Origin of the sequence: Cobetia sp. D5 (genome assembly GCF_035666195.1) — a bacterium.
Classification (GTDB): domain Bacteria; phylum Pseudomonadota; class Gammaproteobacteria; order Pseudomonadales; family Halomonadaceae; genus Cobetia; species Cobetia amphilecti.
In genome coordinates this window covers 2,072,779-2,130,449 of record NZ_CP142020.1, presented here as the reverse complement: position 1 = coordinate 2,130,449, position 57,671 = coordinate 2,072,779, and the positions used below count along the sequence as shown (strand labels likewise).

The window sequence follows — 57,671 nt, the reverse complement described above, 5'->3', positions numbered from 1 at the left end:
TACACCTCGGGCAGCCTGGTGGGCATCTCCATCGACGGTGACGGGCGGGTGATCGGCAGCTACTCCAATGAACTGACCCAGACGCTGGGCACCATCGCGCTGGCCAACTTCGCCAATGATCAGGGCCTCAAGCCCAATGGCGACAACAGCTGGCTGGCGACTGCGGAATCCGGTGAGCCGCTGGTCGGCGTGCCGGGCGAGGGGGTATTCGGTGATGTGGTCTCGGGTGCGGTGGAAGCCTCCAACGTCGACCTGACCACCGAGCTGGTCGATCTGATCATCGCCCAGCGCAATTACCAGTCGAATGCCCAGACCATCTCGGTGCAGGACGAAGTCCAGCAGACCGTGATCAACCTGCGTTGATCCGGGCTGACTGATGCCATGTCGCCTGACAGCGCCAGCGCTGCGCGCGTTATCTGACCAGATCGGAGTCGGCTGATGGACAGAATGCTCTACACCGCCATGAGCGGCGCCCAGCGCAGCCTGGCGGCTCAGGATGTCGCCAGTCATAACCTGGCCAACCTCTCGACCACCGGCTTTCGCGAGATGCTGACGCTGTCGCGGGCGGTGGATGTGCAGGGCGAAGGGCTGGCGACACGCGTCTCCAGTCAGCTGACCACCGCGGGGGCCTCGATGGCCCAGGGCACGATCCAGACCACGGATCGCGCGCTGGATGTGGCGCTGGACGGCCCCGGCATGCTGGCCGTGCAGGGCGCGAATGGCGAGGAGCTCTACACCCGCAACGGCGCGCTGCAGATCGATGCCGATGGTGTCCTGACCTCCGGCGGCTTGCCGGTGCTGGGCGATGGCGGGCCGATCGAGCTGCCGCTCAACGCCATCGTGCATATCTCCGCCGATGGCAGCGTGAGTGCGCGCTCGGCGGCGGATGCACCTGACACCATGGTGCTGCAGGCCCAGCTCAAGCTGGTCAATCCCGAGGCCATTCCCGGCAGTCCGGCGCTTGTGCGCGGCGAGGACGGCTATTTCCGTCAGCCGCCGACTGCGGCGGGAGAGGCCGCGCCACCGCTGGCTGCCGACCCGCTGGTGCGGGTCGTCTCCGGCGCCCTGGAGAGCAGCAACGTCTCGGCGACCGACGCGATGGTCGCCATGATCAACAACGCGCGCAGTTTCGAGATGCAGATGAAGAGCATCGATACGGCAGAGCGCATGGCCGAGCGTGGCAACAGCCTGCTTGGTACCGACTGACCCCGTAATCACGGCGGAGCCCCCTGATGATTCGTGCCCTATGGACAGCCAAGAGCGGCCTTGAAGCTCAGCAGATGCAGATGGACGTCACGGCCAACAACCTGGCCAACGTCTCGACCAATGGTTTCAAGCAGTCGCGTGCGGTGTTTGAAGATCTGCTCTACCAGAACATGCGCCAGCCCGGCGCTGCCTCCTCTGCCACCACCGAGCTGCCTTCGGGGCTGCAGGTGGGCACCGGGGTGCGCACCGTGGCCACCGAGCGTCTGCACATCCAGGGCAATCTGGAGCAGACCGAGAACTCCAAGGATGTCGCGATCAATGGTCAGGGCTTCTTCGCGGTGATGCTGCCGGATGGCACCAATGCCTATACCCGCGATGGCTCCTTCCAGCTCGACAGCACCGGCCAGATGGTCACCGCCAGTGGCTACCCGCTGGACCCGGCGATCGTCATTCCGGCCAATGCCCTGAGTGTCGATATCGCCTCCGATGGCGTGGTCAGCGTCACCCAGCCCGGTTCCACCAACAGCACCGAGGTCGGTCAGCTGCAGCTGTCCACCTTCATCAACCCGACGGGCCTGTTCAGTCGTGGCGAGAATCTGTATTCCGAGACCGATGCCTCCGGGCCGCGCAGTGACAACGTGCCGGGCTTCAATGGTGCGGGCACTCTCTATCAGGGCTTCGTCGAGACCTCCAACGTCAACGTGGTGGAAGAGATGGTGGGCATGATCCAGAACCAGCGTGCCTATGAGATCAATTCCAAGGCCGTGACCACCACCGATCAGATGCTGGAGCGTCTGGTCCAGATGTAAGGGTTGCCGCATGTCGCTTTCGCGTGATCTCCCAGTGGTGGCACTGCCATCCCTGTCAGCTGTTTGCCCACGCCAGAATGGCTTGGCGATGACCGGATTGGCGTTGCCTGGCTGGCGTCGCATGCGCCGCGCGCTGGCCAGATTGGCGATGCTGACCATGACGCTGGTAGCCGCCGGGTGTGCCCATATCCCCAGCGAGCCGCTGGTCGATACCACGCCAATGGAATCGACGATGCAGCCGCGCCCGGAACCGATGGCCAATGGCGCCATCTTCCAACCGCTGTATGGCAACCAGCCGCTGTTCGAGGATCGCCGCCCGCGTGCCATCGGCGACATCATCACCATCCTGCTCGACGAGAATGTCAGCGCCAGCAAGAGCTCGGCCAGCAATGCCAGCCGTGACGGCAGCCTTGGTTTCTCGCTGACCGCCATCCCCGATTTCATGACGGGGCTGCTGGATGGCACCGATGCCGATATCGAGGGCGAGAATGATTTCACCGGCAGCGGTGGCTCGAATGCCAACAACAGTTTCACCGGCACCATCACCGTGACGGTCAGTCAGGTGCAACCGAACGGCAATCTGGAGGTGCGCGGCGAGAAGCGTATCGCGATCAATCAGGGGACCGAGTCGATTCGCTTCTCCGGAGTGGTCAATCCGCGCACGATTTCCTCGGCCAATACGGTGCAGTCCACCCAGGTGGCCAGTGCACGCATCGAATATGTCGGTGATGGCTATATCAACGAGGCACAGAACATGGGCTGGATGCAGCGCTTCTTCCTCAATCTGGCGCCGTTCTGAGCCTTGCGTGGCGATTGCCGTGCCATGTTCTGTAGAGAATTGCCCCGTCCCGATTTCTCACCACGCTGTCCCATCATGAGTCGCTATCCGATGCTTGAGATGCTCCCTTATCCCCGCTGGCGCGCTGCGCTGGCCGCCTGCCTGATGCTGGTGAGCTGCCTGACCTTGACGCTGCAGTCGGCGCAGGCCGATCGCATCAAGGACCTCGCCCAGGTGCGCGGCGTGCGCGACAACCCGCTGGTCGGCTACGGCCTGGTGGTGGGGCTGGATGGCAGTGGGGACCAGACCACCCAGGCGCCGTTCACCGGTCAGAGCCTGACCAACATGCTCTCCCAGCTGGGCGTGACGGTGCCGTCGGGCACCAACATGCAGCTCAAGAACGTGGCGGCGGTCATGGTCACTGCCAGCTTGCCGGCCTTCGCAAGCTCCGGTCAGCCGATCGATGTCGTGGTGTCGTCGCTGGGCAATGCCAAGAGTCTGCGCGGTGGCACCTTGTTGATGACGCCGCTCAAGGGCGTGGATGGCCAGGTCTACGCGCTGGCGCAGGGCAATCTGATCATCGGTGGCGCCGGTGCCTCGGCCGGCGGTTCCAGCGTGCAGGTCAACCAGCTGACCGCCGGGCGCATTCCCAGTGGCGCGACGGTGGAACGCGGTGTGCCGACGCGTCTCGGGGATGAGAATGGCGTGATCCATCTCGATCTGTTCGAGGGCGATTTCAATCATGCCCAGAACGTCGCCAGTGCCATCAATCGCAACTTCGGGGGCTCGCTGGCCTCGCCGCTCAGCAGTCGCGATATCGTGGTGCAGGCGCCGCGTGATCTCAGTCAGCGTGTCGGGTTCATCGCCAGGCTCGAGAACATCGAGGTCGCCCTGGGCGTGCCGCGTGCGCGTGTGGTGGTCAATGCGCGGACCGGCTCGGTGGTGATGAACTCCGAAGTGCGCCTGGCGCGCGCCGCGGTCACCCACGGCAACCTGTCGGTGGTGATCGACGCCAATCCGGTGATCAGTCAGCCTGCGCCGCTGTCCCAGGGGCAGACGGCAGTGGTCAACGACCCCGATATCAGCGTGAATCAGCAGGGCGGTGCGCTGCGCATGGTCGAGGGAACTGCCAGTCTGCAGGAGGTCGTCGATGGCCTGAATGCGTTGGGCGCCACGCCGCAGGACCTGGTCTCGATTCTGGAAGCGCTCAAGGCAGCCGGTGCGCTGCGTGCTGATCTCGAGGTGATCTGATGAGTGTGCTTGGTAGCGGTGCCAACGTGGATGCCGGTCGTCTGGCCTTCGACACCCAGGGTCTGGCGAGCCTCAAGGGGGCGGCCAGCAGTGGCGGCGAGCGCCAGCAGGAGGCGCTGGAGGAGAGTGCGCGCCAATTCGAGGCCTTGATGCTCAACATGATGCTCAAGCAGATGCGCTCGGCGACCGAGAACTCAGCGCTGACCGGCTCCCAGCAGCAAGAGATGATGACCTCGATGCTGGACCAGCAGCTCTCCCAGCAACTGGCCAGTGTCGGTGACGGTATCGGCCTGTCGAAGATCCTGATTCAGCAGTTGTCCTCCAGCACGGCGATGGGCACGAACACGGATAGCAGTACCGCAATCTCCCCCAGCGCAGCAGCCGATGGAAAGTCAGGCGATGAACAGGGGGCCGACGGCTGGTTGTCGGCGGTGGGCCTGACCCCGGAGGGGGGCGCGGCTCGCGAAGGTGACTGGCAGGCGGCGGTGGAGACACGCGCCGCAGACGAGGTCACCGGCTTCATGGCGATGCTCGATACGCTGGCGCCCGGTGACACGGCGCGAGGCGTCTATGCCGAGCTGCCGATGGCGACGACAGGCAAGGATGACGTGTCCGACACCGTCAGCCCGGTGGCAGTGACCAACGTGGCAGCGCTCAGCGAGCAACAACGCCGCCAGCCCGAGAATGTGCAGCGCTTCGTGGCGGAATTTGGTCCCGCCGCACAGGCGGCCAGTCGTGAAAGCGGGCTGCCCGCAGAATTGATTCTGGCGCAGGCCGCGCTGGAAACGGGCTGGGGTGAGCGACGCATTCACACCGAGACCGGCACCGACAGCCATAACCTGTTCGGCATCAAGGCCGGCAGCAGCTGGCAGGGCGACAGCACCACGGTGCTGACCACAGAATACCGCGATGGGCGCCGCATGCGTCTCGAGGACAGCTTCCGCGTCTATCCCGATCAGGCCAGTGCGCTGCGCGATCATGCCGCACTGCTGACCGGCGCCCAGCGTTATGCCCACGTGACCCGGTCGCCGGACGCCGAGAGTGCGGCGCGTGCCTTGCAGGAGGCGGGCTACGCCACTGACCCGCACTATGCCGACAAGCTGATCTCGATCATGAGTCGGGTCGGCCCGCTGGAGGCTAGCGGCACTCGCGAGACAGCGGAGACCCGCCTGGCGTCACGCGATGCCGTGCCTGCGTCATCGTCTGTCGCAACCGCCAACTCAAGCTCCCCGCGCGGGCTGCTTGAGGCTTCTGCGCCGCTGTTTGCCCTCGATGCGCGCGATGCTCAGCCGCTGGTCCAGATGGCGGCTGCGACGGATGCGGTGTCTGCGACGGGTGTGGCGTCTGTGGCGTCTGCGACGGATATGGCGCCTGCGGCGGATAAAGAGATCGGTACTGGCAGTGAAGGCACTGCATCAGGGGCCATCCAGTTGGCGATGGGCCGTTCAGAGCCGCTGATCCGTTAGAGAGCGCCGCTGATGACGATTCAGTGTTGATGAATTGCTGGCAACTATTGCTGCCTACGGCCTCAAGTTGGCGTCTGACGCGCCGATATTCACAGCATCCGTACGCCGGTGTGGCGTCATTCACCTTCTCCCTTTTCCCATTGTTCCTTTCAGGTAAACGCCATGGCCAGCAGCATGTTGAGTATCGGTGTCAGTGGTCTGCAAGCCGCCCAGACGGCGCTTGCCACCAACAGCAACAACATCGCCAACGTCTACACGCCAGGCTATAGCCGTGAAACGGTCGAACTGAATGGCAACAGTGGTGGTGGTGTCAGCGTGGCGTCGATCAGCCGTCAGACTGACAGCTATCTCTCGGCGCAGCTGGACAGCGCCATGAGCGCCAGCACGGCGCTTGAGACCCACGAAGCCAACATCAGTCAGATCGACAATCTGCTCGCCGATGACGAGGCGGGCCTGGCGCCATTGATGCAGGAGTTCTTCGGCACCATCGAAGGCGTGGCCAGTCAGCCGAGTGATCCGGCGGCGCGCGAGAGCCTGCTGGGCAGCGCCGAGAGCCTGGCCGGGCAGTTCAATGCCTTCTCCGCCTATCTGGATGACATGGACGCTGCGGTCAATTCACAGCTCGGCGATGTGGTCGGCGACATCAACACTGCCACCAGCCAGATCGCCTCGCTCAACGAGCAGATTTCACTGACGCGTGCGCGTACCGGCGAAGAGCCACTGGGCCTGCTGGACCAGCGCGATCAGGCGGTGACCGACCTGCAGTCGCTGGTCGGCGTCGAGGTGCAGGAACAGGATGGTCGGCTGAGCGTCAGCCTCGGCAATGGCCAGCTGCTGGTCAACGGCAGCAGCAATTACGAACTGGCCGTGGAGCCAGACCCGCAGGACATGAGTCGTTCGGTGGTCACCTACAGCGTGGCGCCGGGCGTGACCAGCGCCATCGATGAGGGACAGCTCGAAGACGGCACCCTGGGCGGGCTGTTGAGCTTCCGCGCCGACAGCCTCGAGCCGACCCAGAACCAGCTCGGCCAGTTGGCCGCGGGGCTGGCGTTGACCTTCAATGCCCAGCACGCTGACGGTGTCGACGCCAATGGCAACGCGGGGGGCGACTTCTTCACTCTCGGCGATCCGGAAGTACTGCCGGCCAGCGGCAACGCCGCCGGAGCGGACCTTGAGGTGGCATTCGCTCCCGCCACCCAGCAGGAAGGTGACGACTTTTACAGCGTCGCGCTGACCGGCGATGACTACCGCCTGAGTCTTGACGGTGATAAATACCAGCTGGAAAACCTCAGCAGCGGCGCCGTGCAGACCCTGACCCCGGACAGCGAAGGCGTGATGCGCCAGGATGGCCTGGTGTTCACCGCCACCGGCATGGCGGACGGCGACAGCTTCACCATCCAGCCGACGCGCAATATCGCCGACACCTTCGGGGTCGCGATCGACGAGGGTGACGAGATAGCCGCGGGTTCAAGCGATGCCAGCCTCGACAACCGCAACATTCTCGCCCTGCAGTCACTACAGAGCAGCGACGCCCTGGGCAGCGCCGGCAGCTTCAATGATCACTACGCGTCACTGGTCAGCCAGGTCGGCAACCAGACCCGTCAGGTGCAGGTCAACCTGGAGGCTCAGCAGGGCCTGACCGAGCAGCTGTCGGCGGCAGACCAGTCGATCTCGGGGGTCAATCTGGATGAAGAAGCCGCGGACCTGATCCGTTATCAGCAGTATTACCAGGCTAACGCCCAGGTCATCCAGACCGCGTCGACGGTGCTGGATACCATTCTGAACATCCGCTAACGAGGCCGTGATGCGCATCAGTACCCAAACCCTCTATGCCCAGGGCGTCACCTCGATGCTGGATCAGCAGGCGGCGTTCTCCAAGGTGTCCGAGCAGCTGGCCACCGGCAAGCGCGTGGTCAATCCCTCGGATGACCCGAGTGCGGCCAGCCAGGCGGTGACGATCTCGCAGTCCCAGGCCGTCAACGAACAGTTCAGCGACAGCCGCACCACGGCGCGCAACAACCTGTCCATCGAGGAAAGCGCGCTCAATCAAGTCACCGACACTATCACGCGTGTCCAGAGCCTGATCGTGCAGGCGGGCAACGGCACCCTCAGTGACAGTGACCGTGATGCGCTGGCTACCGAGCTTGAAGGCAGCCGCGAAGTGCTGCTGGGGCTGGCCAACAGCACCGACGGCAACGGTAACTATCTGTTCGGCGGCATGAGCGGTGACACGGCGCCCTTTGGCGAGGATGGCAGCTATCGCGGCGATGATGAGCAGCGCCAGCAACGCGTCGACAGCTCGCGCCTGATGGAGGTCAACCATACCGGCAGCCAGATCTTTGGCGGCGTGGCATCCGGCAATCAGCAGCTGGCCCGCCAGACCAGCGATAGCGAGTCGTCACTGCCGATCACCTTCAAGGGGCCGGAAGTCGTCGACGCCGCGGCGCGGGTCGATGGCGCGGCCTACAGCGTCAGCATCGATGCCGCTGGCGTCACGATCAGCGGCACCGATGCTGACGGCAATGATCTCCAGGTCCTGGATGGCGAAGGCAACCCGCTGCCATCGCCCATGGCGTTCAGCGATGGCATGACGCTTGCGTTCAATGGCCTGTCGATGACGCTGTCCGGTGATGAGCAACAGGTCGCTGAAGCTCAGACCTCCGGCAAGGCAACCCAGCTGGTGGTCGAGGAGGGTGAGGCCAGCGCCGATCTGTTCGCCAACCTGGATGGCCTGATCACTGCGCTGAGCACGCCGATCGAGAGCGAGGCCGACCAGGCCGCCTTCAACAACGCCATCTCGACCGCCAATCGTCAGTTCAGCAACAGTCTCGACAATGTGCTGACGGTGCGCGCCGATGTCGGCACCAAGCTCAACGAGCTGGATTCACTGGATATCATCGGGGATGACCGTGAGCTCAACTATGCCTCGACCCGCTCCGACCTGATCGATCTGGATTACAACGAGGCGATCTCCGACTACTCGCTGACCCAGGTGGGGCTGCAGGCTTCCCAGCAGGCGTTCTCGGATATCTCGGGCATGTCGCTGTTCGATTATCTGCGCTGAGTGATGGTGTGACCGCGTTCGAGAAATGATGAAAAAGCCGCACTGGATACTCGCTCTCGCGATGGCATTCGGTGCGGCTCTTGCGTTCTGGTGGTTGCTTTTCAGACCTTTGCTTTTCAGACCTTTGCTTTTCAGACCTTTGCTTTTCAGATCATTGCTTGCATGTCATGGCATCGTGCCCAGGCCTTCATGCACGGCCTGGAAGGCGCCCAGCGCTTGACGGAACAGCAGCGACAGCCAGTCCGTCATACCCGGCATCATCAGCCACAGCATCGCGATGCCCAGCAGCAGGGTCAGCGGGAAGCCGATCGAGAACACTGACAGCTGCGGCGCCGAGCGGTTGAGTACGCCCATCGCGAGGTTGATCGCCAGCAGCGAGGCAACCAGCGGCAAGGCCAGCAGCAGGCCGGCGCTGAACAGGCTGGCGCTCCACAGCAGCAGATTCTCGAGCCCGACCGGCCCCATGCGGCGCAGGTCGAGGGGAATCTCGTGGAAGTGGGTGACCAGGATTTCCAGCACCAGCAGATGGCCATTGAATGCCAGAAACAGCAGCATGGCCAGCATGCCCAGCAGACGCGACAGCACCTGGGTATTGGTGCCGGTGTCGGCCGAGAAGAAGCTGGCGAAGGCCAACCCCATCTGCAAGCCGATGAATTCCCCCGCCGCCTCGACGATGGCGAAGGTGATGCGCATCACCAGGCCCAGTGCCAGGCCGACGCCCATCTGCAATGCCAGCTGCCAGACGGCGGCCGGGCCGAGCACATCCACCGGGGGTGGGCTCTCGACCAGCGGCGCGATGATCAGCGCCAGGCCAAAGGCCATCAACAGGCGCACCGGCGTCGGCAGGCTGCGGTGACCGAACAGCGGCGCGCTGATCATGAAACCGGACAGGCGCGCGAAGGGCCACATCACGCTCAGCAGCAGGGCCTGGAGATGCTCGGGGGACAGCAGGTCATGCGGCAATGGAGCGTCCTCCCGCCGGGCTTGCGTCGAGCCTGTTGTCGATGCTCATGCAGGTGTCGCTCATCCGATCAGGTGCGGGAAGCCGGTGAAGACGCTGCGCGTGAAGTCCATCAGCGTCTCCAGCAACCAGGGGCCGGCCAGTACCAGGGTGCCGAACACGCCGAGAATCTTGGGGATGAAGGACAGGGTCATCTCGTTGATCTGGGTCGCGGCCTGAAACAGGCTGACGATCAGGCCGATGAACAGGGCGCTGGCCAGCAGCGGGCTTGCCACCAACAGGGTGATGTACATGGCATGCGAGGCCAGGCTGGTGATGACTTCAGGTGTCATGGCGGCGCGTTCTCGATGGGCAGATGGGAGGTGTCGAGGCTGGCAGTGCACGGTTGCGCGTCACGACTAGAAAGCCCGGTGACGGCGTGATGTCAGGGCCTGGCTCAGTAGCAGCTCTCTCAGTAGAAGTTCTCTCAATAGAAGCTCTCGGCCAGCGACCCCAGCAGCAGCTGCCAGCCATCGACCATCACGAACAGCATCAACTTGAAGGGCAGCGAGATGGTGGCGGGTGGCACCATCATCATCCCCAGCGCCATCAGTACGCTGGCCACCACCAGATCGATGATCAGGAAGGGCACGAACAGACTGAAGCCGATCTGGAAGGCGGTCTTCAGCTCGCTGGTGACGAAGGCCGGCAGCAGCACCCGCCACGGCACGTCCTGCGGGGTCTGGATTTCCTCGACCCTGGCCAGGCGCGCGAACAGGGCGATATCCGGCTCACGCACCTGACCGAGCATGAATTCGCGCAGCGGATCGCCGCCGCGTTCGATGGCTTCCTGCAGACTGATGGCCTGGCTGTCATAGGGTTGCCAGGCCTCGTCGTAGATACGCTCCAGCACCGGCGACATCACGAAGAAGGTCAGAAACAGCGCGATGCCGACCAGCACCTGATTGGGCGGCGCAGACGCGGTGCCCAGCGCGGTGCGCAGCAGGCCCAGCACGATGATGATGCGGGTAAAGGCACTCATCATCAGCAAGGCTGCCGGCAGCAGGGCGAGGCCACTGAGCAGGATCAGCGTCTGGATATTCAGCGACCAGGACTCGCCGCCGTCCGGCAGTGGCTGGCTGGTCAGGCCGCTGAGCACATCGGCGTGCGCCGATTGGCTGGTCAGCAGGCATGCTGACAATGCGATCAGAAGCCCTGTCAGCTGGCCTCCAGTCTTCAGCCCGCTTGCTCTCATGCCCGGCGACAGCCTCATCAGCCCCATCATGAGCGAGGCTCCGCGTCATCTGTCTTGTCTGAGGTAGTAGTTTGCGTCACATCAGAGGGCGTCGTGGTGGACGTGGCAGCCGACGAGCGTCTGGCGAGGCGGTCGCGCAGCAACTCGGCAAAGCCGGCCGCGGCGCCGCTCCCACCGGTTGCGGAGGCAGGCGAGGTCAGCGATGCGTCGTTCGGAGTGCTGCCATCGTCTGCGGGCACCAGGCCGCCATTCTCGGCCGTCAGCTCACCGAGGGAGGTGATACCCGCCGGCCCGACGCCCAGCAGCAATTGCTGGTTGCCCACCGCTACCACCACCAGGCTCTGCTTGTGACCCAGCGCCAGACGCGCCAGCGGGCGCAGGGCAATGCGATTGCCGCTCAGTGTCTGGGCACCCCTGAGTGTCTTCATCAGCCATGCCAGCAGCAGGATCACGCCGATCACGCAGGCAAGCGCCAGCCCGGTATTGACCAGGCTGGCCGCGCCCAATGGTGAGTCGTGCCCTGTGTCGGCAGTCAGGTTTGCGTCGCTACCGAGAAAGGCCGGTGACGGCGCCTGGGTGGTGGTATTGGTGTTGGGGCTGGCATCCGGCAGCAAGATCGCGCCGTCAGGGGCATCGGGGGTCATGACAGGAACAGCCTTAGCGGTTGAGCTTCTGTACCCGCTCATTGGGGGTGATGATTTCCGTGATGCGGATACCGTACTTGTCCTCGACCACGACCACCTCGCCCTGGGCGATCAGATAGCCGTTGATCAGGATGTCCATCGGCTCACCGGCCAGGCCATCCAGCTCGATCACCGAGCCCTGCGACAGCTCCAGCAGCTGCTTGATGGTCAGGCGCGTGCGCCCCAGCTCCACGGTCATCTTGACCGGGATGTCCATGATCATGTCCAGCTCGCGCGGACGTGCGCCGCCACCGCTGCCATCGAGGGGCTCGAAGATGTCGCCGCCCTGGGGGGCAGCCTCGCTCTGCTGTTCTTCCAGCGCCTTGGCCCACTCGTCTCCCATCTGCTCGGTCATCGCATCGGCCCAGGGGTCGTCAGTGCCGGATGTCGGGGAATTCGGGGTGGCCTTGGGCGCGGGCGCGTCTGGCGAATTGGGCTCACTCATCGCCGCTGTCCTCGCTGGCAGTGTTGATCGGATGATTGATGATGCGGGTCACGCGCAGGGCGCGGTGGCCATTGGCGCGACCGAAACCGGCTTCGAGAACCGGCACATTGTTGACGTAGGCGTTGACGCGCTCGGGCTTCTCGATGGGCAGCACATCGCCCACGGAAAGTTCGGCCAATGCGCCCAGCGTGGTGGTGATGCTGGCAAAGTCGGCGTGCAGCTCGACATCGGTGGCGCGCACTTCCTTGCGCAGGCGCTCGCCCCAACGGCTGTCACCCTCGGCGCTGGTTTCCTGCAGCGGGCTCGAGAGCAGCTCGCGGTGCGGCTCGATCATCGAGTAGGGCAGGCAGATCTGGAAGTCGCTGCTGTGATTGCCGACCTCCAGATGGAAGCTGGTGCACACCACGATCTCGTTGGGAGAGCTGGTGATATTGGCAAACTTGACCTGCATCTCGCTGCGTAGATAGTCGGTTTCCACGGCGTAGACCGCCGACCAGGCGTCGCGGTAGGCATTCAAGGCCAGCTGCATCAGGCGCTGGATGACGCGTTGTTCGGTGCGCGTGAATTCGCGGCCCTCTGACTTGGTCACGAAGCGGCCGTCACCGCCGAACAGGCTGTCGACCACCATGAACACGAGACTGGGCGGAAACACCAGCATCGAGGTGCCGCGCAGCGGCTTCATGGTGAACAGGTTGATGTTGGTCGGCACCGGCACGTTGCGAGAAAATTCGTTGTAGCTCAGGAACTGCACCGGCCCGGCGGTGATATCGGCGCCGCGGCGGATCAGGTTGAACAGTCCCATGCGGAACTGGCGACTGAAACGCGAGTTGATGATATCCAGGGCATGCAGGCGATCCCGGATGATGCGGTGCTGGCTCGCCGGGTCGAAGGGGCGAATGCGCGCTTCGCCGGGCGTGCTCGAGGCGTCAGCCGTTGCACCGCTGTCACCGTTCACGCCGGAGAGCAGAGCATCGATTTCGTCCTGTGACAGCAGATCGTCTTGAGCCATGGCCAGTTATTGCACGATGAAGTCGTTGTACAGCACGCCGGAGATGGCCAGTGGCTGGCCGCCTTCACTGTAGGGGCGCGAAAGTGCCTCGGTCAGGGTGCTCTGCAGTGTCTGCTTGCCGGCCTGGGTGATCAGCTCATCCGGGCTCTGGCCCGACAGCAACAGCAGTAGACGGCTCTTGAGTTCGGGCTTGAGTTCTTCCACACGCGCCACCGCGTCCTGATCGGCCATCTTGAGCGTGATGCCGATATAGAGCAGGCGATTGCCGCGCGGGCTTTCCAGGTTGACCGTGAAGGGTGCCAGCGGCATGAAGACCGGCGGTGGCACGACCACGACTTCCGGCTCGGCGTCCTGTGCGGCCTTCTGATCACTGAGCATCGGCAGTGCGAAATAGACGGCCACTAGCGCCGCGATCACGGCACTCATCAGGCTGATGACCCCGATCAGCAGCCAGGAGCGACGCTGACTGGCGGGGGTGGTGATAATCGTTGACATCGTGGTGCGGTGTCCCTGGAGTCGGTGGCGGGGCCAGTATGACCGAAGGCGTGGTTATCGAACGGCGGAATAACGCCACGTGCGAGCGCTTACTTGAATGATGACGCGCCAGGCGGGCTCATCTGACAGCTACCTGACGGGAGCCGCTGACACAAGCACCTGGCAAGCGCCAGGCCCGTCATGCCTGCCATTCACGCTGCCCCCAGGCTGCCTGGGGTGCACTTGCAAGATTGCTTGTGAGATTTCCCGCGGCGAGACTTCCCTCCATGGCGTCAGCGCTTGTGCTGGTATCACTCGCCGGCTGACCCTCGAGGTGCTGGGCGAACTGACCCTGATTGGCCGAGTTGTCCGCCGCCTCGTCCGGTGTGTTGTCAGGTGTGTCGTCCTGAGCACTGAAGCTGATCGCCGTCAGCTCGTGCCCTTGGGATTCCAGCGCCTGACGCAGCTCGCTCAGGGATGACTCGACAGCCGAGCGCACCTGTTGGTGGCCGGCGACGAAGTGCGCACTGGTGCCCTGTTCGCCGATGTTGAGGCGAATGGTCAGCTTGCCCAGGTTGGCCGGATTGAGGGCGATCTCGGCCTGTGGCGACTTGCTCAGCTGCATGCGTACCACCTGCTCGCTGAGTGCCTGTTGCCAGGCCTGAGTGCCGACGCTTGCGGGGATCAAGGTGCCAGGTGCCATGCCCGCTGGATTGGCTGCTGGATTGCCGGCAGCATTGAGCATGGCGGCGCTGCCTGCAGCGGTCGAACTCGACGCGCCGGCTGATACGCCAGCAGATGACGCACCCGAGAGCTGGGACTGATCGGCACCGGCGCGTGAGCTGTTGGCATCAAGCAGGGCGCCGTCGACCTTGGCGGTGACGCCTTCAATGGCCTCCTCGGTCAGTGGACCCAGCGCGCCATCCGTCAGTGAGGAGGGCGCATCCGTGCTCAGGCTGCCTGCCGCTGTCGCGGAGCTCCTGTTGCTGGGCGACTGATCCGCAATGGCCCCATCCAGTCCCGCCGCCGCAGGATTGCGCAGCGTGGCGAGCCAGTCACCTTGTAGTGCCGTGCTGCCTGCCGTGTTGGCCGATGTGCTGCCCGCGGTAGAGAGTGCCTGCGCGCCAGCGGGCGTTGTCGCTCCTGCTGTCGTGTCCAATGTCGTATTCAGCGCTGCCTCGTTACTGCCAGAGGTGCCTTGGCCGCCTTGCGTGAGTTGCTGCAGCTGTTGCATGCGCGAGATGCCGCGCTCGACGCTGCTATCCAGTCGTGAGGCCTCGAGTGACTGTGCTGATCGCTGTCCGTTTGCCGATGAGGGCTGGGCAGGCGGGAGGTTGCCATTCTGGAGGGCGGCAGCGGTGGGGTCCGGAGTGGGCGATGTCTCTGACGACGCTGCCTGAGCCTGCTCGAGGTGCTGCGCATGCTTGTCTTCAGCCGCCTCGCGACGCTCGACACGCTGCTGCTGTGCGTCTAGCGCTTGCGTCTGTATCGTTTGCCTGTCCTGCTGACGATCCTCACGCTGGGCGCGTGACAGATGTGCCTCGAAGGCGCTCTCAGAGGAAGATGAACTTGTGTCGTTGCGCGAGCCAGCCTCCTCAGAGGAGACCTTGGCGCTGGTCGGCGCCCTGGTTGGCGAGGTAGCCGACAACATCGAGATGCGTGCAGTGTCTGTCATGGTGTCACTCCTCCGACTGGCCGTCTTCAGCCATTGGCACGGCGTAACCAGGCCTGGGTGGCTTGTTCATCACTCTGACGTTGCTCGGCGGTACGTGCCTGCAGCGCGGCGCTCAGGCTGGCGCGGTCCGCCAGGCCCTGCCAGGCCGCGTGGGTCTGCTGTTCCTTCACCAGCCGCTGATGCTGATGGTGCGTCTGGGTCTGTTCCTGGGCCACCCGCGCGCGACACTGGGCAATCGCCTTGTCCAGCGAGGCGATGAAGGCCTGATAGTTGTGCCAGCTGGCCGGGTCCAGCCCCTGAGTCAGGCGTGCCTGCATCTGCTGACAGTAGTCGAGACGGTATTGCTCGAGGGTGACCAGTTGCTGGGCGGCGGTTTCCTGACGCTGACGCTGGCTGGTGAGCTGGCGCGCAGCGCCATCACGCCGGCGCTCGCTCAGCTGGGTCAGGGTGTCGAAACGTGACGATGAGATGGCCATTCAGTGAGGGTTCCCGATCAATGACAGGTGAAGGCGGCCATCATGGCTGGGCCAGCAATTGTTCGAGCATGTTCGTACTATCGGCAAGACTTGCGTGCTGTGTAGTGCTTTGTTGCAGGAAACGTCCCATCGGCTCGTGCAGGCGCACCGCGGCGTCGAGCACCTTGTCGTTGCCGGGCTGGTAGGCGCCGATGGCGATCAGGTCCTGATTGCGCTGATAACTGGAATAGAACTGCTTGAAGCGACGGGCGCGGGTGAGCTGCCGTTCCGGCGCCACCGCCGACATCGCGCGGCTGATCGAGGCTTCGATATCGATGGCCGGGTAGTGGCCGCTTTCCGCGATGCGCCGCGACAGCACGATATGTCCATCCAGAATCGCGCGGGCACTGTCGGCGATGGGGTCCTGCTGGTCATCGCCTTCGGTCAGCACGGTATAGAAGGCGGTGATCGACCCGCCGCCACGCCGTCCGTTGCCGGTGCGTTCCACCAGCGCTGGCAGCTTGGCGAAGACCGAAGGCGGATAGCCCTTGGTGGCCGGTGGCTCACCGATGGCCAGGGCGATCTCGCGCTGGGCCATCGCGTAACGGGTCAGCGAATCCATGATCAGCAGCACATTCTGGCCCCTGTCACGCAGGGATTCGGCGATGCGCGTCGCGTAGCTGGCGCCCTTGAGGCGATGCAGCGGCGTCATGTCGGCTGGCGTGGCCACGACCACGGCGCGCTTGAGACCTTGTTCGCCGAGAATGTTCTCGATGAATTCCTGCACCTCGCGTCCACGCTCGCCGATCAGGCCGACCACGATCACATCGGCATCAGTGAAGCGCGCCATCATGCCCAGCAGCACACTCTTGCCGACGCCAGAGCCGGCGAACAGCCCCATGCGCTGGCCACGGCCGACGCTCAGCAAGGCGTTGATGGCACGAATGCCGACATCCAGTGGCGTGTCGATGGGCGCGCGCTCCAGCGGGTTGAGCGGGCGGCTCTCCAGCGGCGCATGTTCGACATCTTCCAGCGGGCCGAGGCCATCCAGCGGGCGGCCCACGCCGTCGACGACCCGTCCGAGCAGCGCTTCGCCGACCGGATAGCGTCGCTCGCCGACATTGCCATGCCCGAGGGGAAACACCCGCGCGCCCGGTGCGACGCCACTGAGCGGGTCGATGGGCATCAGGTAGAGGGTCTGATCGGCGAAGCCGACCACCTCGGCCTCGGCCGGCGGCAGGTTCGCGCCCAGCTCGACCAGACAGCTGGCACCCACCGGCAGCCGCAGGCCGACCGCTTCCAGCACCAGGCCGGTCGCGCGCACCAGGCGGCCATTGCTGCGCTGGGGCTCGAGGCTCTCGACGCGCTCACGAATGGCGCCCAACGCACTGCGCCATTGCTGTGCGGAAGAGGTGCTCATGGCGTGTCACTCATGTGCGATCTCCTGCCAGCTCAGTGCGTGCCTGCTCTGGCTGTGCATGTTCTGACGACTGGCGTTGCACGATCCGCGAGCCGCTGGCCTCGTCCTTGCCATGCAGGCTGCCGTCGGCGCTGCCGCGATGGCGCAGCTGGCGTGACAGCATCTCCAGGCGACTCTCGAGGCTGGCATCGTGACAGCCGCTGTCGGCCTCGGCGCGACACCCGCCGAGGCTCAGGCTGGCGTCGGGCAGACATTGCCAGCCCAGCTTGGCGAGCTGTTCGCCCATCGCTCGCTCGACGCGCGGCAGATCGTCTGGATTCAGGAAAAGACGCGGACGGCCGATCAGCGGCGGGTCCGCCGCCAGCAGGCTGCGCACGCTGTCGATGATGTGCTCCGGGTGAGCACGAAATGCCTCGCGAGCCAGATGCTGTCCGACGCTGATGGCCAGTGCCGCCAGTTCATCGCTGATCTGCTCATCCAGGCACGCCAGCGATTGCTGCAGGTTCTCGATCAACGGTGCCAGCTGGGCAGCCTGTTGTTCGAGCGCCTGCTGGGCGGCCTCGGCCTGACGCGCCGCCTGCTCGGCGGCTTCCTGCCTTGCACGCGCCAGACCCGCTTCATAACCGGCTTTCTCGCCCGCGGCATAGCCCTCGTCACGTGCCGCCTGTTGCTGCTGTAGCGTCTCCTGCTCGAACGTCGAACGGGCACGCTGCGCCATGCGCCGAATCAGGCCGACATCCGGCGCCGCAGTGTGCGGCATGCCGGCTTGAAAGCCGCCACCCGACTGAGGCGGTGCGGACTTGCCATCCAGCGCGTCGAGTTCCAGCGGCTGCCACTGATGCATGTCATCGCTGCCTGCCACGTCGCGCTCGGCCCACGGGCCAGACGCGTCATGATGCGGATCAGAACTGGACATGGTCCTCACTAGACATGCTCCTCATTAGACATAATCCTCGCCACCGCTGTTGATCACGATCTCGCCGCTGTCGGCCAGTCGACGCACCGTCTGCAGGATACTCTTCTGTTCGGCTTCCACTTGGGTGACACGCACTGGGCCGCGCGCCTCCATGTCATCACGCAGCATCTCGGCAGCACGCTGCGACATGTTCTGCAGGAATTTCTGGATGATCGCCTCGGGGGAGCCCTTGAGCGCCGTGACCAGCGTCTCGTTGTCGATTTCCTTGAGCAGCAGCTGGATGGAGCGGTCCTCGAGCCCGACCAGGTTCTCGAACACGAACATCTCGTCGATGATCTGCTGCGCCAGACTCTCGTCGTGGTTGCGCACCGCCTCGAGGACCTGCTCTTCCTGCTGGCCCGGCATCAGGTTGAGTATCTCGGCCGCGGTGCGAATGCCGCCCATCTTGCTGCGCTTGAGGTTCTGCCCGCTGAGCATGTTGCTCAGCACTTCGGTCAGCTCCTGCAGGGCCGCCGGCTGCACGCCACTGAAGGTGGCGATACGCAGCAGCACATCGTTGCGTAGGGTGTCGGAGAAATGCTCGAGAATCTGCGAGGCCTGATGGCGCTCCAGATGCACCATGATGGTGGCGATGATCTGCGGATGTTCGTCGCGGATCATCTCGGCCACCAGCGGTGGCTCCATCAGGTTCAGCGTCTCGATGCCATTGTTCTGACCGGAGCTCTCGTAGATGTCTTCGAGCAGCGAGCTGGCGCGCTCCTGCCCCAGCGCCTTCACCAGCACCGAGCGGATATGGTCGGTAGAGAGCAGATTGACGGCGCTGAACTGCTCGCTGTCGGCGTGGAATTCCTCCAGCGTCTTCGCCATCTGCTCCTGGGTGACCTGCGGCATGTTGGTCATCGTCGCACTGAGCTGCTGGATCTCCTGGGCAGACAGGAACTTGAAGACCTCTGCGGCGCTGTCCTCGTCGAGGCTCATGATCAGGGCCGCGCTGCGTTCCATGTTCGTCAGTGTCTTACTCATGGTGACTCATCCAGTTCTTGAGGATCATGGCGACCATGCGCGGGTCATCGCGGGCCATGTCACGTGCATCCTTGAGGTTCTGCTGATAGGTGGTCGGCGTGCGCGGGCCACTGGCCGGTGCTGTCTGACTCGCCATCATGCTGCCCAGGTCGCCATTGGCCGTCGTCAGGCCTGACTCCATGCCGCCGATGCCACCCACAGCGCTGCCGGCTGCCTGAGTGCCGGGCGGCTGACCGATGGTCTGGTAGGCTTCCTGCGGACGCAGCAGCGGCTGCAAGAGCGGGCGCAGCAACTTGCGATACAGCAGCCAGGCGATGAAGCCGATGATCAGGTAGCGGCCAAGCTCGATGGCCAGCGCCTGCATCTCGGGATTGTTCAGCCACTTCACCCACCACTGCTGCGGCGGGCCGGCGTTCTGCTGCTCGGCGGTCATGAAGGGCGCATTGATCACGCTCAGGCTGTCGCCACGCTCGGCGTTGAAGCCCATCGCCTCGCGCACCAGCGAATCGATCTGTGCCAGCTGATCGTCTGCCAGTGGTTCGCTGGTCGGGTTGCCGTCACTGTCCATGATGCGACGGTGATTGATCACCACTGCCACCGAGAGATTGTCGAGGCGTCCCAGGCGCGCGCGGGTGTGGCGCACGCGCTTGTTGACTTCATAGTTGATGGTGCTGCTGCGCTGATAGTTGCTCAGACCGCTGGCCGCGTCGTCAGTCTGTGTGGTGCCGTCAGCATTCGCCGCGTCATCGGCATTGATGGGCGAGGCGGCAATTCCCGGGGGCGTGTTGGAGAGGGCGCCTGGCACGCCGCCGATGCCGAGCATCTCGCCGGCGCCGGTGTTGTTGAGCTGTTCACTGCGCACCGCTGCGCTGCCCGGCTGCTGATTGGGCGTGTAGTGCTCTTCGGTCTCTTCGGCGTGGGAGAAATCGAGCTGGGCGCTGACCTCGGCGCGGAAGTTGTCGCGTCCCACCAGTGGCGTCAGCAGGGCATTGATGCGCGATTGATAGCTGCGCTCCAGTGCCTGGGCATATTCCAGCGCGCTGCCATCGAGATTGAGCGCATCGCCCGCCGGGCGCGACAGCGGATTGCCGTCCTGATCGACGACGGTGATGTCTTCGCTGGCCAGGCCCTGCACGCTGCCGGCCACCAGATGCTGGATGGCCTGGATCTGACGTGCCTTGAGCTGCTGGCCGCCCTTGAGTTCAACCACGACGGACGCCGTCGCTGGGCGGCGCTCGCGCACGAAGACGGAATCTTCCGGCAGTGCCAGGTGCACACGGGCGCTGGACACGGGCTCGAGACTGGCGATGGTGCGCGACAGTTCGCCGGACAGGGCGCGCTGATAATTGACGTGTTCGGTGAACTGGCTGATGCCGAAGGCCTGGGTATCCATCAGCTCGAAGCCGGAACCGCCCTGACTGGGCAGGCCCTGCTGGGCAAGTGCCAGACGCAGACGATAGACATCTTCCTTGGGGACCTCGACGGTGGCGCCTTCATTGCTCAGCCGATAGGGCACGCCGGTCTGCTCCAGCTGCGCGACGATCTCGCCGCCTTCGCTGGCGGGCAGATCACGATAGAGCACACTCCACTGGGTGCCAGCGCCCCACAGCAACAACGCGACGATGACGGCCACGCTGAAGGCGGCCGCCATGATGAGCGGCAGACGTGGCAATGCCGCCAGACGCGCCAACAAGGGATTGGCTGGCTTGTCCGATGATTCTGACGTCGTCGAGGTGCCCGACTGGGGCGCTGTCTGGCTGGGTGTACTCATGCAGATGTCCGATAAGCGCCGTGGTCTGAACTCGCAGCGGGTGATTCCAGCAAGCAGGGCGAAACATGAAAACGATGGATCAACAATGTCGCGTTTCGCAGCGCCTTCTTGCGTAGGCTGGCCATTATCGAAGCTGGGCGCACATCCAATCAGACGAATAGCGTCGCAAAACAGGGGTATTAGTCACTTTCAGCCGCTCGACTGACTGGTAGTCTGAGCCCCACTGAAAGCGGCAGATGAATGGCGCGTGTTGAGGAAGGAGAGGCGAGATGGCGATTGAGGCAGTCGGCGCGGCGATGTCATCCGCGATGACGGGCAGTCTGCAGCAGCTCGATCAGATGGCGGCGCAGGCGGCCGGGAGCAACGCTCAATCGGTGGGCGCAGTGTCAGAGGCCAGCGGTACTGATGCACAGGGCTTTGCCGGCATGCTCAAAGATTCGCTGGCGCGCGTCAGCCAGTCACAGCAGGTCGCGGCGGGGCAGGCCAGGGCCTTCGAACTGGGTAGCCCGGATGTCAGCCTCGATCAGGTCATGGTGGCAGGCCAGAAGGCCTCACTGGAATTCGAGATGACCGTGCAGGTGCGCAACAAGTTGCTGAGCGCCTACAAGGAAATCATGAATATGGCGGTGTGATTCATGTCCCATTCCAATGAAAAAGGGCAGACGTGATGCGTCTGCCCTTTTTGGGTGCTGCTGGTTATCGCTGGCGGAAGTTGAAATGCAAGAGCGCTGTTGACTAAAAGGACCCATATCAACAAGGCCACTATCCTCTGCCAGTGACGGGCCTGCCACTCATGATGAGTGACAGGCCTATACAGCACGCGAACCAGAGATCAGCCCAGCAGTGACAGCACGTTCTGCGGCACTTGGTTGGCCTGAGTCAGCATGGAAGTCCCCGCCTGCTGCAGAATCTGTGCAGTCGTCATGCTGGAGACTTCTTCTGCATAATCGGCATCCTGAATACGCGATTGGGCTGCCGAGAGGTTGGTTTCAGTGGTTGCCAGGTTGGTAATGGCAGAGTCGAAACGGTTCTGAACAGCACCTAGACCAGACCTCAGTGTATCAACTGTTTTAAGTGCATTGTCGATTTGTGATAAGGGGTCGAAAGTTAATATGTCTTCACTTTTGGTCACTAGACCAGTATCTGTGTCTAATGTCGCGCTATTGTAAGTTGTATTACCATTATCATCGGTGCTTTTTACTACATATGAGCCTGGAGAAGCCCCATCTGCATCTGCCAATTGATATAGGGATTCATTTTCTGCTAAGCCAGTTGGTGTGATCGTTGTTGTGCCAGTTAAAACATTATCAATGGTACCAGTAGTGGTATCAATTTTAGATGAAGATATCGATGTGGTGGATGAATCCCAAGTCACACCCCCATCACTTGCGACTGTGGCTGCATAATATTCGTCATTGTCTGCTTTTACCGCGTACCCGCTGCCATCAGAAAGTGCATATAGACCTGTAGATACAGGGGCGGATGCTAGTGCTTCATTTTTTAAATCATCATTGGAAGAGATGGACGTTTCTGTAATACCGATTTCAGTTTCAGTCGCTGAACTGTTGCTGATATTTCCGATACTAACTTCTACTGCCTTTGTGCCATTACCAGTGCCCTCGTCAGTGCCTACGAGCGTAGCTTGCATTACCCATGTAGACTTATCATTAACATCATAACCACTATCGGTGGTGTCAACACTTAATTCAACTTCATAGAACTTTCCATCTGTTCCTTTTGTGGCGTAGCCTGTAATAGTATCGCTTGCAGGGTCATCGATATAGTTTTGTTCAATATCATTTCGCTGGTAAATTCCGCTAACTGTCGTCGAGCCATCAGCAAGGAACGAATCGCTCCCCACATAATTAACAGTTAACGGTGCAGTAGTTTTTTCAGTAATCGAAGTAACTGCTTGTGTTTCGTTTACATCTGACGCTGCAACAGAGCTGGATCCTGAGTCCCACGTCATTTTACCGGTGTTTTCATTAGTGGTTAATTCGTAATATTGGCCATTCTCAGCTTTTACTACATAACCATCCCCAGTCTTTTTCTCATACACTCCTTCAGCTTCAAGGTCTGCTGTGCCTGGTGCCGGTGAATACGCATTAGCTTTTATGCTAGCTGTTTCAGTGGTATTTACTGTTCCACCCGAGACAACTTCAGTTAGATTTTTACTTGAGAATGTATTTGTTATATCGAATCCTGACATTCCCAGAGTTGATGAGGATACGGCTTGAAGCTTTATATCAATTAATTCACCATCATTAGAGCCTACTTGGATACTCAGGTTTTGATCTGACTCAAGAACATTAATGCCATTGAAGCTTGTTTGTTCTGTGATTCGTTCAATCTCTTCCATTCGCATGGTGATTTCATCTTGAATTGAACTTAGATCATCTGCATTATTAGTTCCGCTTTGTGCCTGCACAGTCAGTTCACGTACGCGCTGCAGGTTATCGTTGACCTGATTTAAAGCGCCTTCAGCCGTCTGTGCGACAGAGATGCCATCGTTGGCGTTACGCTGTGCCTGGGATAGGCCGGTGATCTGGGAGTCCATGCGGTTGGCGATGGCCTGGCCGGCGGCATCGTCCTTGGCGCTGTTGATACGCAGGCCGGAGGACAGACGTTCCATGGAGGTGTTCAGGGCGTTCTGTGACTGATTAAGGTTCTGCTGAGTCACCATGGAAAGGGTGTTGGTATTGATCACTGAAGCCATGTGTCACTTCCTGTCGTAATGGGGAGATAGATGGCGTGTCGCCAGTAACGACTCCTGTGCCGTTGCTTCAGTTATCGTCGCGGCGCGACAGAACTTTAGAAATTTTTTGCGGCCTTTTGACGTTTCTCATTTCGGCTGTCCCGCTGGCTTTCCTTGCGCGCTCTTCTTGCGGGCGCTCCTCGTGACATCCTCGCTCCACCCTCGCTCCACTCTCGCTCCACCCTCGCTCCACCCTCGCTCCACCCTCGCGACATTCTGTCGACCGGCTGGCGGGCATTCTGCGTGTCTCGTCTTCCCTCTCTGTCTCTTCCTGTCTTCCTTCATTTCCGCCTCCCCGAGGCGGAGTGGCGACGTAAGGCAGGAAAGCCGTCGCTGAGGGTAGCTATTCGAGCGAATGGTTTGTGGCGGGGGCGCGACAATACGCTGGGAACAGGATTCCCGACGATGGGGGCGCGACCCTGAGTCAAACGACCCCGAGGGATGCAAGCGAGGACCAGGACGCCGATGTATACCGCCAATGGGCGCATGGCCCAGCAGGATATCTACACCGAGTATCAGCCGCTGGTGCGCCGCATCGCGCTGCAGTTGCAGGTGCGCTTGCCAGCGAGTGTCGATCTCGAGGATCTGATTCAGGCCGGCATGTTGGGGCTGTGTGAATGCGTGGGCCGCTATGAGCAGGGCCACGGCGCCAGCTTTGCCACCTATGCCAGTCAGCGCATCCGCGGCGCGATGCTCGATGAGCTGCGCTCGCGTGACTGGTTGCCGCGCAGTGTGCGCCGGGCCGGTCGCGAGCTTGAGAGCGTGATCCAGCAGCTGGAGCAGCGCCTGGGCTATCCGCCCGAGGAGACCCAGATCGCCGCCGCCATGGGGCTTGAGCTGGAGGACTATCGCCGCCTGCTGCTGGACACCAACAACGGCATGGTGATGTCGCTGGACGAGATGATGGATGAGGAAGGCGGGCTGGCGGGTGGTTATGCCTCGCCCGAGGCGACACCCTTCGCCACGCCGTTTGCCTTGCCGCATGATGCCCTGGAAGAGGCCGATACGCGGCGGGCCTTGAACGAGGCCATCGCGCGGCTACCGGAGCGCGAGAAGCTGTTGATGGCGCTCTACTATCAGGAGAAGCTCAACCTCAAGGAAATCGGCGCGGTACTCGATGTCACTGAATCGCGTGTCTCGCAGCTGCATTCCCAGGCCGTGCGTCGGCTGCAGGGTGTGCTGGCACCGCATCTGGTGGCACGGGCGGGCAAGCGTCGTCGCTGAGCCTCTATCGTTGTGAGCCTTCTTCGTTTCCCCGAACTTTATCCTCTCGCTGAACCGTCTTGCTGTTACGCCTGCCTTCTTTCTCCTATCTCGGTTTCTCCTGTCCCTGTTTCGCCCGCCGCTATTTCGCCCGCCCCAACCAAGAACACCGCCCTGAGAGGCGGTGTTCCTGTTTATCACTCGAGCATGTCGTCAGACGTGATCAGTAGCTCTCGCGCTCCGGTTCCGACTTGACGCGGCGTTCCTCTTCGCTGAGGTGCTGGGCCTGCTCGTCGATATGGCCATCCAGATGCCAGTCGTCTTCCATGCCGGTGACGCGATCGTTCATCACGCCTTCCTCGTTGTCGACCTGCTGAACGACGCCTTCCTCTGCTTCAGCGGAGGCTTCCTGTTGCTGGGCAGCGAGCTCTTCCTCGCTCGGTTCCGGCTCAGGTTCGGCATCGAAGTCGAATTCCAGCTGACCGGTTTCCGGCTCGGTGATGGCTTCCTCGACCCAGGCGGCGCTCAGCGGACTGGTGGTGGAGGGCGCCACCACATAGTGGCCGGGGTGATCGCCTTCCTCGGCATCCAGTTCCTGGCGCGGCTTGCTGGTGACACTGGCGGCCAGAATCACGATCAGCACGTGAATGGCAGTCAGGGTATAGAGGAAGCCGACGGCCCCGAAGCGCTCCATCAGCAGACCCGCGGTGAGCGGGCCCAGAATCGCGCCCGCGCCATGCATCAGCACCAGCGTGCCGCTGGCGGAGATGATCTGTGGCGTGGTCAGCAGGTTGTTGGCCGCCGCCAGGAACAGCGAGTACTGGGTCAGGATCAACCCGCCGAGGCCTGCACCCAGCAGCGCCATGGTCAGCATGCTGCCACCACTGAACGGCACGCCACCGATGGACAGCGCGATCGCCCCGAGACTGCAGCCCAGAATCACCTTCTTGGCCGAGAGCTTGTCGGAGAGCTTGCCCAGCGGCCATTGCAGCAGGGCGGCACCCAGAATGAAGGCACCCATGAACCAGGAGACTTCCTGCACCGGCAGGCCCGCGCGGTCCGCGTACACCGCGCCCATGCCGAAGACGGTGCCGTTGGCGATACCAGTGGCGAAGCCGCCCAGGGTGCCCAGCGGTGCCAGGCGCAGCAGACGAACGATCCCCATGGCCTCCGGCTGCGCGCCTTCCGGTTGTGGTGAGGCGGACAGCAGCATCGGCACCAGTGCCAGCGACATGATCACCGACACCAGGATGAACAGCAGATAGGTGTCCGGGTTGGCGACGTTGAGCAGCAACTGGCCGCCGCCCATGCCCAGATAGGTGATCACCATGTAGATGGCCAGCAGACGGCCACGCATCTGGTTGGTCGCCTGGCTGTTGAGCCAGCTCTCCGCGACCACGTAGAGGCCGGCGAAGGCGAAGCCGGTGATGAAGCGCATGGCGATCCACACCTCGGGCACCACATAGAGTGCGTGGATCAGGATGCACACCGAGGTGATGGAGGCCAGCGCCGCGAAGGTGCGCACATGGCCGACCCGGCGCAGCTTGCGGGGTGCAAGCGTCGAGCCGAGCAGGAAGCCGGCGAAATACGCCGACATGATGATGCCCGTCATGGTATTGCTGAAGCCTTCCGAGGAGGCGCGAATCCCCAACAGACTGCCCTGCAGTCCATTGGCCAGCATCAGCATCCCCATTCCCAGCAGCAGCGACCACAGAACGACCGCTGCGCCGAGACTGCTGGTCGGCTGCAGTCGTTTGCGCGAGGTGTCGAGCGGCTCGGTCTCGAAGGTGGGAGTGGGTATGGCTTCCTGCTGGGGGTTCGGCATGGAAGGGGCCTCATCGGTCAGGGTCGGGACCGTGGGAGCGGTGCCGACGAGATGTCAGGTACGACACTTGCGTGCGTGATGTTGGTCAGTCGTGGTCGGTCCTTGCGGGAACGGCGCTCAGTCTACCGACCGAATCCGGAGTCTGCGACCCGTGGTGCGCCATTGTGTGGTTGAAAGGCGACATATCGTGAAATTTGTCTCAAGGATGTAATGGGGTGGATAGTTATACAGTTCCTCATGAAATCATGACCCGACACGGACTCGGGACTCCCTGGCGCTGTAAAAGCACGGCATCCTGCAAAGGGCAATATCGTCAAACTCCCTGTTGGCGGGGCCTGCGCGAGGGTTGGCCCTCTTCCATCGCTGGGTACACTCCTTGGCAACACACGCTGATAACACCACATGGTCGAGCGTTTCGTACGCAAGAGGTCTCGGAAAACCCGAGGGGTGGATAAATATACAGTAATCGGTAATGCAGCGAGTTAGCATGTGAGCGTCGAAAAAGCGCCGATCTGTCGCATGGTCGAATGGTCAGCGACCAAAGTAGATGCGAATCTGCCTCTGGACACACTCAACAACATCATAATCAAGAGGTTATTCATGACCCTGACTGCTGCACACGCCAACGCTGGCCCCGCCTCTCGTCATCTGCGTCACCGCTCTGCGGATCAATCTGCGGCTTCTTCTCTGGATCATTGTCCGGCTCTTGCTGAAAGCCAGACCGCGCGCCCGCGTGTCGCTGCCACGGGTCGCTCTGCCCTGATGACCGGCGTGCTTGGCCTGGCCTTGCTGTCACCGCTGATGGCGAGTGATGCCGAGGCGCGTGAGCTGTCCGTCTCCACCGTGCTGTCGGATGCCTTCCCGTGGGGGCAGGCGGCCGAGAAGTGGGCGGAGCTGGTAGAGGAGCGCTCCGGTGGCGAGCTCACCCTGCGCGTCTATCCGAATGCCCAGCTGGTGGCGGGGGACCAGACCAAGGAATTCTCGGCCATGCGTCAGGGGCTGATCGATCTCGCGGTGGGCTCGACCATCAACTGGTCGCCCCAGGTGCCGGAGCTCAATCTGTTCTCGCTGCCGTTCCTGATGCCGGATCACGCCGCCATCGATGCGCTGACCCAGGGCGAGTCCGGCAAGCAGGTCTTCGCCGCCATCGAGTCCAAGGGCATCAAGCCGCTGGCGTGGGGGGAGAACGGCTTCCGTGAGGTGTCCAACTCCTCGAAATCGATCACCTCGCCGGACGACTTGAAGGGCCTGAAGATTCGCGTGGTGGGCTCGCCGCTGTTCCAGGATACCTTCACGGCGCTGGGCGCCAACCCGACTCAGATGAGCTGGGCGGATGCCAAGCCGGCACTGACCACCGGCGCGGTGGATGGACAGGAGAACCCGCTGTCGGTGTTCGATGTCGCGCGCATCGATCAGGTCGGTCAGACCCACCTGACGCTCTGGCACTACATGGCGGACCCGCTGATCTTCGCCGCCAACCAGCGCGTGTGGAAGTCGCTCAGTGAACAGGAGCGCACTCTGCTGACCGAAACCGCCAAGGAAGCGGGTGCCTGGGAGATCGCCATGAGTCGTGAGGGCAATGCCCAGCGGCTGGCGGACATCGAGGCGCGCGGCGTGAATGTCGTCAAGCTCGATGAGGATGCGATGCAGACCTTCCGTGACGCCACCCAGTCGGTCTACGCCAGCTGGACACCGAAGATCGGTGAGGCGCTGGTCGAGACGGCACGTGCCGAGGTCGAGGCCTCGCGCTGAGTCTGCCAGGGCCACCATCGCCGCTGCTCACTGAGTAGATGACATCGGGAATAATGCGGTCTGTGCGCGTTATTGAGTGAAGAACCACGCCGGGGCCTGACAGCCTCGGCGTTCGTGTGGATCGCGTGTCATGTCGCAAAAGTCGCAACAAACCTCTCAACAAGCATCACCGCAAACCTTGCAAGACGGCGCCAACGGAGCGCCTGCTCCCGCGGACAGACCACCGCCACGCGTGCGGCCGGAATCCTGGCTGGCGGCGTTGGCGCTGGGGCTGATCGGTATCATCAGTCTGGCCAATGTGGTGGTGCGCTACGCCACCGATGCCTCCTTTGCCTTTACCGAGGAATTCTCGGTCTTCCTGCTGGTGTTGTTGACGCTGGCGGGCGCCTCGGTGGCGATTCGCCGTCAGGCACATATTCGTATCGCATTGCTGGAAGACGTGTTGCCGTTGCCGCTCTGGCGACTGGTCGTGGTATTGCAGACCCTGGCGGTGCTGGTCGTGCTGGGGCTGGTGGTGTGGTTCGGGGGTACCTTCGCGCTGGAGGAGTATCAATGGGACTCGCTGTCACCGGGCCTGGGCCTGCCCAACTGGTGGTACGTGATCTGGCTGCCGATATTGGCGCTGGCGATGGCCTGGCGTCAGCTGCAGCAGTGTGTCGAGCGTCTCAGGCAAGGGCCTGGTCAGGGACCCGCACAGAATGCGTCGCTGGAGCACAAGGAGTCAGATCATGAGTCCTGATCTCTGGTTGCTCGCAAGCTTTGCCGCGCTGTTGATACTCGGCGTGCCGGTGGCCTTCGCGCTGGGACTCTCGGGTGCGGTGGGGATCGTGGCGGAGCTACCGGTCAGCATGCTGGCCACCCTCGGCACCAACACCTACAACAGCATCGCCAAGTATCCGCTGATCGCCATTCCGCTGTTCATTCTCACTGGATTGGTATTCGAGCGTGCCGGAGTGGCGGCGCGGCTGGTGCGATTCGCCCAGGCGCTGATCGGCCCACGGCATGGTGGCCTCGCGCTGGTGGCGGTGCTGGTGTGTCTGATCATGGGCGGCATGAGTGGTTCCGGTCCGGCGGATGCCGCCGCGGTGGCGATGGTGATGATCCCCAGCATGACGCGGGCGGGCTATCCCAAGGCGTTCTCGGCGACGCTGATCGCGGCCTCGGCCTCCACGGCGATCCTGATCCCGCCGTCCATCGCGCTGATTCTTTACTCCATCGTGGTACCGGGGGTGGATCTACGTGCGCTGTTTGCCGCAGGGCTGATTCCGGGCTTGCTGGTGGGCGTGGCCTTGCTGCTGCCGGCCTGGTTCCTCTCGCGTCGCTATCGCTGGGAAGACCCGGCTCAGGTCGAGCGTATCGCGCTGGGCCCGGCGTTTCGCTCAGCGATCCCGGCCCTGCTGGCGCCGGTGATCATCCTTGGCGGTCTGCGTTCAGGCCTCTTCACGCCCACGGAAGCGGCAGTGGTCGCGGCTGCCTATGGGCTGTGTGTCGGGCTCTTCATCACCCGCGAGCTCAAGCTCTCTCAGGTGTGGGAGCTGCTCAGGGAGGCGGCCGTCATCTCCGGTGTGGTGATGCTGATCATCGCGCTGGCGGGCATATTCGCCTGGGCGGGTACCATGCTGGGTACCTTCCGGCATCTGGCCGAATGGCTGATCACGCTGTCGGATAGCGGAACGACGCTGCTGATTCTGGTGATGGTGGCGGTGCTGATCGCCGGGATGCTGCTGGATGCAGTCTCCATCTACCTGATCCTGATGCCGGTGCTGATTCCGGTGATGCAGCACTTCGGCTGGCATCCGGTGTGGTTCGGTATCCTGCTGGCGATGAACATCGCGATCGGGCAGTTCACCCCGCCAGTCGCGGTCAACCTGATGGTGACCAGTAGCGTAGCCGGAGTAAGACTCGAGAAGACGGTCGGGTGGGCGATGGTCTTCGTGGTGGCGATGCTGGCGGCGCTGGCGGTGGTGATGCTGTTCCCTGAGCTCGCCTTGTGGCTGCCACGCGTGCTCGGCTACGCGGTGTAGTCGACCCTCACGATCATCACTTGTGGTCTTCACTGTGCAAAACAAACGGCTTGCCTTCTGGGTAAGCCGTTTTGCGTCTCAGGCTACCTTAACCGCTGCTGTCACCTGAATGCCTGGTGTCCATTCCGGTTGTGCCGGTTAGCGCGCAGCCAAATGGAGAGCGAATTCTGGTCGCGCGCTGTGCAAGGAATGGGGTGATTCTTCTCACGCAACGGTGCACGGCGGCGAAAAATGTTAGCCTGCATATATTCTCAGCGATGACGCTGCCCTCAAGATTCGCGCAGTGGAACAGTTCACCCGCGGGCCTTGAATGCACGCCAAGCAGCCACCATCGTTGAACGCTGATTGCACGCATGACAGTCGCTATTCAGCTATCGCATAAAGCAAGCCAGCTCTCGCACAACGCAAGTCAAGGACATCTCGATGAAGGAAATCGCCGCAGGCAATGATGTTACGTCTGGCTTCAATGCGCTGCATGAAATGGTGGTCGGGGAATTCCTGATCAGCCCGATGCTGGTCTATGCACTGGTCGCCTTGCTGGCGGCGGGTCTCATACGCACGCTGCTGCATCGTCTGCTGGCCAATCACGAGCTCTGGTTCGAGGCCTGGTTCGATATCTCGCTGTTTATCATCTGTCTGGCGGCGGTGGTTGCCCTCGTGACGTGACGTACGTCATTGCCCCAGCGTCTCGCCATTCGTCATCTCGACTTCCCCGCGAATCCTCTCGCGGCACTCATTTCCTCCAGCCCCTCTATCCCCCAAGGAAACCGCATGCGCAACCTGCGACAGAAAGCCGTCAAATGGATCATCACTCTATGTCTGGTGGCGGCTGCAGCCTGGTGTGCGGTGTGGCTGTGGAATACCTACATGTACAGTCCCTGGACGCGTGACGCCCGGGTGCGCGCCGAGGTGATCACGCTGAGCCCGGATGTCTCCGGCTGGGTGCGTGAGCTGAACGTGGCGGATACCACGCGGGTCAAGGAGGGGGATGTCATCCTTCAGGTCGATCGTGCGCGCTATGAGGCGGCGCTCGCCAAGGCCAAGGCCAGTCTCGCCAGTGCCAGGGCGACCCTGAGTCTGAAGGAGCATGAATCCAATCGTCGTGGTCGCTTGACCAATCGTGCCATCAGCGAGGAAGAGCGCGACAGTGCGCGTCTGGAGGCCGAGGTTGCCCGCGCTGATGTGCAACAGGCCGAAGCCGCGGTGCAATCCGCGCAGCTGGATCTCGATCGTACGCGTCTGGTGGCACCCGCCGACGGTAGCATCCTCAACATGCACCTCAGTCAGGGCAATTACGTCACGGCAGGCACGGCGGTGATGGCGCTGATCAAGGACGACTCCTTCTACCTGAGCGCCTACTTCCAGGAGACCAAGCTGCAGCATGTGCGTCCGGGCGATCCGGTCCAGATCACGCTGATGAGCGGCAATGAAGACTTCAAGGGGCGAGTCGTGGGGATAGGCCAGGGCATTGCCGATGACAATACCGCGACCAATGCCCAGCAGCTGCCTCAGGTCAGCGCCACCTTCAGTTGGGTGCGTCTGGCGCAGCGCATTCCGGTGAGGGTAGAATTCGATGATATCGAGGCGGTACGTGCCTCAGGTGTCAATCTTGCCGCCGGCATGACGGCGAGTGTCAGGCTGATCACTGCTGAAGATGGCAATGATGAGGCGACGCAGGCCAAGGCGGCACCTGTCGAGGCGGAGCCGGTCGAGACAGCTCAGGCCGTCCAAGACGAAGACGGGAAGCACTGATCCATGTCTCCCGCTCTGGCTGCCTTCCTCAGGCCTTCGCCGTTCGCCCTCAAGTTCGCCACCAAGGGGGTGCTGGCGATGGCGCTGGCCCTCTACGCCGCCTTCTTCTTCGATCTCGATCGACCCTATTGGGCGCTGATCTCGGCGGCGTTTCTGCAGACACGTCCGATGTCGGGCATGGTGGTCGAGAAGGGCATCTGTCAGATCACGGGTACCTTCGTCGGGACCTGTGTGGCCGTGGTGATCATGGGTTGCTTTGCCCAGGTGCCGGAACTGGCGCTGGGTTCGGTCACGCTGTGGATCGGGCTATGCATCTATGGCGCCTCGTTGACGCACAACAATCTGTCCTATGGCTGTGTGATGGCGGCGGTGGCCTGCATGATCATCGTGGTGCTGACGTCTTCGGCGCCGGATGACTTCTTCTCGGTGGCGCTGGCACGTCTCAGCGAGCTGAGTCTGGGCGCGCTGTGTGCTGTCGTCGTGAGTGCGCTGGTCTGGCCGATACGCGTGCGGGATCATCTCGGCCAGCTTTCGGACACGGCGGTGAATGCTACCTTCCGTTATATGGCGCTGGCCTTCTCGATGCCGCTCGAGCAGGACAGGGCCGTGAACCGAGATACTGACGGCCATTCACAAAGTCAGTCACAAGGCCATTCACAAGCCCAGTTAAAAGATCAGCAACGCGAACGCATGGCGATGCTCGAGCAGATGATGACCGGGCTGGATGCGCTCAACAATCTCGAGATCGATGCCCACTCGGCGCGTTATGAAGGCCCCCAGGGCAAGGGGCGCATTCGCGGCGTACACCTGCTGACGCGGCGAAGCATGCGTCTCTACGCGACCCTCAAGGCCCTGCACCAGCTGCGTCATCCCGAGTTCTTTGTGCCTTCACAGCGCGATGACGGTGAGGCGATGGCACCGACAGGTGAGCTGAACCAGACCCAGGGTCAGGAAGCTGAACGCTTCAGTCAGCCGACGCAGGACCTGATGCAACGCCTGGGCGCGGCCTTTCAAAGCATGGCCGACAATCAAGGCACGGCCCAGGCGCGCAAGACGCTCAAGGAGCTGCGTGGGGAATGTTTGCGCCTGTCTCGCGGTCAGCGAAGCATCACCGCACTGGAAGCCCGGCTGCTGTTCAGTCTGCGTGAGGTGCTGGGGCATGCGCTGGTCATCCTGCAGGCACGCGAGGTCATCAATCATCCCGGCCGTCATCAGCTGCGTCAGCCAAGCATGAGCTGGCACCGCGATCACGGACGCGCCGCCATCGATGCGCTGCGCGCGATGGCCATCTTCAGTGCCACGGCGATCTTCTGGCTTGCGACGGCGTGGGACAACGGCGCGGTGGCCATGCTGCTGGGCACGCTGTTCTCGGGCATCTTCGTCAGTCGCGGTGATCCGGCACCGATCATTCCGATGGTGCTCAAGGGCCTGCTGCTGGCGGTGCCGAGCGTATTGCTGTTCGGCAATGTCATGCTCAGTCACGCCCAGCACTTCGTGCCCTTCGTGATCATCTTCAGTATCCCTCTGTTCCTTGGCCTGATGGGCTCTGTCGTGCCGACGCTGGCGGGGATCGCCTTGCCCTTCGTAGTGTTCAATATTCTGCTGGTGATGCCGGACAACGGCATGACCTTCGATGTCGCCTATACCCTCAACCGGAGTCTGGCGGCCGGGATCGGTCTCATCGTGACCATCATCGGTTTCCGCCTGATTCCCGTGCCGGGGGCCGGCTGGGACAAGCGCCAGCTGATTCGCGCTACGGCGAGTGATATTCGTGAGCTGGCGGAACGCTCCACCGAGCGCCTGGACAGCTGGTTCGGCGGGCGCATGGGCGACAGACTGTTGCGCCTCGCCCGGCATGAACAGACTCGCAGTCGTGAACAGGAAGCGCGTCGTAGTGGCGAGAATGCAAGTGGTCAGCCCGATGATGCACAGCAGCAAGTGCTCGGCATGCCGCTACTGACGCTGGGGCTGACAGGGATGGATATCGGACGCGGTATAGGCTTCGTGCGGCGGGAATTGGGCAACGATGTGCCACGCCCGGTACAGCACGCCTTGCGCGAATTGATCCATGCGCTGGCGGATGATTATCAGCGCTGTGCACGAGGAGAGAGTCCCACCAGGATGCGGGCGGCCGGCGACCGATTATGCGAAGTGATCGAGCAACATCGCACCATGAGTCGGCATAAGCAGGCGCTGCTGGCGGGCTGGCTGACGCGAGTTCAGCTAACCTTGCAAAGTGATGCCCTGCGCCAACAACACAGCTGATATTGCGTTAATGAGAGTCACTTGCAGATTCCAACAAAATGTTCTTATAAACCGGCCCTCAGCATATCTTCTGCGCTATGATAAGAAGGTCAGCTCAAAAATGAGCGAAATGTATTAGCGCCTTACTGTAGGAGAGAGCCATGGCTTTCATGAACGATATCAGCAACAGTGGGCGCAATGTTCCCGAGCGTTTTCGGCGCGTGACTTTCACGACGCAATATCTGCATGAGTTGAATCTCTATGTATTGCCGGCAAGCGAGGTATTGTTGCGCATCTCTCAGGCGGGCGAGGACCTCATGCTGCTGCAGTTCGACGACGAGTTTCATGCCGAATTCATTGCTTCGCGTATCGTCGAGTGGGTCGCCGAGAATCCCGGCACCGACCGCGATGACCTGACGCTGTGGATCAAGACGCGGGCACGCCATGAGACGCTGGACCCGAAGCGGGCTCACCACGTCTATTGAGGTGTCAGCGCGTCGCTGGTCAGAGCGATTGCTCAACAAGAAGGCCACCCGAATGGGTGGCCTTCTTGTCATTGGTTTGGCGCTATTTTGTTCCCCCATGGCCAGAAACTGCCCACGGTCTAGAACCTGCCCGCTGTTAAGAAGCTGTCACAGGTCAGAAGCTGCCGACCAGGCTGCCCAGAGTCACGACGGCAATCAGGGCCAGCATCGGGAAGGCGACCGTCATCATGAACATCTGGCCGTAGGACTGGCGATGAGTCAGCTTGCAGATCGTCAGCAGGGTGATGACCGCGCCGGAGTGCGGCAAGGTGTCCATGCTGCCCGCCGCCAGCGCCGCCACGCGGTGCATCAGCTCCAGGTCGATGCCGGCATTGACGGCCATCTCGCGGTAGGTCTCGCCCAGAGTCGACAGCGCAATGCTCATACCGCCGGATGACGAGCCGGTGATGCCGGCCAGCACGTTGACTGCCACCGCTTCCGAGATCAGCGGGTTGGCCGGATACAGACCGAGCACCGCCTCCTTGACCATCGCGAAACCGGCCAGGCTGGCGATCACCGCGCCATATCCCACCTCTGAGGCGGTATTGAAGACCGGCAGCATGGCGCCGAAGCAGCCATTGTTGACGGTGGTCTTCAGGTCGGCCCACTGCTTCCAGCGTGAAATGACCAGCCAGGTGGAGGCGAAGGCCAGCGCGATCAGGATCGACCACATGCCGGTGGCACCCGCCGGGTCAAGCTCCGGGAAGGCCTCGCTCAGGTAGGAGAAATCGATGCGTGGGAAGACGAGATAGGTCAGCAGGGCATTCAGGCCGATGACCATCACCAGCGGAATCAGCGCCGTGATCATGCCCATCTGTGCGGCGGGCGCGGGGGATTCCTCAAGCGCTTCGTCCTTGTGGACCCCGTAGCCTTCCCCCTGTGCCTGAGCCTTGCTGGCACGTCCCTTCAGCCACCAGGTACCCAGCCCCAGCATGATCAGGCCCGCGATGATGCCCAGGCCTGGCGCTGCAAAGCTGTTGGTCTGGAAGTAGGGGATCGGGATGGCGTTCTGGATGGCAGGCGTGCCGGGGAGTGCCGTCATGGTGAAGGTGAAGGAGCCGAGAGCGATGGCCGCGGGCAGCAGTCGCTTGGGCGTGCCGGTGCGCTGGAAGAGCTGGGCGCCAATCGGATAGACGGCGAAGGCGACCACGAACAGCGAGACGCCCCCATAGGTGAGCAGTGCACAGGCCAGCACCACGGTCAGGATCACATGGCGTGTGCCCAGGCGTTTGACCAGGCCTTCGGAGATGGCATGCGCGGCCCCGGAATCAGCCATCAGCTGGCCGAACAGGGCGCCGAGGATGAACAGCGGGAAGAATTTGGCCAGATAGCCGCCCAGCTGACTCATGAAGGTCACGGTGTAGCTGGGCAGCAGGGCGGCTGCATCTCCTGACAGGATGACGGCGAGGGCGGCCATCAGAGGGGCAAGCAAGAGAACGGTGATACCGCGGTAGGCCAGGAACATCAGCAGCCCGAGCGATATCAGAATGGCAAGAATACTCATGGGGGTATCTCGTAGTTGGCGTTATCGTAGTCGTGGGTCGTCTGCCATTGACGACGGTTGTCCTGTTTACAGGTGCGTGGCCTGTTGTTTTTGCTATTTATTGGCTTATATACAGAGACATCCAGCACACTAGAGATTGTCTGACATGAGAACAATGCGCCTTAAGTGGCAGCGCTGTGCGGTCAGCGAGCACTCAAGGGCAAACTCCATCTGGCCTTGCGCAGCGAAAAGAGAGGTCATTTTACATAAGAAAATATACCGTTATCTTTAGTCTGCCTTATGTCGACGATGTGGCAACCTCAGTCAGCCGGTAAGCAGGGCAGTTGTGTCAGCACGCTGTTGTAGTCACTCATGAAGCCTGGGCAGGTGACATGGACGCCCAGAATAGCTATCCAGAATAGCTGTTCAAAAAAGCGGCGCCCGAAGGCGCCGCGATAAGTGATCGAACATTCTGCCGGTCGCGAAATCCGAGAGATGTCCTGCTTTCAAGCAAAGTCGATTTTCGCGTTGAATGAGTGGGCAGGGGCCACCGCACTCAGGGGCGTTTTTCGTCACTGATCCAGATACAGACGTCAGCGGGTGCCAGCACCCGGCTACCGGACAGCAGCCCGCTGTCATTGACGAGGCCTTCGGGTAGCCAGCGTGACTCAGGCGAATAGTTGAAAGCGAAGCTCAGCGGCCCGCGCCGCCGCAGGCGCACGCCGTCGGGCAGGGCATGCGTGGTGATGCCGCAGGCCTGACACTCTGCCTGCAGAATCGCCACCAGGCTGTCTTCACTCAACCAGGCGGTCAGATAGCTGACGCCGTGATGATGCAGGATGGCGGGTTCGCCATCCTCGAAGCGCGTTACCACCTGTGCACTGGTGCGCTGATGATCGAGCAGGTCTCGCCAGCGCAGGGCATGACCGCGTGCACCGTTGCTCAGTGTGACGACCGGCTCGGCGCCCGGGCGCAGGCCATCGACTCGATCAACCGTGACGCCCGTCAGCTCGCTGAGCGCGCCGGGTGCCAGCTCCATGGGAATCTGAAACTCCGGCGTACGCGAGCCGGAGCGTGCGCCGATCACCACGCGACTGCCTGAATCGCGCGCCGCGCTCAGACGCGCCGCCAGTGCCTCATCGGCGATCACCTGACAGGGAAGTACGATCAGCGGATAGCCACTGAGCGCATCGCGCGGTGAGACGATATCGACATCAAGCCCGAGTCGCCGCAGCGCGCTGTACCAGCTCAGGTACAGCTCGAGCGGGTTGAAATTCTCGGCGTGGGGTTGGATCTGACAGGCCCAGATGGAGGCGTAATCGAACGTCAGGGCGACGGGCGCCTGCTGGGCAGGCGTCGTGTCATGCTCCGCGAGTGTCGCCAGCTCATCGTGCAGCTGCAAAAGCTCCGGCCAGGCCGAGGCGGGCGAGCCGTCCGGGCGCAGCAGGCCAGCGTGCATCTGCTCCTGGGCGAAGGGTGCCTGACGCCAGCGGAAGTAGGAAACGACTTCGGCGCCATGCGCGAAGGCTTCGTGGCTCCACAGTCGCACCATGCCGGGCAAGGGCGCGGCGTTGCTGATCGCCCAGTTGACCGGGCCCGGCTGCTGCTCCATCACCCACCAGCGGCCCTTGCACATGGCGCGGTAGAGGTCGTGATGAAAGCCGGCAAAGTCCGGATGGCCTTGCTGGCGATAATGGGCCTTGGTGGCATCATCGTGGGCACCGCGCTCCAGAAAGCCCAGCGGGTAGCTGTCCCAGCTGGCGATATCCAGATCACGGGCGACATCGAAGTGATCGAATTCGGTGAACAGGCCCATGAAGTTGTGCACGATATCGCCGCTGACACCCGCGGCACGCAGGGTATCCACCTGCAGGCGGTTGTATTCGACCACCATGTCGGAGCAGAAGCGTCGATAATCGAGCACGATGGCCGGATGCGGTTCGGTCACGGTGCCAACGGGCGCCTCGACCTGGGAGAACTCGCTGACTTCCATGCTCCAGAACACCGTGCCCCAGGCCTGATTGAGGGCCTCGACCGAGCCATAGCGCGCCTCGAGCCATGCTGGGAAGCGGGCGCGGGCGGCCGCGGAGTAGCTGAGGATGGTGTCATGGCAGCCGTACTCGTTGTCGGTCTGCCAGGCGATGATCGCGGGATGGTTTGCGTAGCGCTCGCCCATCAGGCGCACGATGCGCTCGCTCAAGGTACGAAACGTCGGCGAAGAGAAGCAGTAATGACGACGCGAGCCATAGCCACGCGTGTCGCCATTTTCATCGACGGCCAGAATGTTTGGGTGGGCGTCCACCAGCCATTTCGGCGGTGTCGCCGTGGGGGTGCCCATCACGATCTTGAGACCGGCCGCCGCCAGAACCTCGACGGCCTCATCCAGCCATTCGAAGCGCAGATCGCCCGCGCTGGGTTCCAGGCGACTCCAGGCGAATTCACCGATACGCACGATACGAATGCCGGCTTCCATCATGTCGCGAGCATCCTGTGGCCAGCGATCACGTGGCCAGTGTTCCGGGTAGTAACAGACACCGAGCTGCATGGGTTCATCCTTGAAGCTGAAAATGGGGAGCGAGCGCGGCGCAGGCCATCACGGCCTGCGCGGCACGGGTCATGCCGCAACCGCCTGAAGGTGAATCAGGATCGCCTGGTCAGGGTCCAGCACCGGCAGGGCAAGGCCTTCACGCATCAGGTACTCACCGGAGACAACGACCGGCTCGCCGGCCTGTTGTCGGCTGATCCAGGCGGGCAGCTGCTTCATGCGTCGCTCCGGGTGCTCCGGCAGTTCCAGCAGCTCGAGCCGGTAGGCCGTGTCGGCTTGCAGGCCGGTCAGGGGCTGGGCGGCGGGCACGGCGTGGCGTGGCATGGCCAGCTGGCTGATGCTGAAAAGGGCCTGCTGGCCATCCTGACTGACCACGCCATGGGTATGCTGATTGTCATCCAGGCAATCCAGACGCCAGCTGACACCGTTGTGCAGCAGGCCACGCAGCGACTTGTAGCGCGCTATCCAGCCGCGCAGCTCACTGCGCTCCGCCTGATCGAGCTGGCTGACATCCAGCTCCAGCCCCAGATGACCGAACAGTGCCGTGGAGGCACGGAAGGCGAGCGTCGTGTGCCGCGAGGTGGTGTGGGCGTGTTGCGGCCCGATATGCGCGCCCAGAAGCTCCGGCGGCAATACGCGACTGGCCCCGCGCTGGATATGCGTGCGCTCGTGGGGGTCGTTGCAGTCAGACGTCCAGACGCGATGGGTGTGCCGCAGAATGCCGTGATCGGTGCGCGCGCCACCCGAGGCGCAGCTCTCGATCTCGACACCGGGATGCGCCTTTCGCATGCGGGCCAGCAGCGAGTAGAGCGCGCTGACCTGAGCATGGGCGGCAGGCTTGCCGCGACCTTCCTCCGACTGGCCGCCCGCGTGGGTCAGGTCGCGATTCATGTCCCATTTCAGATACTTGATCGGGTATTCGCTGAGCAGCGAATCGAGGCGCGCAAACAGATAGTCACAGACCTCGGGGCGAGTCAGGTCCAGCACGCATTGATAGCGTCCCAGCGGCTGTTCACGCCCCTCCAGCCCGAGAATCCAGTCCGGATGGGTGCGGAAGAGTTCACTGTCCGGATTGACCATCTCGGGCTCGACCCACAGGCCGAATTCCATGCCATGCGCCTGTACGGACTCGATCAACGGCCCCAGTCCCTGCGGGTACTTGCCGGCATCCAGATACCAGTCGCCCAGGGCGGCGCGTTCGCCATCCCGGCCGACGAACCAGCCATCATCGAGCACGAAACGCTCGGCACCCACCTCACCGGCGGCAACGACCAACTCTTGGAGGCGCGTCGCATCGTGATCGAAGTAGAGCGCTTCCCAGGTGTTGACGTGAACCGGGCGCGGCTTGTCAGCCACCGGCCAGTCAAGGCGCGCACGCAGGGTGCGATGCATGCGCTGGCTGGCGCCATTGATGCCCATATCTGACCAGGCCATCACCACTTCCGGGGTGGTCACGCTGTCGCCGGCGGCCAGCGTCTGCTCGCCGGGCAGCAGCAGGGCGCCCATCTGCACTTGGGTGCTGCCATCGAATTGACGCTCGATCAGGGCGCGATGGTTGCCGCTCCACGCCAGATGCGCGGTGATGACTTCGCCACGCTGCTCGCTGAAGCCTGGCGTGCCGGTGATCAGCGTCGGCACGCGTTGATGCGAGCTGCGCCCGCGACGGTTCTCGAGCGTGAAGGTGCCTTCGCTGAGACGATGACGCGTCTCGGTGAATTCCTGCACCCAGCGGCCACCGAAACTCAGGCATTCCTCGAAGCGGACCGGCAGCGGCAGGCAGGCGGCCGCCAGCCATTCGAGCCGGTAGGGCGCTGATGACTGATTGCTCAGGGTCGTCTGCTGACGCAATACGCCCTCGCGGGTGAGGGTCAGCGCAAGCAGCACTTCCAGCTCACTCAGGCTGTCGCGAAGCGTCAGGCGAGCGTGGGCGCCGGTGGCATCCGTCGAACAGTCCACCTCGCTCAGGCGCATCGCCGTCAGCCAGTCGCGACCTTCGCGATCACCGATCAGCGCGGGATAGCCGGCAAAGCCGAGCCCGGCATCATTGAACAGGGTGTTGGGCGGCAGCTGATCCAGGCTCGCCTGAGGCGTGGCGGCAGCGCTCATCAGGCGGTGCTGATCCGGATTGATGGGCGCGATGCGCCCGAAATGGGCCAGCTTGAGCAGGCCATCGGCGAGATCCAGCTGCAGCTGGATGCCATCGGCACTCAGGCTCAACCACTGCTGATCACTTGACCAGGTCGCGTCAGGCGCAGCCGACGGTCGGGAAGATGGGGCGTCTGCGGTCATGATGAAGGGTCCAGAAATAAAGAGAGATCAGAGACGGAATGGCAGTGTCAGCCCAGCACCAGCGGTGGCTCTGCCAGTCCCTTGAAGCCGTGTGCTGACAGGTCCAGCGCGAAGAGGTCACCGTCACCCGCCGCATGATCCGGCGTGGCCATGCCTTCATGCGCCGTGGTGATATACAGCGTACTCAGCCCCTCGCCACCGAACAGCGGGCACGAAGGCTGGCTGACCGGCAGCGCCACATGGGCGATTTCCTTGCCGTCGTGGTCGAGCCTTGCCACGCGGCCGGCTCCCCAGAGCGCGATCCACATATGGCCATCGGCATCGATCACGGCGCCATCCGGGCCACCACCGGCATCCCGCAGATCGGCCCACACTTCGGGGGCGTTGTATTCACCTGCCGACGTCAGTGGCCAGCCATCGGCGTCCAGCTGCCAGCGCATCACCTGACCGCTGACGGTGTCGGTGAAATAGGCAAAGCGGCCATCCGGCGAGAAGCACAGCGCATTGGGAATGCTCAGCCCCTCGAGCACGCGGGTCAGTTCACCGCGATGCAGCCGATAGAGGCTGCCAGCGCCGGACTCTGCGTTGCAGCCCATGCTCGAGAGCCACAGACTGCCGTGACGATCGACCCGCGCGTCATTGCTGCGCGTGGCCGGCGTCGTGTCCGCCTCGAAGGGCATGACATCTTCCACGGCGCCGGTCTCGGGATTGAAGCGCGAGAGCATTCCCTCTGCGACCAGCAGGTAATCGCCGTCTTGGGTAACGGCTGCGTAGGAGGTGCGGCGCGCAAGCTGAGTGATGACGTGATCACTGCCGTTGGCGGCGGCGTGATGCAGCTCGCCGGCGAGAATATTCAGCCAGCGCACCCGCGCAGGCAGGGCCTTGGTCGCGGGCGTCCAGCCTGGTCCTTCGCCCAGCTCGCAGCCACTGGCGACGAGGCGCCTGGCAGTGCCAAGGCATGGTGATGACGTCATCTGCTGCTCCTTTGCGATATCCGTGGTCGCTTATACCCATGGGCTATTGGCGCGCTCTCGTCGCTCTTGCAGCGACGTGGCTTGTCGCCATCCGTGTGTGGCTGTCAGTCAGCTGCCTGCCATGCCGCGACCAGGGTGCGGGCCCGTTCGCCCACCTCAGCGGCGCTCAGGCCGGGCGTGTAGATGGCCGTGCCGAGGCCAGCTCCATGGACACCCGCCGCGCGCCATTCGGCGAAGTTGTCACTGCCGATGCCGCCGACGGCATAAAGCTCGGTGTCCTTGGGCAGCACGGCCAGCATGGCCTTCATGTTGACGATGCCGACCTGAGTCGCCGGGAACAGCTTGAGGCCCGAGGCGCCGGCAGCGAGGGCCGCGAAGGCTTCCGTCGGCGTGACGATGCCGGGTAGCGAGACCATCTCCAGGCGGCGGCTTTCGCGGATGACGTCGACATCGGCATTGGGTGAGACGATCAGACGACCGCCGGCGGCGTGCACATCGCGCACCTGCTGCGGGGTCAGCACGGTGCCGGCACCGATCAGGATCTTGCCGCCATGCGCGCGCTCGCAGTGCTCGACCAGCGCGGCGATGCTCTCCAGCGGTTGAGGAGAGTTGAGCGGGACTTCGATGCGGGTGATGCCGGCGGCGATAATCTCGTCGGCGATGGCGATGATGTCTTGCGGTGTCACACCGCGCAGTATGGCGACCAGAGGCAGGCTCATGGCGATCTCCAGAAATGGGGCTGTTTGAAGAGGAGCTGTTTGAATAAGGGCTGTGTGAAGTGGGGAGTGACGTGGCTCACTGGCTAGCAATGTCAGCAACGCTGAATCAATGGCTCACAGAGGCGCGATCCGATGACGACGCACGGGCCGAGGGCGATCCACGGTCTGATGACGATGCCTGCGCGGCTGATCGTGCACGCTGGATGCGTCCAAGCCCTGCCAGAATCATGTCGGCGTTGGCCGCGGTGGTGACCTGATAGCCCAGATGTTCCAGCGCGACCTGATAGCGCTGGCACAGCACGGCGTCGCCGATCAGGGTGATGGTGGCGTGATCCGAAAGCTCCGCAGTGGCGCCCGCCAGCTCAAGTCCCAGCACCAGGCCTGACAGGCGTGCGCCGAGTACCGCCTTACGAGCATCAGCCTCAGGCAGAGCCGTATCGAGCAGGTCGCGGGCACGAATGCCGAACAGTTGCGCGGTGGTGCGCTCCGGGGCGGCAAGCGCCGTATCGATACCCTCCAGATAGGCATCGCGCTGGGTGGTGTCGCTGAGATCCCCCGCGGCGACGGAGTGCTTGAGCACCGAATCCTGACTGAGCAGCTTGTAGAGCTCGCCACTCATGAAGGTGCTGAAGCCGGTGATCGCGCCACTGGCGAGATGTGCCCACTTGGCGTGGGTGCCGGGCAGACACACCGCACCGCTATAGTCCGGTTGGGCGGCGACCAGGCCCGCCAGCTGGGTCTCCTCGCCACGCATGACATCGTAGGTCGGCTGCTGCTGACAGAGGCCCGGCACGATGGCGACGGCAAGGCGGCTGTCGCAGGTCGCGACATGGGTCAGCTGTTCGGAAAGTGCCCCCAGCACATCACGGGAAGGCGTCTTCTCCGAGGGCAACGGCAGGTAAGCCGCCTCCTGCCAGCCCTGACGCGCGCCGGCCATGCCACAGATCAGCACCGGCATGGGAGAGGTTGCATCGTCGGGCAGCCAATCATTGATCAGCACGCGCAGCACATCCTCGAACTCATCCGCCGCCAGTCCCAGCATGCCGCGGGCACTGCTGGCCTGGGCGATGACTGCATCGTCGCCATTGACGGCCCAGGCGCGCAGATTGCTGGAGCCCCAGTCGACGGCGATCCAGGCCGGCGTGACGCTGACGGCGCTCACACTCGGCCTCCGTCTACCACCATCGGCTGGCCGGTCATCATGCGCGAGGCGCTGGAGGCCAGGAACAGGCACGGATTGATCATGTCCTCGACCGGAATGGCCTCTTTCAGACATTGCTGATCAATGCACTCGTTCAAGTCCTTGTCGTTGACCCACAGCTCGCGCTGACGCTCCGTCATCACCCAGCCCGGAATCAGGCAGTTGACGCGAATGGCGTCCGGGCCCAGCTCGCGCGCCAGCGCCTTGGTCATGCCCATGATGCCGGCCTTGGCGGTAACGTAGGTCGGGTAGCCGCCCAACCCCAGCATGTAGCTGTTGGAGGACAGATTGATGATGGCGCCGCCACCCAGCGCGCGCATGTCGGGGGCCACGGCCTGGGCGGTGAAGAATTGCGGGCGCAGGTTGGTGGCGATGGATTCATCCCACTGTTCCACCGTCCACTCATCCAGCGTATGACGGGTATCACGCGCGGCGTTGTTGACCAGCACATTGATCAGGCCGTGAGCCTCACGCGCCTGAGCGACGGCGGCCTGCAGCGCCTCGATATCCTGGATGTTGCAGGGGATGAACAGCGGACGATTGGCGTAGCGAGCTTCCATGGCGTCACAGAATTCGCTGGCATCGGACAGGCCGACGAAGGCGACCTTGGCACCCTGGGCGAGGAAGCCTTCGGTCAGCGCGGCGCCGATGCCGGAGCCACCGCCGGTGATGAAGACGCTGGCGCCTTCGAGGTCCGGGTAGCGAAAGTCGGCGAAGGCGGGGCGTTCGGATGATGCGGTACGAGTCATGTCGAATCCTTCCTTGAGCGTGACAGGCCTTCGGCGGAAGGCCTGTCCTGGCATGGCGTCTGTGTTGTCAGTGTGTGCGTTGCAGCTTGCTTGGCATTACCACTCGGCGACGGAGCCGTCTTCGTGGGTCCACAGCGGGTTGCGCCAGCGATGGCCGACCTTGGCACGCTCCTCGACGAAGGCTTCGTCGATCTCGACGCCCAGCCCCGGGCCCTGCGGAATGGCGCAGAAGCCGTCCTTGATCGCCAGTGCCTCCTTGTCGACCAGGTAATCCAGTACGTCGTTGTCCTTGTTGTAGTGGATGCCCATGCTCTGTTCCTGGATGAAGGCGTTGTGACACACCGCGTCCAGTTGCAGCGAGGCCGCCAGCGTCAGCGGGCCGAGCGGGCAGTGCGGGGCCAGCGCCACATCGTAGGCCGAGGCCAGGGTGGCGATCTTCAGGCCTTCACTGATGCCGCCACAGTGGGAGAGATCCGGCTGGATGATGTCGACCATGCCGTCCGCCAGCAGGTCTCGGAACTGGAAGCGGGTGTGCAGGCGCTCGCCGGTGGCGATAGGCGTCGCGATGCCTTCGGCGATGTGCTTGAGCGACGGCAGGTGTTCAGGCGCGACCGGCTCCTCGATGAACATCGGGTGGAATTGCTCCAGCTCACGCAGCAACGCCTTGGCCATCGGGCGATGCACGCGACCATGGAAGTCGATGCCGATGCCGACATCCGGGCCGACCGCGTCACGGGCCTCGGCGACACGAGCCACGGCGTCATCGATTTTCTTGTGCGAATCGACGATCTGCATCTCCGGCGTGCCATTCATCTTGAAGGCGGTGAAGCCCTGATCGACCAGTGCCTTGGCGCCTGCGCCGACATCTGACGGGCGGTCACCGCCGGTCCAGGCGTACATGCGCATCTTGTCGCGCACCGGGCCGCCGAGCAGCTGGTGCACAGGCACACCCAGATCACGGCCCTTAAGGTCCCACAGCGCCTGATCGATGCCGGCGATGGCTGACATCAGGATCGGACCGCCACGGTAGAAGCCTGCGCGGTACATCACGTTCCACAGGTGCTCGATATTGCGCGGGTCCTGACCGACCAGATAATCGGACAGCTCGTGCACGGCGGCCTCGACCGTCGCGGCGCGGCCCTCGATGACCGGTTCGCCCCAGCCATAGCAGCCTTCATCGGTCTCGATCTTGAGGAACAGCCAGCGCGGCGGAACTTGCCAGGTCTTGAGTCGGGTGATTTTCACGGATGCATCCTTGTTGAGAATGGGCGTTTGAACGAGGGGCAGCGCCAGGCGAAGCGGGTGGTGGAATCGGTCGTCATCGGCTGACGCCCGATCAGGATCAGAAGCGGCGGTGCCCCAGCTGCGGGTGGTCCGGTGAGAAGCCGAGATCGCGCGCTGCGGTCTCCAGTACCCGCTCGGCACAGGTGCGTGCCATCTCGGGCTGGCGCAGGCGAATGGCCTCCATCACCGCGCGGTGACGATCGAGGCTGGCGCGATGATGACTGTGATCATGCTGCTGCGCGGACTGCTGGGTACTGTGGATCAGTTGGCTGATGGAAGGGCGCAGCAAACTGCCAAGCTGTGTCCATACCAGATTGTGGGTGGCGTGGTAGATGGCCTCGTGGAAGGCGACATCGTGCTCGGCATGCGCCTCGCGCGAGCTGTCATTGGCGGTATTGACCATGCCTTCGAAGGCGCGCTCCAGGCGCGCGAGGTCCTGGGCATTGGCCTTCATCGCGGCCAGCGCACTGACATAGGGCTCGACGGAGAGGCGGAAGGCGTAGATCTCGCGCATCAGGTCTGGATTGATACCGTCGAGGCCGCTGACCCAATGGCTCATCAGCGGGTCCAGCAGCTGCCATTCGCTCATCTCGCGCACGATGGTGCCACGCCCGGCGGTGCGCTCCAGCAGCCCGGCGCTCACCAGCTGAGCCAGGGCATTGCGAACACGATTGCGGCTGGCGTCGAAGCGCTGGCAGAGGTCCAGTTCACGCGGAAAGCTGTCACCGGGGCCGAAGCTGCCTGCGAGGATCTCCCGCGCCATGCAGGTGGCGATGGCCTCCATGCTGCGCGGGGTCACGTCGTCCGCCGAAGCGCTGTCAGTGGCGAGCGAGGCTGTCGCCAGAGAGTCGGTCATTGAGTGGCCTGTCATGAGGTGATGGTCAGGAGAGTCACTGCATCGCACCATCTTCGAGCGCGGCGCTGACGCATGAGATTCCGAGCATCAGAATAAATGTCTGAACACACATTAATAAATGTCGGACATTTCAACAAGGGACAGACACTTCAACTTTGGTCGCGCGAGAAGTTCGCCCGACACAGCAACAAGGGCGCAATCAACAAGGTGGCGTGTCACAGGGGAGGAGTAACAAGGAGTGCATCCACAACGACAGAGGCCAGACGCGATGCCTGGCCCCAGTCACGCCTTTTGGGATTGGGAAGGCGGGTCACATGGAAAACGCCATGACCGGATCAAGCCGATGGCGGGTAGCGAGCCAGGTAGCCATTGAGGGTCAATTGCCATTCCTTGAGTGTCTGGGCGCAGGAGAGATCAAGCAGCGTGATCTCCAGTGTCGCAGTGTCCTCCAGTGATGACAGCAGCGATGCCAGGGAATCGGCGGTGGGCGGCGAGGCAGTGCCATTGGCTGGCGCTTCGAACAGTGGCTCATTGCCTTCAGGGCGGCGAGTCACTTTCTGCGCAGGCGCGATATCCCGACATTGATGGCCCATCACGATGAAGTTGCCCTCACTGATGCGGAAGACACGCAGCGGATAGAAGCAGGCATTCAGGTGCGGGCCAAGCTTGGCATCAAGGGGGGCAAGTTGCCTGTCGCCTGCATCGCGGCGTGCTCCTTCCTTCCGGCTCAGGCGAAGATGGCATAGCGTGATGTGCTGCCCCATGGCGTCCTGACACTCACGTGACAGTGCTTCGAGAGCGGCATCCAGCAATGCGCGGGTGAAGCAGCCGCTGTGGTTGTCGCGCCACCGGTTGGGGTCACGTTCTACCTGCTGCGGGCAGAGTCGATGCAGGGTGGGCGCCGGCGGTATCGGTTGCTCCGTCAGCACTTCACGCACCGCCTGCAGCAATTCTGGCGGTAGATGGCCATGACGGTGTTCGATATCGCACAGCGCCTGGGCCTCACTGACCCCGGTATGACGCACCAGCTCGATGAGCTGCACGACCATCGCCAGAGTGCTGGCAGCGAGGGAAGCCTCGCCATGAGAGGTCGCTGCAATATCGGGAGAGGCCTGTTCTGCCTGTGGGATGTGTGCATGAGGAGGGGCACCGAGCATGAACTGCTGGCTGGCACGCAACAGGTCAGCTTCGGCAGGTGCCATCAGGGCGTCTTCCATCATGCGTGCACTGATCTCAACATGACGATGCAGCAAGAGATACTGATCGAAATACAGTTCATCACGCGGCCGCAGCAGTGAGTCGGGTAGCGCCAGCTTGCCGATATCATGCAGCATGGCGACGCGTTCCAGCGTGGCGATTTCCTGGCGGTCCATCCCGAGTCGTGTCGCGATCGCGCTGACAAGGTTTGCGGCCAGCCAGTCTTCTCCCGAGCGCTCGGGACAGCGTTCGTCGCGGATCATGCGCATCACCGACCCTAGCCTGTCTTCGCCGCGTTGCTCAAGCTCATGCTCCAGTTGATTCATGCGCTGGCGCATCTGCAGCTGTCGCTCACGATACTGGCGCAGGAAGGCGTAACCAAAGGCCAGGCAGAGCATCAAGGTCACCAGCAGCGTGATCAGGAAGTGCCAACGCTCCAGCGCGTGCTTCTTCTTCATCAAGTCTGCGTGCGCCTTGAAGGCGGCTTTACTGATGTCATCGAGATAGACGCCGCTGGCGATGATCCACTGGAAGGGGGGATACAGGGCGGCGTAGGCGGTCTTGTCGACCTGCTCGGCGCCCGGGCGCTTGGGGAAGCGGTAATCGAAGTAGATGCCACTGCCGTTCAAGACACCCTCGAGCTCGGTGCGATACGGGAAGCGGCCACTGCTGTCCTGGTACTCGGTCGACAGCAACTTGCCTTCGGTGTCGGGTAGCAGAGGATGGATCAAGCGGCGTGCATAACCCTCACCGCCGGTCGGGTCCAGTATCTCGTTGATCCAGACATAGCGGCTTTCTTCGCGCTCGATACTCGCGTGCAGTGACTGTCTCAGCTCATTGGCGACCAGAAAGGCCACCATCTTCGGGTCGATATGCACCAGCGCCCAGGGGGCAGGCTGCTGTCGACGATCAAGGCGCACGGCGCCGGGGCTGTCTTCCTCTTGCCCCAGAGGCACGGCAAACACCAGTCCGGCATCCGTACCGCGCAGGAATTGCGCCTTGCGCATGCCCGCGTTGAGGCGCTGATTCAGCTCCTGATTCCACCAGTCAGGGGGGAGCGTGGTGGGGAGCTGCACGATGTCGATCCAGTCCGGGTTGATGCGCAGGTCCGGGAACTGGCGCAACAGTTCGGTGCTGACGAAGGAGCGATCACGACCACTCAGATGGCTGATGCCCAGTGACGGGGAGCGCATGGTGGTGATCAGAAGACGTTGCAGACGATGCTCGTAATCGCGATGTCGCGAGGCGATCATGCCCAGTGTCTGCTCCACCATCAGGCTGGCCTGTTGACGCCGCTCCCGGGCGACCAGCATCTGGGTCGCCTGGGCCTGCAGAATGTCCTGCTCGCGACTCTGCGATTCCTGAAATACCAGCAGGCCGCCAAGCGAGAGGCAGGAGAGAGCGGTCAACCCCAGCCACAGGCGCAAGGGTTTGCCGAACGGACGCTGTCTGTCCGGGGAGCGAAGATCGGGCGGGCCGGTATCTGGCCCATGTCGAGAGAGATCACTATCCTTGATCATCGAGTCACGTCATCCATGAGTGATGCGGTGGCGCTGCGAAGGGCGATGATGGCATTGTTTCGAGCATAGCGGCTAGCGCAAGACCCAGGAGATGTCGTTTCAGGCCTCGACGTCATCTAGCCAACGCTACGGTGTTGCCATCCAGATGCCAAGTGAGAGTGCCCAACACTCCGCGAAGCCCCAGTTCAGGGCACTTGCGCGCTTTGCGTATCGCGCGATGTCTTGCGAGCAGGCGTTGAAAGGGGCATGATGAAGCTAGTTTTCTGTATGGCTTTCAAGAAGATATCTGTCATTTGTCTATGGCTGTCCAGAAGAGGCTCGCTAACATCTTGATTTGAGGCGCGCCGGTCGAGTGTTGAAGGTGTCGTGCATAAGCTGCAAGTCAAATTGTCGCTCATCGTCCTGCAGTGAACTCATAGCGTTGTCTTCTTGTTGTCGACAAGATCAAAAGTGGAAAATCGTGCATGAACCGACATGATGAAAAGATCATTGCCAGTGCTCGCAAGCAGCGTGCTCTCTTTGATGAGCTCGAAAAGGCGTTGGCGGAAGAGCTGAATGCGCTGGATCGCTCTTCTCAGCCTGCGCCCGCCGCTGAGTCGAACCACGACGCCGACGACGCGCGCGCTCAGCAGCGTGAAGCGGAGTTCGTGGCGCGGCTCGAGAGCCTGATCGCGGAATTCGATCTCGATCGCGAGGCCGCCCAGACATGGCTGCGTGAGCTTGAGGCCTTCAAGGGAGACGCGGAGTCAGAGAAGTCAGCGTAAGCCTTAGTCTTGGCTGACGTCTCTTGCACTACGCCCTGAGCCAAGTCCTGAGCTACGCAGATATGGCGCTGCGCGTCGCGATGGTCTGTTCAGGCCTGCAAGCGTGCAAGCCTGCAAGAACAACGCCCGGCACTTCTTCCTGAAGGCTGGGCGTTGTGCGTTTCTCGCTGGGCGCATCTGGTTCCAATGGTTATCTAGCCCGATAGATTTTCTGACGTCTTGTTATTGGCTTGCCGACATATCTACGAGACCGCTTGCCTGTTTGACGGCAAACTTCATTCGGCAACGCTCCCACCGGCCCTCGACCTCGGGGTTGGGCCTAGATCTCCTCCCAGATGGCTTCCTTCAATTCATCTGTCAGGCCTTGCAGGCGTTGCAGGCGCTTGACGGTATGTTCCTGCACATCACTGACGATCTCCGTCAGGCACTCCTTCGACTCGAGAGGGTCAACGAACCCGGTCGATAGCAGGCACTGGCCCATTTCCATGCTCTTGGTCTGCCACATGCGAATAAACTCGATTTCCTGCTCATATGCCTTGAGGCTCAGGGTCCACCATACCTGCTGACAACGCATCAAGGGGGCGAGGGGATGCACGAGGTCGTCGGGTCGATTCATCCAGGGCAGTGGGGTGCTGAACATGGCAGCGAAAGGCTGCATCGGTTGATTGGCGACTGGCATTCTGGACTCCTGTCTCATGGTATCTGATAGCTGATGAGTGCAAACCTTGGGGGAAATACCTGCGGGGCGGCTGGTGTTTGGCGTTATTGTGACCAATAGTGATAGTGGCTGGTGTTTGGTGGCACAGGCTTCGCAACCTGAGCTGAGTTGAGCATAGCTCCCTCTGCTGGAATGCGCGCGAGCATCCTGTGCTGTCCCCAGTCAACTCAGGCTTCAACAACCCTGGCTTCAACAATCCTGTCCTCAGACAACCCTGTGCCCAGATGATGAATTGCGTGAGGTCACCGACAAGGAGGCGATCATGATCAATGAAGTCAAATCCGTACTGGCAGCATTCTTTGGTGTCCAGAAGGAGGCCAACCGCAAGCGTGATTTCGAGCACGGCCATGCGCTGGACTTTCTGGTGGTGGGACTGGTGATGGCCGCACTGCTGGTGGGAGGGATGGCACTGCTGTCCACGGTCGTCGCCGGCTGATGAGGCGCTCAGGCGACAGAGACGAAACGTCAGACAAGACGCTTCAGATACGAAACATTAGGCATGAAAAAAGCCCCCGCCCAGGAGAGCATCCTGGACGGGGGCTTTTGCTTGGCTCACTCGGCTGCGATTGCCTTCTATCCAGTGTCTATCCGAAGGCAGAAGCAGTGAGTGATCAAGAGCGGGCGATCAACGACGCGCGAACAGCGGCGTCTTCTGGTCGACGCCGGTCTGATAGCTGACGCTGAACGAGCTCAGGGCATGCAAGGCATCTTCCACATACTGATCGTCACGCAGGGCGAAAGCACTGATGCCGCAACGACTCATGTAGTGGAGTTGATCCACCAGCACGTCACCGATGGCGCGAATCTCACCCTGATAGCCGAAGCGCTCGCGCATCAGGCGGGCGATGGTGTAACCGCGGCCATCATTGAAGTTCGGGAAGTCGACCGCCAGCAGCGGTGCGTCCGTCAGTGCCTTGCCCAGTTCCGGTGTGAGCTCGGTGTCACTGGCAAGCCAGGGCGCCAGATGATCAGAGCCTTCGCCGGCGGCGACCAGCGCCTGCCATTCTGCGAGCGGCAGCAGGGCGGGTTGCTGATAGCTCGGCAGATTGCCGTCTTCATCCAGACGCACGACCTGCCAGGCATCTTCGCTCACCAGCTGATTCTGACGGATGACGCCACCCTGGCGCTGATCGGTCAATTCACGTGCTGATGTCATTTCTGCAGTCATCTCAGGCATAGACCCGCTCCTTGAACGGCTTCATGCCGATGCGGTGGTAGGTGTCGACGAAGACTTCATCTTCCAGGCGCTGCTCGACGTACACCTGCAGCACCTTGTCGATGACGTTCGGCATGTCTTCGGCATTGAAAGACGGGCCGAGGATCTTGCCGAGCGTGGCGTTGTCGTCGCTGCGTCCGCCCAGCGAGACCTGGTAGAACTCCTGGCCTTTCTTGTCGACACCCAGAATGCCGATGTTGCCGACGTGGTGATGGCCACAGGCATTCATGCAGCCCGAGATATTCAGGTCCAGCGGGCCGAGGTCGTACAGGAAGTCGAGGTCTTCGAAGCGGTCCTGCAGTGCTTGAGCGATGGGAATCGACTTGGCATTGGCCAGCGAGCAGAAATCGCCACCAGGGCAGCAAATCATGTCTGCCAGCGTGCCCACGGTTGGGTTGGCCATTCCAAGATCTTCCAGCGCCTTCCAGAGTGTCTCGAGTTCATCGACCGGCACGTCTGACAGCACTAGGTTCTGCTCGTGTGTCACGCGCAGCTCACCGAAGCCATACTGCTCCGCGAGGTCAGCCACTGCATCCATCTGGTCGGCAGTGACGTCACCCGGGGCCAGTTCACGACGCTTGAGCGACAGGGTGACGGCCTTGTAGCCCGGCACCTTGTGTCCGACGACGTTGTTGGTCACGAAACGCGCGAAGGCACGGTTCTCGCGGCGCAGGGTTTCATAGGCCTCGATGGCCTCGGCGCTGACTTCACGACGCTCAGGCTCGGGGAAGTAGCTGGTCGCCTTGGTGACGGCGGAGTCGGTGAGGGTTTCCGGGCCATCCTTGAGGTGGGCCCATTCTTCCTCGACGCGACGACGGAATTCCTCGATTCCCAGTGCCTTGACCAGGATCTTGATGCGCGCCTTGTACTTGTTGTCGCGACGGCCCCACTGGTTGTAGACACGCACGATGGCGTCCAGATAGGTCAGCAGGTGCTGCCAGTCGAGGTCTTCGCGCACGATGTCGCCGACCATCGGCGTACGGCCGAGACCGCCACCCGCCAGGATGGTGGCCTTGACGCTGCCATCGTCGGCGCGGTTGAGACGAATGCCGATATCGTGGACCTGGATGGCAGCACGGTCGGCGCTGGCACCGGTGACGGCAATCTTGAACTTGCGCGGCAGATAGGCGAATTCCGGGTGAAGCGTGGACCACTGACGGATCAGCTCACACCACGGACGCGGATCGACGGTCTCGTCTTCCGCGATACCGGCGAACTGGTCAGTGGTGGTATTGCGGATGCAGTTGCCGCTGGTCTGGATCGCATGCATCTCGACCTGAGCCAGTTCGGCGAGAATCGCCGGGACATCTTCCAGCTTCGGCCAGTTCAGCTGCAGATTCTGGCGAGTCGTGAAGTGTCCATAGGAACGGTCATAACGACGGCTGATGGCCGCCATGGCGCGCAGCTGGACAGCGCTCAACATGCCGTAGGGAATGGCGATACGCAGCATCGGGGCATGACGCTGGATGTAGAGGCCGTTCTGCAGGCGCAGAGGGCGGAATTCTTCATCTCCCAGACGGCCCGCCAGATAGCGATCCATCTGGTCCTTGAACTGAGCTACCCGCTCGTCGACCAGTGTCTGGTCGTAGGTGTCATAGCGATACATGTCAGGGGTGTCCTGCGGTCGGGCATCAGATGATCGTCCACTGATGCGAATCTTGTTGATGCTGAAGCCACCATACCCTCTATTCTTTATTCTTTAAAAGAATAAATCCTCATAGTTTTCGACGATGGCGTTATTAAGAAGGCGCGTTGAGTTTGCCTACCAGCAGCGAAAAAGAAAAGACCAGCCGCCGGAGGGGAAGGCGTCTGGTCATGTTGCCCGGGGGCTCACGACAGGCACGGGCCTGCGCATGCCGGGCTTGCGCAGAACGGAGGGCCTCAGTCAGATGCCGTCAGCCCAGGTCATTGTCTGTGCCTGGTGCGCTCCTGACAGCTTTCAGCAGACTGACACGCGCATCCGCGTTGGCGTGAAAGCGCGTCTCGAAGGCCTGCTGCGGCATCGGGCGACCGAAGAGATAGCCCTGGAAGGCGTGGACGCCCATGGCCTGGAAGATTTCGGCTTGCCCCCGCTCCTCGACCCCCTCGACAACGACCTGCATGCCGAGTGACTGGCCCATCGCGACGATGACCCGCGCCAGCTCCCTGTCCCGGCGACTGGTCTCGACATTCATGACGAAGGAGCGATCAACCTTCAGAATGCCGAAAGGCAGATCATGCAGATAGGAGAGGCATGAGAAGCCTGTCCCGAAATCATCCAGCGAGAGGTTGACGCCCAGTCTGCGTATTGCCTGCAGTTGATAACGCAGGCTGTCTTTGCTGTCGAGCATCAGGTTCTCGGTGACCTCGACCACCAGCTGCGAGGGATGAATTGGGTAGCGCTCGAGCAGTGACTCGAGCTGGTGCAGCATGCATTGATCCCTGAACTGCATGACGGAAGCATTGACAGACAGGTAGCGCTCCTCGATCCCGATCCTGCGCCATTCACTTAGAATGACGGCCGCTTCCTCTAATACCCAGTTACCGATATCGATGATTTGGCCGGTCTTTTCTGCCGCCGGGATGAACTCATTGGGTGGCACGAGGCCGAGTTCTGGGTGCTCAAGGCGGATCAATGCTTCCGCGCCTAGCAGCTCAGGAGCTTCGAGGTCCGGGCTGGCTGCCCGGAAAATGGGTTGTAGATAAAGACGGAACCATCCCATGGCCAAGGCTTCGCGAATCATGCGCTCCTTCAAGAACAACGGTTCACCGTCTTCCAGCACGCTATCACGGACGCAGGTGCGGTATTGATTGCCCCCTTCATGTTTGATATCGACCACGGTAAGTTCCAGCAGGCGCATCAAGCGGCTGGGGCTCTCATCATTTGCTTGGGCCTCCAGGCCCGCCATGCTCAGACTGAGATTGATGGATTCGCCAGACTTGAGTAGCGGATGAGAGAAGGCGGTTTGAATCCGGCGTACCAGTGGGCGTAAGTCATTGATATCACAGGTCATGACAAATTCATCACCGCCTGTTCGTCCGATCCAGGCAGGGTGACATTCTTTTAGTCTTTCACCAGTCTCTTTCAACAGCAGGTCACCGTCCATCGGTCCCAGGTGATGATTGATGCTATGGAATCGATCGATATTGACCAGCAAGAGGCCGAAAACATCGTCGCATGCGATTAACTGCTTCAAGTGGTGATTGAGCGACAGCCGGTTGGGTAACTGCGTCAAGGGATCAATCAGCTCATGTTCCATCAGTCGTTGTTGGGTCCGTGTCAGTTCGGTGATGTCCGTCAGAAGCATCATCGTGCCTCGGGTTTGTTTGCCTTTGGCTGCTGGTATGACCACTTGAACCTGACGGTCGTCTTGATGCTGACATCTCAAAGTCATCACTTGATCATCGCAGGCACTGCCCAACCGCAGGGCTGTGCTAAGGCGATGGATCTGCTTACCATTCTGACTATTGATGATTGAATGGAAGGGCACGCCAATAAGTTGCTCACGTGACCAGCCAACCGTCTCCAGCATTAGCTGACTAGCATCCTGAACATTTCCCTTATTATCAATCACTAGCAGTAATGCTGGAGTGTCACGATAGAAGTGCTGATAGCGCTCTTCATTTTGACGTAGAGCTTCCATCATGTGGAAAAGACGCTCCCCAAGCTTGTTCAGCTGCACGATCACCTTATTGATCTCGCGTGATTGGGAGAAGGGAGCTCGATGGAATATGGCATGCTGGTCTTCCAGCTGGCGCATGTGATCTATCGCCGTGCTTAAAGGGGTCGCCACATAACGCTTGAGTTGCCAAGACAGCAGCAGCAGAATCAACAGAATTATGATAAGGGCAATCACGAACAGGGCTGTTCCGCCTTGATAGCGTGCAGTAAGTAAAGGGGCATTGGTGCTTTCCAACTCGAGCCTGCCAACGCTTTGCTTGACCAGAGAGTTCTGATAGACAAGGTTATGCGAATGAGTGAGGGGTTCGAAAGCCGTCCCCCTTTTAGCAATCTCTTCGACAAGTTTGCCTTCATGATTAAAGTAGCGCACGGCATGGACGCTATCATGATGGCTGAGAGTCTCGAGGTAAGCATGGACTCTCTCATCGTCAAAGTTCCAAATGGCGTCGGGCATCGACATGGCCACAATGTTCATCATCTTACGATGATCATCGTGCATGTGCTCGACGGCTTTACTGGCATATAGATGGTAGCTCACGATTCCACTGATGGCACAGATGGCGAACACCAGCGGGGCAAGTATCCGTAGTATTTGCCACCTGAGTGATGGCGAATACTCGATATCATTATCGGACGCCGCACCGGGAGTCTTTACGAGCTTCGAGGCATCATTCATCGCGTTATTCTCCCTCGGTGGCAGAGGCCACAGACTCATGTTCCAGCGTACCGGCAGGGGAGGCTTGGCGTGGAGGTGGCGGTAGGAACGGCGCGGCATTGTTGGGCAAGGTCGCCACTATCTCTACCAACCGACCCATCGGCTTGAGAGACAGTACTTCCATCGGGATCTCGTCGAGATAAGAATCTGGGGCTGCACTCGTGGCGAGGCCCATGCTGTAGTAGCGAGTGCCAAGCGCTTCTGGCGTGATCACCTCTTGCTGGACAGCTGCCAGCAACACCAGTGCCCAGGCAGTCGCCAAGGCATCACCTCCCGCACTGGCCTCCATTTCACCGGTTCGTAGATGATCAATCCCTTCGCGAGTCCAGCCCATGCCAGCGACAATTACATCTTCACCAGGGCGCAAGCCATTGAGCTTCAGTGCGTCTATCGCTGCAATCGCCATCAGGTCACTGGCAGCCCAGATACTCCGCAGTGGCAGGCTACTGTCCTGACGCTTTACATAGCGGTCCACTGCCTTGAATGCATCCTCATAATTCCAATTGGCTTGAAATGTTCTATCCACGGATAGATAGGGGGCTTTACGCAGAGCATCCTGCACCCCGCGTAGTCTCAGGCGAGATGCTTCGTCGTGTAGCCCGCCCACAAGGGCAATAACAGCGCCTTCAGATTCGCCATACACTTTGTGGTGTCGTTCTATAAGTGCCTGCATGGTGTCATGGCCACCTTGCTGATGATCAGGCGAGACACTTCCCAACCAATAGGTATGGCGGCCAAGGGGTTTGCCCTCGATCTTGTGTTGCTCAGGTGACAGGCTATTAAGCACAATCATGACCGGTACTCCAGTGGCGTCACTGGTGGCCAGTATTGGAATGGCAAGGCCGTGATTATTGGTGATGATCAGCAGGTCAGGGGGATCCTGGCGCATCATTACCTGTTTGCCCAAACGAATAAATTCGTCGGTATTGCGCTTGGCATTGACAATTTCCAATGTCATTCCCAACGAGGAAGCTGTGGTAGAAGCCGCCTTGATCATCTGTGCCCAAAAAGTTTCTGTAGCATGACCTGGGTTCAGGAACACCACATGTTTGATGGGCTTG

General features: G+C 61.9%; 49 protein-coding genes (2 of these 49 only partly in view). 19 read left to right on the top strand and 30 right to left on the bottom strand.

The window, feature by feature from the left end; genetic code table 11:
• From flgE to flgL, 8 genes are all read left to right on the top strand, one after another.
• Positions 1 to 363: the 3' end of a flagellar hook protein FlgE gene (flgE, locus tag U0O11_RS08875; RefSeq protein WP_324689438.1), read on the top strand. Its footprint begins 897 nt before the window's first position; the window shows 363 of its 1,260 coding nt (coding positions 898-1,260); its start codon lies beyond the left edge, outside the window; the stop codon is at positions 361 to 363.
• 75 nt (positions 364 to 438) lie between these two features.
• Complete coding sequence (locus tag U0O11_RS08870) at positions 439 to 1,206, top strand: flagellar basal body rod protein FlgF (RefSeq protein ID WP_324689436.1); 768 nt, start codon at positions 439 to 441, stop codon at positions 1,204 to 1,206.
• Positions 1,207 to 1,232: 26 nt separating this feature from the next.
• Positions 1,233 to 2,015: a flagellar basal-body rod protein FlgG gene (gene flgG, locus U0O11_RS08865; RefSeq protein WP_054556613.1), complete on the top strand. Its 783-nt coding sequence runs from the start codon at positions 1,233 to 1,235 to the stop codon at positions 2,013 to 2,015.
• Between the two features lie 88 nt (positions 2,016 to 2,103).
• Positions 2,104 to 2,814: a flagellar basal body L-ring protein FlgH gene (locus tag U0O11_RS08860; RefSeq protein WP_442872621.1), complete on the top strand. Its 711-nt coding sequence runs from the start codon at positions 2,104 to 2,106 to the stop codon at positions 2,812 to 2,814.
• A gap of 90 nt (positions 2,815 to 2,904) precedes the next feature.
• Positions 2,905 to 4,044, top strand: coding sequence for a flagellar basal body P-ring protein FlgI (locus U0O11_RS08855; protein ID WP_442872620.1), 1,140 nt, complete (start codon positions 2,905 to 2,907; stop codon positions 4,042 to 4,044).
• Positions 4,044 to 5,510 (top strand): flagellar assembly peptidoglycan hydrolase FlgJ, encoded by a 1,467-nt coding sequence (gene flgJ, locus U0O11_RS08850; protein WP_324689434.1) that lies wholly within the window; start codon positions 4,044 to 4,046, stop codon positions 5,508 to 5,510. Before U0O11_RS08855 ends, flgJ begins: the two co-directional genes overlap by 1 nt.
• 162 nt (positions 5,511 to 5,672) lie before the next feature.
• A complete protein-coding gene (gene flgK, locus U0O11_RS08845; protein ID WP_324689432.1) occupies positions 5,673 to 7,304 on the top strand; it encodes a flagellar hook-associated protein FlgK in 1,632 nt (543 codons plus the stop codon).
• A gap of 10 nt (positions 7,305 to 7,314) precedes the next feature.
• On the top strand, positions 7,315 to 8,574 hold the full coding sequence (flgL, locus tag U0O11_RS08840; protein ID WP_324689431.1) for a flagellar hook-associated protein FlgL: 1,260 nt from the start codon (positions 7,315 to 7,317) through the stop codon (positions 8,572 to 8,574).
• A gap of 165 nt (positions 8,575 to 8,739) precedes the next feature.
• Here flgL and fliR read toward each other — a convergent pair whose 3' ends face one another.
• The 13 genes from fliR to fliF all read right to left on the bottom strand — a co-directional run bounded on the left by fliR (position 8,740) and on the right by fliF (position 20,640).
• Complete coding sequence (gene fliR, locus U0O11_RS08835; protein ID WP_324689429.1) at positions 8,740 to 9,537, bottom strand: flagellar biosynthetic protein FliR; 798 nt, start codon at positions 9,535 to 9,537, stop codon at positions 8,740 to 8,742.
• 60 nt (positions 9,538 to 9,597) lie between these two features.
• Positions 9,598 to 9,867, bottom strand: a complete 270-nt coding sequence (fliQ, locus tag U0O11_RS08830) for a flagellar biosynthesis protein FliQ (RefSeq protein WP_054556620.1) — start codon at positions 9,865 to 9,867, stop codon at positions 9,598 to 9,600.
• Between the two features lie 134 nt (positions 9,868 to 10,001).
• Positions 10,002 to 10,769 (bottom strand): flagellar type III secretion system pore protein FliP, encoded by a 768-nt coding sequence (fliP, locus tag U0O11_RS08825; protein ID WP_442872652.1) that lies wholly within the window; start codon positions 10,767 to 10,769, stop codon positions 10,002 to 10,004.
• Between the two features lie 26 nt (positions 10,770 to 10,795).
• A complete protein-coding gene (gene fliO / locus U0O11_RS08820) occupies positions 10,796 to 11,413 on the bottom strand; it encodes a flagellar biosynthetic protein FliO (protein WP_324689425.1) in 618 nt (205 codons plus the stop codon).
• A 13-nt stretch (positions 11,414 to 11,426) separates the two neighbouring features.
• Positions 11,427 to 11,897, bottom strand: coding sequence for a flagellar motor switch protein FliN (gene fliN, locus U0O11_RS08815; protein WP_107334750.1), 471 nt, complete (start codon positions 11,895 to 11,897; stop codon positions 11,427 to 11,429).
• Positions 11,890 to 12,906 carry a flagellar motor switch protein FliM gene (gene fliM / locus U0O11_RS08810; protein ID WP_131432079.1) on the bottom strand — a complete coding sequence of 339 codons (1,017 nt, stop codon included), beginning with the start codon at positions 12,904 to 12,906 and terminating at the stop codon, positions 11,890 to 11,892. The genes fliN and fliM overlap by 8 nt, the downstream gene beginning before the upstream one ends.
• A 6-nt stretch (positions 12,907 to 12,912) precedes the next feature.
• On the bottom strand, positions 12,913 to 13,401 hold the full coding sequence (fliL, locus tag U0O11_RS08805) for a flagellar basal body-associated protein FliL (protein WP_054556624.1): 489 nt from the start codon (positions 13,399 to 13,401) through the stop codon (positions 12,913 to 12,915).
• Positions 13,402 to 13,579: 178 nt separating this feature from the next.
• The gene (locus tag U0O11_RS08800) at positions 13,580 to 15,055 is read right to left on the bottom strand and encodes a flagellar hook-length control protein FliK (protein WP_324692477.1); all 1,476 of its coding nucleotides are present in this window, start codon (positions 15,053 to 15,055) and stop codon (positions 13,580 to 13,582) included.
• Positions 15,056 to 15,081: 26 nt separating this feature from the next.
• Positions 15,082 to 15,531 (bottom strand): flagellar export protein FliJ, encoded by a 450-nt coding sequence (gene fliJ / locus U0O11_RS08795; RefSeq protein WP_153635812.1) that lies wholly within the window; start codon positions 15,529 to 15,531, stop codon positions 15,082 to 15,084.
• 40 nt (positions 15,532 to 15,571) lie between these two features.
• Entirely contained in the window at positions 15,572 to 16,930 is a 1,359-nt protein-coding gene (fliI, locus tag U0O11_RS08790) for a flagellar protein export ATPase FliI (protein WP_324692476.1), read from the bottom strand.
• Positions 16,931 to 16,940: 10 nt separating this feature from the next.
• Positions 16,941 to 17,846: a FliH/SctL family protein gene (locus U0O11_RS08785; protein WP_324692475.1), complete on the bottom strand. Its 906-nt coding sequence runs from the start codon at positions 17,844 to 17,846 to the stop codon at positions 16,941 to 16,943.
• Positions 17,847 to 17,870: 24 nt separating this feature from the next.
• The gene (gene fliG / locus U0O11_RS08780) at positions 17,871 to 18,869 is read right to left on the bottom strand and encodes a flagellar motor switch protein FliG (protein ID WP_216060655.1); all 999 of its coding nucleotides are present in this window, start codon (positions 18,867 to 18,869) and stop codon (positions 17,871 to 17,873) included.
• On the bottom strand, positions 18,862 to 20,640 hold the full coding sequence (fliF, locus tag U0O11_RS08775) for a flagellar basal-body MS-ring/collar protein FliF (protein WP_324692474.1): 1,779 nt from the start codon (positions 20,638 to 20,640) through the stop codon (positions 18,862 to 18,864). Before fliF ends, fliG begins: the two co-directional genes overlap by 8 nt.
• Positions 20,641 to 20,909: 269 nt before the next feature.
• Between fliF and fliE the strand changes: the two genes are divergently transcribed.
• Positions 20,910 to 21,272, top strand: coding sequence for a flagellar hook-basal body complex protein FliE (fliE, locus tag U0O11_RS08770; RefSeq protein WP_254627009.1), 363 nt, complete (start codon positions 20,910 to 20,912; stop codon positions 21,270 to 21,272).
• A gap of 200 nt (positions 21,273 to 21,472) precedes the next feature.
• Here the strand turns inward: fliE and U0O11_RS08765 are convergent, their stop codons facing one another.
• The gene (locus U0O11_RS08765; protein ID WP_324692473.1) at positions 21,473 to 23,356 is read right to left on the bottom strand and encodes a flagellin N-terminal helical domain-containing protein; all 1,884 of its coding nucleotides are present in this window, start codon (positions 23,354 to 23,356) and stop codon (positions 21,473 to 21,475) included.
• 504 nt (positions 23,357 to 23,860) lie between these two features.
• Here U0O11_RS08765 and U0O11_RS08760 point away from each other — a divergent pair.
• Positions 23,861 to 24,619 (top strand): RNA polymerase sigma factor FliA, encoded by a 759-nt coding sequence (locus U0O11_RS08760; RefSeq protein WP_324692472.1) that lies wholly within the window; start codon positions 23,861 to 23,863, stop codon positions 24,617 to 24,619.
• A 202-nt stretch (positions 24,620 to 24,821) separates the two neighbouring features.
• Here U0O11_RS08760 and U0O11_RS08755 read toward each other — a convergent pair whose 3' ends face one another.
• Positions 24,822 to 26,423, bottom strand: a complete 1,602-nt coding sequence (locus U0O11_RS08755; RefSeq protein WP_324692471.1) for an MFS transporter — start codon at positions 26,421 to 26,423, stop codon at positions 24,822 to 24,824.
• Positions 26,424 to 27,185: 762 nt separating this feature from the next.
• Between U0O11_RS08755 and U0O11_RS08750 the strand changes: the two genes are divergently transcribed.
• The 7 genes from U0O11_RS08750 (at position 27,186) to U0O11_RS08720 (ending at position 34,680) form a co-directional block, all read left to right on the top strand.
• The gene (locus tag U0O11_RS08750; protein WP_324692503.1) at positions 27,186 to 28,175 is read left to right on the top strand and encodes a DctP family TRAP transporter solute-binding subunit; all 990 of its coding nucleotides are present in this window, start codon (positions 27,186 to 27,188) and stop codon (positions 28,173 to 28,175) included.
• Positions 28,176 to 28,407: 232 nt separating this feature from the next.
• Complete coding sequence (locus U0O11_RS08745; RefSeq protein ID WP_324692470.1) at positions 28,408 to 28,914, top strand: TRAP transporter small permease; 507 nt, start codon at positions 28,408 to 28,410, stop codon at positions 28,912 to 28,914.
• On the top strand, positions 28,904 to 30,199 hold the full coding sequence (locus U0O11_RS08740) for a TRAP transporter large permease (protein WP_324692469.1): 1,296 nt from the start codon (positions 28,904 to 28,906) through the stop codon (positions 30,197 to 30,199). The genes U0O11_RS08745 and U0O11_RS08740 overlap by 11 nt, the downstream gene beginning before the upstream one ends.
• A 423-nt stretch (positions 30,200 to 30,622) precedes the next feature.
• Positions 30,623 to 30,865 carry a DUF1656 domain-containing protein gene (locus U0O11_RS08735; protein ID WP_324692468.1) on the top strand — a complete coding sequence of 81 codons (243 nt, stop codon included), beginning with the start codon at positions 30,623 to 30,625 and terminating at the stop codon, positions 30,863 to 30,865.
• A 105-nt stretch (positions 30,866 to 30,970) separates the two neighbouring features.
• Entirely contained in the window at positions 30,971 to 31,951 is a 981-nt protein-coding gene (locus U0O11_RS08730; protein ID WP_324692467.1) for an efflux RND transporter periplasmic adaptor subunit, read from the top strand.
• A 3-nt stretch (positions 31,952 to 31,954) separates the two neighbouring features.
• Positions 31,955 to 34,216, top strand: coding sequence for an FUSC family protein (locus U0O11_RS08725; protein ID WP_324692466.1), 2,262 nt, complete (start codon positions 31,955 to 31,957; stop codon positions 34,214 to 34,216).
• Positions 34,217 to 34,356: 140 nt separating this feature from the next.
• On the top strand, positions 34,357 to 34,680 hold the full coding sequence (locus tag U0O11_RS08720) for a hypothetical protein (protein WP_192838819.1): 324 nt from the start codon (positions 34,357 to 34,359) through the stop codon (positions 34,678 to 34,680).
• 154 nt (positions 34,681 to 34,834) lie between these two features.
• Here the strand turns inward: U0O11_RS08720 and U0O11_RS08715 are convergent, their stop codons facing one another.
• The 10 genes from U0O11_RS08715 to U0O11_RS08670 all read right to left on the bottom strand — a co-directional run bounded on the left by U0O11_RS08715 (position 34,835) and on the right by U0O11_RS08670 (position 49,536).
• On the bottom strand, positions 34,835 to 36,223 hold the full coding sequence (locus U0O11_RS08715; RefSeq protein WP_324692465.1) for a GntP family permease: 1,389 nt from the start codon (positions 36,221 to 36,223) through the stop codon (positions 34,835 to 34,837).
• A gap of 535 nt (positions 36,224 to 36,758) precedes the next feature.
• Positions 36,759 to 38,747 (bottom strand): beta-galactosidase, encoded by a 1,989-nt coding sequence (locus tag U0O11_RS08710; protein ID WP_324692464.1) that lies wholly within the window; start codon positions 38,745 to 38,747, stop codon positions 36,759 to 36,761.
• A 69-nt stretch (positions 38,748 to 38,816) separates the two neighbouring features.
• Complete coding sequence (locus tag U0O11_RS08705; RefSeq protein ID WP_324692463.1) at positions 38,817 to 41,036, bottom strand: alpha-galactosidase; 2,220 nt, start codon at positions 41,034 to 41,036, stop codon at positions 38,817 to 38,819.
• 47 nt (positions 41,037 to 41,083) lie between these two features.
• Positions 41,084 to 42,010, bottom strand: coding sequence for an SMP-30/gluconolactonase/LRE family protein (locus U0O11_RS08700; RefSeq protein WP_324692462.1), 927 nt, complete (start codon positions 42,008 to 42,010; stop codon positions 41,084 to 41,086).
• Positions 42,011 to 42,114: 104 nt separating this feature from the next.
• Entirely contained in the window at positions 42,115 to 42,729 is a 615-nt protein-coding gene (locus tag U0O11_RS08695) for a 2-dehydro-3-deoxy-6-phosphogalactonate aldolase (RefSeq protein WP_216060643.1), read from the bottom strand.
• Between the two features lie 106 nt (positions 42,730 to 42,835).
• The gene (locus U0O11_RS08690; protein ID WP_324692461.1) at positions 42,836 to 43,891 is read right to left on the bottom strand and encodes a 2-dehydro-3-deoxygalactonokinase; all 1,056 of its coding nucleotides are present in this window, start codon (positions 43,889 to 43,891) and stop codon (positions 42,836 to 42,838) included.
• On the bottom strand, positions 43,888 to 44,679 hold the full coding sequence (locus U0O11_RS08685; protein ID WP_248378217.1) for an SDR family NAD(P)-dependent oxidoreductase: 792 nt from the start codon (positions 44,677 to 44,679) through the stop codon (positions 43,888 to 43,890). Before U0O11_RS08685 ends, U0O11_RS08690 begins: the two co-directional genes overlap by 4 nt.
• A gap of 96 nt (positions 44,680 to 44,775) precedes the next feature.
• The gene (dgoD, locus tag U0O11_RS08680; protein WP_324692460.1) at positions 44,776 to 45,924 is read right to left on the bottom strand and encodes a galactonate dehydratase; all 1,149 of its coding nucleotides are present in this window, start codon (positions 45,922 to 45,924) and stop codon (positions 44,776 to 44,778) included.
• A gap of 97 nt (positions 45,925 to 46,021) precedes the next feature.
• Positions 46,022 to 46,819 (bottom strand): FadR/GntR family transcriptional regulator, encoded by a 798-nt coding sequence (locus U0O11_RS08675; RefSeq protein ID WP_324692459.1) that lies wholly within the window; start codon positions 46,817 to 46,819, stop codon positions 46,022 to 46,024.
• A gap of 335 nt (positions 46,820 to 47,154) precedes the next feature.
• Positions 47,155 to 49,536 (bottom strand): cache domain-containing protein, encoded by a 2,382-nt coding sequence (locus tag U0O11_RS08670; protein WP_324692458.1) that lies wholly within the window; start codon positions 49,534 to 49,536, stop codon positions 47,155 to 47,157.
• Between the two features lie 464 nt (positions 49,537 to 50,000).
• Here U0O11_RS08670 and U0O11_RS08665 point away from each other — a divergent pair, with 464 nt between their 5' ends.
• A complete protein-coding gene (locus U0O11_RS08665) occupies positions 50,001 to 50,300 on the top strand; it encodes a hypothetical protein (RefSeq protein ID WP_324692457.1) in 300 nt (99 codons plus the stop codon).
• Between the two features lie 319 nt (positions 50,301 to 50,619).
• Here the strand turns inward: U0O11_RS08665 and U0O11_RS08660 are convergent, their stop codons facing one another.
• Positions 50,620 to 50,979, bottom strand: a complete 360-nt coding sequence (locus U0O11_RS08660) for a hypothetical protein (protein ID WP_303592505.1) — start codon at positions 50,977 to 50,979, stop codon at positions 50,620 to 50,622.
• A gap of 301 nt (positions 50,980 to 51,280) precedes the next feature.
• Between U0O11_RS08660 and U0O11_RS08655 the strand changes: the two genes are divergently transcribed.
• Positions 51,281 to 51,454, top strand: a complete 174-nt coding sequence (locus U0O11_RS08655; RefSeq protein WP_082388754.1) for a DUF2970 domain-containing protein — start codon at positions 51,281 to 51,283, stop codon at positions 51,452 to 51,454.
• Between the two features lie 189 nt (positions 51,455 to 51,643).
• On the opposite strand, the gene U0O11_RS08650 is transcribed toward U0O11_RS08655, so the two are convergent.
• From U0O11_RS08650 to U0O11_RS08635, 4 genes are all read right to left on the bottom strand, one after another.
• Entirely contained in the window at positions 51,644 to 52,195 is a 552-nt protein-coding gene (locus tag U0O11_RS08650) for a DUF934 domain-containing protein (RefSeq protein ID WP_324692456.1), read from the bottom strand.
• Positions 52,188 to 53,840: a nitrite/sulfite reductase gene (locus U0O11_RS08645; protein WP_324692455.1), complete on the bottom strand. Its 1,653-nt coding sequence runs from the start codon at positions 53,838 to 53,840 to the stop codon at positions 52,188 to 52,190. The genes U0O11_RS08650 and U0O11_RS08645 overlap by 8 nt, the downstream gene beginning before the upstream one ends.
• A 289-nt stretch (positions 53,841 to 54,129) precedes the next feature.
• Entirely contained in the window at positions 54,130 to 56,571 is a 2,442-nt protein-coding gene (locus U0O11_RS08640) for a putative bifunctional diguanylate cyclase/phosphodiesterase (RefSeq protein WP_324692454.1), read from the bottom strand.
• Between the two features lie 4 nt (positions 56,572 to 56,575).
• Positions 56,576 to 57,671 carry the 3' portion of an ABC transporter substrate-binding protein gene (locus U0O11_RS08635; protein ID WP_324692453.1) on the bottom strand. The gene runs 125 nt beyond the window's last position, so only the last 1,096 of its 1,221 coding nucleotides appear in the window; its start codon lies beyond the right edge, outside the window; the stop codon is at positions 56,576 to 56,578.

Excerpts from the sequence above, each read along its gene's own strand:
- U0O11_RS08870 (WP_324689436.1), top strand. The coding sequence starts at position 439 with ATGGACAGAATGCTCTACACCGCCATGAGCGGCGCCCAGCGCAGCCTG.
- flgG (WP_054556613.1), top strand. The coding sequence starts at position 1,233 with ATGATTCGTGCCCTATGGACAGCCAAGAGCGGCCTTGAAGCTCAGCAG.
- U0O11_RS08860 (WP_442872621.1), top strand. The coding sequence starts at position 2,104 with ATGACCGGATTGGCGTTGCCTGGCTGGCGTCGCATGCGCCGCGCGCTG.
- U0O11_RS08855 (WP_442872620.1), top strand. The coding sequence starts at position 2,905 with ATGCTTGAGATGCTCCCTTATCCCCGCTGGCGCGCTGCGCTGGCCGCC.
- flgJ (WP_324689434.1), top strand. The coding sequence starts at position 4,044 with ATGAGTGTGCTTGGTAGCGGTGCCAACGTGGATGCCGGTCGTCTGGCC.
- flgK (WP_324689432.1), top strand. The coding sequence starts at position 5,673 with ATGGCCAGCAGCATGTTGAGTATCGGTGTCAGTGGTCTGCAAGCCGCC.
- flgL (WP_324689431.1), top strand. The coding sequence starts at position 7,315 with ATGCGCATCAGTACCCAAACCCTCTATGCCCAGGGCGTCACCTCGATG.
- fliQ (WP_054556620.1), bottom strand. The coding sequence starts at position 9,867 with ATGACACCTGAAGTCATCACCAGCCTGGCCTCGCATGCCATGTACATC.
- fliP (WP_442872652.1), bottom strand. The coding sequence starts at position 10,769 with ATGAGAGCAAGCGGGCTGAAGACTGGAGGCCAGCTGACAGGGCTTCTG.
- fliO (WP_324689425.1), bottom strand. The coding sequence starts at position 11,413 with ATGACCCCCGATGCCCCTGACGGCGCGATCTTGCTGCCGGATGCCAGC.
- fliN (WP_107334750.1), bottom strand. The coding sequence starts at position 11,897 with ATGAGTGAGCCCAATTCGCCAGACGCGCCCGCGCCCAAGGCCACCCCG.
- fliM (WP_131432079.1), bottom strand. The coding sequence starts at position 12,906 with ATGGCTCAAGACGATCTGCTGTCACAGGACGAAATCGATGCTCTGCTC.
- fliL (WP_054556624.1), bottom strand. The coding sequence starts at position 13,401 with ATGTCAACGATTATCACCACCCCCGCCAGTCAGCGTCGCTCCTGGCTG.
- U0O11_RS08800 (WP_324692477.1), bottom strand. The coding sequence starts at position 15,055 with ATGACAGACACTGCACGCATCTCGATGTTGTCGGCTACCTCGCCAACC.
- fliJ (WP_153635812.1), bottom strand. The coding sequence starts at position 15,531 with ATGGCCATCTCATCGTCACGTTTCGACACCCTGACCCAGCTGAGCGAG.
- fliI (WP_324692476.1), bottom strand. The coding sequence starts at position 16,930 with ATGAGCACCTCTTCCGCACAGCAATGGCGCAGTGCGTTGGGCGCCATT.
- U0O11_RS08785 (WP_324692475.1), bottom strand. The coding sequence starts at position 17,846 with ATGTCCAGTTCTGATCCGCATCATGACGCGTCTGGCCCGTGGGCCGAG.
- fliG (WP_216060655.1), bottom strand. The coding sequence starts at position 18,869 with ATGAGTAAGACACTGACGAACATGGAACGCAGCGCGGCCCTGATCATG.
- fliF (WP_324692474.1), bottom strand. The coding sequence starts at position 20,640 with ATGAGTACACCCAGCCAGACAGCGCCCCAGTCGGGCACCTCGACGACG.
- fliE (WP_254627009.1), top strand. The coding sequence starts at position 20,910 with ATGGCGATTGAGGCAGTCGGCGCGGCGATGTCATCCGCGATGACGGGC.
- U0O11_RS08765 (WP_324692473.1), bottom strand. The coding sequence starts at position 23,356 with ATGGCTTCAGTGATCAATACCAACACCCTTTCCATGGTGACTCAGCAG.
- U0O11_RS08760 (WP_324692472.1), top strand. The coding sequence starts at position 23,861 with ATGTATACCGCCAATGGGCGCATGGCCCAGCAGGATATCTACACCGAG.
- U0O11_RS08755 (WP_324692471.1), bottom strand. The coding sequence starts at position 26,423 with ATGCCGAACCCCCAGCAGGAAGCCATACCCACTCCCACCTTCGAGACC.
- U0O11_RS08750 (WP_324692503.1), top strand. The coding sequence starts at position 27,186 with ATGACCGGCGTGCTTGGCCTGGCCTTGCTGTCACCGCTGATGGCGAGT.
- U0O11_RS08740 (WP_324692469.1), top strand. The coding sequence starts at position 28,904 with ATGAGTCCTGATCTCTGGTTGCTCGCAAGCTTTGCCGCGCTGTTGATA.
- U0O11_RS08735 (WP_324692468.1), top strand. The coding sequence starts at position 30,623 with ATGAAGGAAATCGCCGCAGGCAATGATGTTACGTCTGGCTTCAATGCG.
- U0O11_RS08730 (WP_324692467.1), top strand. The coding sequence starts at position 30,971 with ATGCGCAACCTGCGACAGAAAGCCGTCAAATGGATCATCACTCTATGT.
- U0O11_RS08725 (WP_324692466.1), top strand. The coding sequence starts at position 31,955 with ATGTCTCCCGCTCTGGCTGCCTTCCTCAGGCCTTCGCCGTTCGCCCTC.
- U0O11_RS08720 (WP_192838819.1), top strand. The coding sequence starts at position 34,357 with ATGGCTTTCATGAACGATATCAGCAACAGTGGGCGCAATGTTCCCGAG.
- U0O11_RS08715 (WP_324692465.1), bottom strand. The coding sequence starts at position 36,223 with ATGAGTATTCTTGCCATTCTGATATCGCTCGGGCTGCTGATGTTCCTG.
- U0O11_RS08710 (WP_324692464.1), bottom strand. The coding sequence starts at position 38,747 with ATGCAGCTCGGTGTCTGTTACTACCCGGAACACTGGCCACGTGATCGC.
- U0O11_RS08705 (WP_324692463.1), bottom strand. The coding sequence starts at position 41,036 with ATGACCGCAGACGCCCCATCTTCCCGACCGTCGGCTGCGCCTGACGCG.
- U0O11_RS08700 (WP_324692462.1), bottom strand. The coding sequence starts at position 42,010 with ATGACGTCATCACCATGCCTTGGCACTGCCAGGCGCCTCGTCGCCAGT.
- U0O11_RS08695 (WP_216060643.1), bottom strand. The coding sequence starts at position 42,729 with ATGAGCCTGCCTCTGGTCGCCATACTGCGCGGTGTGACACCGCAAGAC.
- U0O11_RS08685 (WP_248378217.1), bottom strand. The coding sequence starts at position 44,679 with ATGACTCGTACCGCATCATCCGAACGCCCCGCCTTCGCCGACTTTCGC.
- U0O11_RS08675 (WP_324692459.1), bottom strand. The coding sequence starts at position 46,819 with ATGACCGACTCTCTGGCGACAGCCTCGCTCGCCACTGACAGCGCTTCG.
- U0O11_RS08670 (WP_324692458.1), bottom strand. The coding sequence starts at position 49,536 with ATGATCAAGGATAGTGATCTCTCTCGACATGGGCCAGATACCGGCCCG.
- U0O11_RS08665 (WP_324692457.1), top strand. The coding sequence starts at position 50,001 with ATGAACCGACATGATGAAAAGATCATTGCCAGTGCTCGCAAGCAGCGT.
- U0O11_RS08660 (WP_303592505.1), bottom strand. The coding sequence starts at position 50,979 with ATGCCAGTCGCCAATCAACCGATGCAGCCTTTCGCTGCCATGTTCAGC.
- U0O11_RS08655 (WP_082388754.1), top strand. The coding sequence starts at position 51,281 with ATGATCAATGAAGTCAAATCCGTACTGGCAGCATTCTTTGGTGTCCAG.
- U0O11_RS08650 (WP_324692456.1), bottom strand. The coding sequence starts at position 52,195 with ATGCCTGAGATGACTGCAGAAATGACATCAGCACGTGAATTGACCGAT.
- U0O11_RS08645 (WP_324692455.1), bottom strand. The coding sequence starts at position 53,840 with ATGTATCGCTATGACACCTACGACCAGACACTGGTCGACGAGCGGGTA.
- U0O11_RS08640 (WP_324692454.1), bottom strand. The coding sequence starts at position 56,571 with ATGAATGATGCCTCGAAGCTCGTAAAGACTCCCGGTGCGGCGTCCGAT.